The sequence below is a fragment of the Pelosinus baikalensis genome (genome assembly GCF_020819555.1).
In the GTDB taxonomy this organism is placed as follows: Bacteria; Bacillota; Negativicutes; order DSM-13327; family DSM-13327; genus Pelosinus; species Pelosinus baikalensis.
Window position 1 is genome coordinate 115,343 of record NZ_JAJHJB010000001.1, and the last position, 57,671, is coordinate 173,013.

General features: G+C 39.5%; 53 protein-coding genes and 2 riboswitches (2 of these 55 running past the window's edge). Of the genes, 18 read left to right on the forward strand and 35 right to left on the reverse strand.

Annotated elements, in window-relative coordinates; translation table 11 throughout:
- Window positions 1-745 carry the 5' portion of a YibE/F family protein gene (locus LMF89_RS00480; protein WP_229533380.1) on the reverse strand. It extends 422 nt beyond the left edge of the window, so 745 of the gene's 1,167 nt are visible here — the first part of the coding sequence; its start codon is at window positions 743-745; its stop codon lies beyond the left edge, outside the window.
- Between the two features lie 88 nt (window positions 746-833).
- Window positions 834-2,312, reverse strand: coding sequence for an alkaline phosphatase (locus LMF89_RS00485; RefSeq protein ID WP_229533381.1), 1,479 nt, complete (start codon window positions 2,310-2,312; stop codon window positions 834-836).
- Between the two features lie 268 nt (window positions 2,313-2,580).
- Between LMF89_RS00485 and LMF89_RS00490 the strand changes: the two genes are divergently transcribed.
- Window positions 2,581-3,270 carry an HAD family hydrolase gene (locus tag LMF89_RS00490; protein ID WP_229533382.1) on the forward strand — a complete coding sequence of 230 codons (690 nt, stop codon included), beginning with the start codon at window positions 2,581-2,583 and terminating at the stop codon, window positions 3,268-3,270.
- 2 nt (window positions 3,271-3,272) lie between these two features.
- Here LMF89_RS00490 and LMF89_RS00495 read toward each other — a convergent pair whose 3' ends face one another.
- The gene (locus LMF89_RS00495; protein WP_229533383.1) at window positions 3,273-3,743 is read right to left on the reverse strand and encodes a hypothetical protein; all 471 of its coding nucleotides are present in this window, start codon (window positions 3,741-3,743) and stop codon (window positions 3,273-3,275) included.
- 139 nt (window positions 3,744-3,882) lie between these two features.
- On the opposite strand from LMF89_RS00495, the gene nfsA reads away from it, so the two are divergent.
- Window positions 3,883-4,620 carry an oxygen-insensitive NADPH nitroreductase gene (nfsA, locus tag LMF89_RS00500; protein ID WP_007960310.1) on the forward strand — a complete coding sequence of 246 codons (738 nt, stop codon included), beginning with the start codon at window positions 3,883-3,885 and terminating at the stop codon, window positions 4,618-4,620.
- A 51-nt stretch (window positions 4,621-4,671) separates the two neighbouring features.
- Here nfsA and LMF89_RS00505 read toward each other — a convergent pair whose 3' ends face one another.
- The 4 genes from LMF89_RS00505 to LMF89_RS00520 form a co-directional block, all read right to left on the reverse strand.
- Complete coding sequence (locus tag LMF89_RS00505) at window positions 4,672-5,238, reverse strand: nitroreductase family protein (protein WP_007960309.1); 567 nt, start codon at window positions 5,236-5,238, stop codon at window positions 4,672-4,674.
- Window positions 5,239-5,351: 113 nt separating this feature from the next.
- Window positions 5,352-6,626, reverse strand: a complete 1,275-nt coding sequence (locus LMF89_RS00510) for an Nramp family divalent metal transporter (protein ID WP_229533384.1) — start codon at window positions 6,624-6,626, stop codon at window positions 5,352-5,354.
- 2 nt (window positions 6,627-6,628) lie between these two features.
- Complete coding sequence (locus LMF89_RS00515; protein WP_229533385.1) at window positions 6,629-7,918, reverse strand: magnesium transporter; 1,290 nt, start codon at window positions 7,916-7,918, stop codon at window positions 6,629-6,631.
- A 212-nt stretch (window positions 7,919-8,130) separates the two neighbouring features.
- Window positions 8,131-8,301: riboswitch (M-box (ykoK) riboswitch) on the reverse strand.
- A gap of 130 nt (window positions 8,302-8,431) precedes the next feature.
- A riboswitch (M-box (ykoK) riboswitch) is annotated at window positions 8,432-8,609 on the reverse strand.
- 447 nt (window positions 8,610-9,056) lie between these two features.
- Window positions 9,057-9,998: a DMT family transporter gene (locus LMF89_RS00520; RefSeq protein ID WP_229533386.1), complete on the reverse strand. Its 942-nt coding sequence runs from the start codon at window positions 9,996-9,998 to the stop codon at window positions 9,057-9,059.
- Between the two features lie 227 nt (window positions 9,999-10,225).
- Between LMF89_RS00520 and LMF89_RS00525 the strand changes: the two genes are divergently transcribed.
- From LMF89_RS00525 to LMF89_RS00545, 5 genes are all read left to right on the forward strand, one after another.
- Complete coding sequence (locus LMF89_RS00525; RefSeq protein WP_229533387.1) at window positions 10,226-11,533, forward strand: ABC transporter substrate-binding protein; 1,308 nt, start codon at window positions 10,226-10,228, stop codon at window positions 11,531-11,533.
- A gap of 86 nt (window positions 11,534-11,619) precedes the next feature.
- Window positions 11,620-12,498 (forward strand): carbohydrate ABC transporter permease, encoded by an 879-nt coding sequence (locus LMF89_RS00530; RefSeq protein WP_229533388.1) that lies wholly within the window; start codon window positions 11,620-11,622, stop codon window positions 12,496-12,498.
- Window positions 12,488-13,315: a carbohydrate ABC transporter permease gene (locus LMF89_RS00535; protein ID WP_007960302.1), complete on the forward strand. Its 828-nt coding sequence runs from the start codon at window positions 12,488-12,490 to the stop codon at window positions 13,313-13,315. The genes LMF89_RS00530 and LMF89_RS00535 overlap by 11 nt, the downstream gene beginning before the upstream one ends.
- Complete coding sequence (locus LMF89_RS00540; RefSeq protein WP_229533389.1) at window positions 13,201-14,421, forward strand: ABC transporter ATP-binding protein; 1,221 nt, start codon at window positions 13,201-13,203, stop codon at window positions 14,419-14,421. The genes LMF89_RS00535 and LMF89_RS00540 overlap by 115 nt, the downstream gene beginning before the upstream one ends.
- Window positions 14,422-14,482: 61 nt before the next feature.
- Entirely contained in the window at window positions 14,483-15,262 is a 780-nt protein-coding gene (locus tag LMF89_RS00545) for a sugar phosphate isomerase/epimerase family protein (protein ID WP_229533390.1), read from the forward strand.
- Between the two features lie 37 nt (window positions 15,263-15,299).
- On the opposite strand, the gene LMF89_RS00550 is transcribed toward LMF89_RS00545, so the two are convergent.
- The 3 genes from LMF89_RS00550 to LMF89_RS00560 form a co-directional block, all read right to left on the reverse strand.
- Complete coding sequence (locus tag LMF89_RS00550) at window positions 15,300-16,487, reverse strand: aminotransferase-like domain-containing protein (RefSeq protein WP_229533391.1); 1,188 nt, start codon at window positions 16,485-16,487, stop codon at window positions 15,300-15,302.
- Between the two features lie 77 nt (window positions 16,488-16,564).
- Window positions 16,565-16,876, reverse strand: coding sequence for an AzlD domain-containing protein (locus tag LMF89_RS00555; RefSeq protein WP_229533392.1), 312 nt, complete (start codon window positions 16,874-16,876; stop codon window positions 16,565-16,567).
- Window positions 16,866-17,552, reverse strand: a complete 687-nt coding sequence (locus LMF89_RS00560; protein WP_229533393.1) for an AzlC family ABC transporter permease — start codon at window positions 17,550-17,552, stop codon at window positions 16,866-16,868. Before LMF89_RS00560 ends, LMF89_RS00555 begins: the two co-directional genes overlap by 11 nt.
- Before the next feature lie 120 nt (window positions 17,553-17,672).
- Between LMF89_RS00560 and pdxR the strand changes: the two genes are divergently transcribed.
- Complete coding sequence (gene pdxR, locus LMF89_RS00565) at window positions 17,673-19,184, forward strand: MocR-like pyridoxine biosynthesis transcription factor PdxR (protein WP_229533394.1); 1,512 nt, start codon at window positions 17,673-17,675, stop codon at window positions 19,182-19,184.
- 92 nt (window positions 19,185-19,276) lie between these two features.
- On the opposite strand, the gene LMF89_RS00570 is transcribed toward pdxR, so the two are convergent.
- A complete protein-coding gene (locus LMF89_RS00570) occupies window positions 19,277-19,669 on the reverse strand; it encodes a NusG domain II-containing protein (protein WP_229533395.1) in 393 nt (130 codons plus the stop codon).
- A 70-nt stretch (window positions 19,670-19,739) separates the two neighbouring features.
- Window positions 19,740-20,615 carry a LysR family transcriptional regulator gene (locus LMF89_RS00575; RefSeq protein ID WP_229533396.1) on the reverse strand — a complete coding sequence of 292 codons (876 nt, stop codon included), beginning with the start codon at window positions 20,613-20,615 and terminating at the stop codon, window positions 19,740-19,742.
- Between the two features lie 103 nt (window positions 20,616-20,718).
- Here LMF89_RS00575 and LMF89_RS00580 point away from each other — a divergent pair, with 103 nt between their 5' ends.
- Entirely contained in the window at window positions 20,719-21,714 is a 996-nt protein-coding gene (locus LMF89_RS00580; protein WP_229533397.1) for a YeiH family protein, read from the forward strand.
- Window positions 21,715-21,891: 177 nt separating this feature from the next.
- Here the strand turns inward: LMF89_RS00580 and LMF89_RS00585 are convergent, their stop codons facing one another.
- The 13 genes from LMF89_RS00585 to LMF89_RS00645 form a co-directional block, all read right to left on the reverse strand.
- Window positions 21,892-22,266, reverse strand: coding sequence for an aldehyde dehydrogenase family protein (locus LMF89_RS00585; protein ID WP_369412547.1), 375 nt, complete (start codon window positions 22,264-22,266; stop codon window positions 21,892-21,894).
- 79 nt (window positions 22,267-22,345) lie between these two features.
- Window positions 22,346-24,721, reverse strand: coding sequence for a trans-4-hydroxy-L-proline dehydratase (hypD, locus tag LMF89_RS00590; RefSeq protein ID WP_229533399.1), 2,376 nt, complete (start codon window positions 24,719-24,721; stop codon window positions 22,346-22,348).
- Window positions 24,722-24,724: 3 nt separating this feature from the next.
- Complete coding sequence (locus tag LMF89_RS00595; RefSeq protein WP_229533400.1) at window positions 24,725-25,621, reverse strand: trans-4-hydroxy-L-proline dehydratase activase; 897 nt, start codon at window positions 25,619-25,621, stop codon at window positions 24,725-24,727.
- A 44-nt stretch (window positions 25,622-25,665) separates the two neighbouring features.
- Window positions 25,666-26,226, reverse strand: coding sequence for a helix-turn-helix domain-containing protein (locus LMF89_RS00600; RefSeq protein ID WP_229533401.1), 561 nt, complete (start codon window positions 26,224-26,226; stop codon window positions 25,666-25,668).
- A gap of 379 nt (window positions 26,227-26,605) precedes the next feature.
- Window positions 26,606-27,958, reverse strand: coding sequence for a two-component system sensor histidine kinase NtrB (locus LMF89_RS26090; RefSeq protein ID WP_229533402.1), 1,353 nt, complete (start codon window positions 27,956-27,958; stop codon window positions 26,606-26,608).
- A 375-nt stretch (window positions 27,959-28,333) separates the two neighbouring features.
- Complete coding sequence (locus LMF89_RS00610; RefSeq protein WP_229533403.1) at window positions 28,334-29,620, reverse strand: homocysteine synthase; 1,287 nt, start codon at window positions 29,618-29,620, stop codon at window positions 28,334-28,336.
- Window positions 29,621-29,913: 293 nt separating this feature from the next.
- A complete protein-coding gene (locus tag LMF89_RS00615; protein WP_229533404.1) occupies window positions 29,914-31,194 on the reverse strand; it encodes a TolC family protein in 1,281 nt (426 codons plus the stop codon).
- Between the two features lie 99 nt (window positions 31,195-31,293).
- Complete coding sequence (locus LMF89_RS00620) at window positions 31,294-31,893, reverse strand: TetR/AcrR family transcriptional regulator (RefSeq protein WP_229533405.1); 600 nt, start codon at window positions 31,891-31,893, stop codon at window positions 31,294-31,296.
- A gap of 73 nt (window positions 31,894-31,966) precedes the next feature.
- Complete coding sequence (locus tag LMF89_RS00625) at window positions 31,967-33,091, reverse strand: ABC transporter permease (RefSeq protein ID WP_229533406.1); 1,125 nt, start codon at window positions 33,089-33,091, stop codon at window positions 31,967-31,969.
- On the reverse strand, window positions 33,088-33,993 hold the full coding sequence (locus tag LMF89_RS00630) for an ABC transporter ATP-binding protein (protein WP_229533407.1): 906 nt from the start codon (window positions 33,991-33,993) through the stop codon (window positions 33,088-33,090). The genes LMF89_RS00625 and LMF89_RS00630 overlap by 4 nt, the downstream gene beginning before the upstream one ends.
- On the reverse strand, window positions 33,994-34,893 hold the full coding sequence (locus LMF89_RS00635; protein WP_229533408.1) for an ABC transporter ATP-binding protein: 900 nt from the start codon (window positions 34,891-34,893) through the stop codon (window positions 33,994-33,996).
- The gene (locus LMF89_RS00640; RefSeq protein ID WP_007960274.1) at window positions 34,890-35,861 is read right to left on the reverse strand and encodes an HlyD family secretion protein; all 972 of its coding nucleotides are present in this window, start codon (window positions 35,859-35,861) and stop codon (window positions 34,890-34,892) included. The genes LMF89_RS00635 and LMF89_RS00640 overlap by 4 nt, the downstream gene beginning before the upstream one ends.
- 718 nt (window positions 35,862-36,579) lie before the next feature.
- Entirely contained in the window at window positions 36,580-37,254 is a 675-nt protein-coding gene (locus LMF89_RS00645; protein WP_229533409.1) for a 4'-phosphopantetheinyl transferase family protein, read from the reverse strand.
- A 1,109-nt stretch (window positions 37,255-38,363) separates the two neighbouring features.
- On the opposite strand from LMF89_RS00645, the gene LMF89_RS00650 reads away from it, so the two are divergent.
- The gene (locus tag LMF89_RS00650) at window positions 38,364-38,570 is read left to right on the forward strand and encodes a hypothetical protein (RefSeq protein ID WP_229533410.1); all 207 of its coding nucleotides are present in this window, start codon (window positions 38,364-38,366) and stop codon (window positions 38,568-38,570) included.
- A gap of 298 nt (window positions 38,571-38,868) precedes the next feature.
- Here LMF89_RS00650 and LMF89_RS00655 read toward each other — a convergent pair whose 3' ends face one another.
- The 3 genes from LMF89_RS00655 to LMF89_RS00665 form a co-directional block, all read right to left on the reverse strand.
- Window positions 38,869-40,251, reverse strand: a complete 1,383-nt coding sequence (locus LMF89_RS00655; RefSeq protein WP_229533411.1) for a mannose-1-phosphate guanylyltransferase/mannose-6-phosphate isomerase — start codon at window positions 40,249-40,251, stop codon at window positions 38,869-38,871.
- A 105-nt stretch (window positions 40,252-40,356) separates the two neighbouring features.
- A complete protein-coding gene (locus LMF89_RS00660; protein ID WP_229533412.1) occupies window positions 40,357-40,995 on the reverse strand; it encodes an HD-GYP domain-containing protein in 639 nt (212 codons plus the stop codon).
- 19 nt (window positions 40,996-41,014) lie between these two features.
- Window positions 41,015-41,953 (reverse strand): GGDEF domain-containing protein, encoded by a 939-nt coding sequence (locus tag LMF89_RS00665; protein ID WP_007960266.1) that lies wholly within the window; start codon window positions 41,951-41,953, stop codon window positions 41,015-41,017.
- Between the two features lie 361 nt (window positions 41,954-42,314).
- Between LMF89_RS00665 and bioB (LMF89_RS00670) the strand changes: the two genes are divergently transcribed.
- The 4 genes from bioB (LMF89_RS00670) to cobT (LMF89_RS00685) all read left to right on the forward strand — a co-directional run bounded on the left by bioB (LMF89_RS00670) (window position 42,315) and on the right by cobT (LMF89_RS00685) (window position 46,786).
- On the forward strand, window positions 42,315-43,301 hold the full coding sequence (gene bioB / locus LMF89_RS00670) for a biotin synthase BioB (protein ID WP_229533413.1): 987 nt from the start codon (window positions 42,315-42,317) through the stop codon (window positions 43,299-43,301).
- A gap of 133 nt (window positions 43,302-43,434) precedes the next feature.
- Complete coding sequence (gene bioB, locus LMF89_RS00675; RefSeq protein WP_007960256.1) at window positions 43,435-44,427, forward strand: biotin synthase BioB; 993 nt, start codon at window positions 43,435-43,437, stop codon at window positions 44,425-44,427.
- A 176-nt stretch (window positions 44,428-44,603) separates the two neighbouring features.
- Complete coding sequence (gene cobT / locus LMF89_RS00680) at window positions 44,604-45,662, forward strand: nicotinate-nucleotide--dimethylbenzimidazole phosphoribosyltransferase (RefSeq protein ID WP_229533414.1); 1,059 nt, start codon at window positions 44,604-44,606, stop codon at window positions 45,660-45,662.
- A gap of 26 nt (window positions 45,663-45,688) precedes the next feature.
- A complete protein-coding gene (gene cobT, locus LMF89_RS00685; RefSeq protein WP_229533415.1) occupies window positions 45,689-46,786 on the forward strand; it encodes a nicotinate-nucleotide--dimethylbenzimidazole phosphoribosyltransferase in 1,098 nt (365 codons plus the stop codon).
- 207 nt (window positions 46,787-46,993) lie between these two features.
- Here the strand turns inward: cobT (LMF89_RS00685) and LMF89_RS00690 are convergent, their stop codons facing one another.
- The 5 genes from LMF89_RS00690 to pgm all read right to left on the reverse strand — a co-directional run bounded on the left by LMF89_RS00690 (window position 46,994) and on the right by pgm (window position 52,999).
- Complete coding sequence (locus LMF89_RS00690; protein ID WP_229533416.1) at window positions 46,994-47,473, reverse strand: chemotaxis protein CheW; 480 nt, start codon at window positions 47,471-47,473, stop codon at window positions 46,994-46,996.
- A gap of 35 nt (window positions 47,474-47,508) precedes the next feature.
- Window positions 47,509-48,537 (reverse strand): PocR ligand-binding domain-containing protein, encoded by a 1,029-nt coding sequence (locus tag LMF89_RS00695; RefSeq protein ID WP_229533417.1) that lies wholly within the window; start codon window positions 48,535-48,537, stop codon window positions 47,509-47,511.
- Between the two features lie 144 nt (window positions 48,538-48,681).
- Window positions 48,682-49,497, reverse strand: coding sequence for an ethanolamine utilization protein EutJ (gene eutJ / locus LMF89_RS00700; RefSeq protein WP_229533418.1), 816 nt, complete (start codon window positions 49,495-49,497; stop codon window positions 48,682-48,684).
- 373 nt (window positions 49,498-49,870) lie between these two features.
- A complete protein-coding gene (locus LMF89_RS00705; protein ID WP_229533419.1) occupies window positions 49,871-51,154 on the reverse strand; it encodes a purple acid phosphatase family protein in 1,284 nt (427 codons plus the stop codon).
- Window positions 51,155-51,346: 192 nt separating this feature from the next.
- Window positions 51,347-52,999 (reverse strand): phosphoglucomutase (alpha-D-glucose-1,6-bisphosphate-dependent), encoded by a 1,653-nt coding sequence (gene pgm, locus LMF89_RS00710; RefSeq protein WP_229533420.1) that lies wholly within the window; start codon window positions 52,997-52,999, stop codon window positions 51,347-51,349.
- 348 nt (window positions 53,000-53,347) lie between these two features.
- On the opposite strand from pgm, the gene LMF89_RS00715 reads away from it, so the two are divergent.
- From LMF89_RS00715 to LMF89_RS00730, 4 genes are read left to right on the forward strand one after another with little or no spacing between them, the layout of a single operon-like run.
- On the forward strand, window positions 53,348-54,073 hold the full coding sequence (locus tag LMF89_RS00715) for an amino acid ABC transporter ATP-binding protein (protein ID WP_229533421.1): 726 nt from the start codon (window positions 53,348-53,350) through the stop codon (window positions 54,071-54,073).
- Between the two features lie 40 nt (window positions 54,074-54,113).
- Window positions 54,114-54,932, forward strand: a complete 819-nt coding sequence (locus LMF89_RS00720; protein ID WP_229533422.1) for a transporter substrate-binding domain-containing protein — start codon at window positions 54,114-54,116, stop codon at window positions 54,930-54,932.
- Window positions 54,932-55,603 carry an amino acid ABC transporter permease gene (locus tag LMF89_RS00725; protein ID WP_229533423.1) on the forward strand — a complete coding sequence of 224 codons (672 nt, stop codon included), beginning with the start codon at window positions 54,932-54,934 and terminating at the stop codon, window positions 55,601-55,603. Before LMF89_RS00720 ends, LMF89_RS00725 begins: the two co-directional genes overlap by 1 nt.
- Entirely contained in the window at window positions 55,600-56,250 is a 651-nt protein-coding gene (locus tag LMF89_RS00730) for an amino acid ABC transporter permease (RefSeq protein WP_229533424.1), read from the forward strand. Before LMF89_RS00725 ends, LMF89_RS00730 begins: the two co-directional genes overlap by 4 nt.
- A gap of 206 nt (window positions 56,251-56,456) precedes the next feature.
- Here the strand turns inward: LMF89_RS00730 and LMF89_RS00735 are convergent, their stop codons facing one another.
- Both LMF89_RS00735 and LMF89_RS00740 read right to left on the reverse strand, forming a co-directional pair.
- Window positions 56,457-56,909 (reverse strand): PP2C family protein-serine/threonine phosphatase, encoded by a 453-nt coding sequence (locus LMF89_RS00735; protein WP_369412549.1) that lies wholly within the window; start codon window positions 56,907-56,909, stop codon window positions 56,457-56,459.
- Window positions 56,836-57,671: the 3' portion of a PDC sensor domain-containing protein gene (locus LMF89_RS00740; protein ID WP_229533425.1), read on the reverse strand. The gene runs 325 nt beyond the window's last position; only the last 836 of its 1,161 coding nucleotides appear in the window; the start codon falls outside the window, past its right edge — the gene reads right to left on this strand; its stop codon occupies window positions 56,836-56,838. Before LMF89_RS00740 ends, LMF89_RS00735 begins: the two co-directional genes overlap by 74 nt.

The window sequence follows — 57,671 nt, forward strand, 5'->3', positions numbered from 1 at the left end:
TTTTAGTTAAATCAATATGACTAAAACCCACATGAAGCAATGTTTCTGCAAAAGGCACAACCGCACCATGCACTTTAAATAAGTCACCAAAAATAATACCAATTATACATGCAGCAATCGTACCGCTAATCGTTCCTAAAAATGCTACGACACCTACCCGATTTAATCCAGCTATCAAAAAAGTTACACAACCGACAATAAGGCATACTACCAATTGGGAAACAATTATAGGATCCCAGCCTTTTAGGAATAAAGGCCATAAAACTTTCCAAAGAATTAAAATTGTAAATATAAAAGAAAGTAAAGCCTTTACCCCCGTCCATCTAGCATACCAGAACAAAACCAAGGCAAATAAAGCAAAGAGTATCCCTTCTACGTCTAGCCGGTAATGATCAATCAAATTTGCTGCTTGAATTTTTCCTTGTTCTCCTTTTATCACTACTAAAGCAACATCATCTTCTTGAAATAACTTATCCATTTCCAACTTTCCTAACAATGTATTCGTCGTTTCTACTCTTTCACCTTTATATATTCCATCCATGATTTCGATAGAAACACCTTGTACACCCGTTTTTACCACACCTCTTTGATGAACGTTCTGATTGTCTACAGCCACAATCTTTGCTTTACTGCGTACATAATCATCATCCTGAATGGGGAAACCTGTAGGAATCAGGTAAAGAAAAATGGATACAAGGGTAATGATAACTACAAAAATTTTATCAGATCTTTGCTGTTCTCTCATACAGGTAGTTCCTCTCTATATTATTAGAGGGATGGATTCGGAGCCAATTCTCCTTCCATCCCTCGCCCATGCGGTTGATGCTATACTTTTATTGGAATTTCAAACCCATAATGTTCATTATTTTTTTTGCAACATCTGTATTATCATAAGAGCCTTGGAATAACTCTCCGCCTATGCCTTGTGCATATACCGGTATTGCTACACCTGTATGCGCGTAGGTTGTCCAGCCGATACCAGCCTTCTGGTTTAAGATATGAGTTGTCGTAACAGAAAAAGGCTCATATCCACCATATAATAAATAGGCTTGCTCATTCTTGCTTCTCTTTTTAGGGTCTATCATACTAGCAGCCAAAGAATCTTTCAGACGACTCTTATCATAATCACTCAATTCCGTCAGACCAAATCTTTCACTAAGAACCGGCAGCCAATCTTCTAAATTAGCTCCATTTGGACCAACAGTATCCCGATAGTTCTTAATTGCCTTATCAAATTCTTCAAAAGACAAAGTTTGCTTATTTATCTTGTTATAAAAAGTCTCATACTGAGTTCCAGCAAAGCCTACAGTCATACCACCAGTCTCGTGGTCACCTGTAACAACAATCAACGTCTCATTCGGATGTTTTGCATAAAACGCAAGGGCCTCCATTATTGCGTTGTCAAAGGCCATCACATCTCGAACAGTAGTAGCAGCATCATTCGCATGACAGGCCCAGTCTATCTTCCCGCCTTCTACCATCATAAAGAAACCATTCGGATTATCCAGCAACTCGATCCCCTTCTTAGTATAATCTGCCAAGGACACTCTATCCTTCCGGTCAATATCATACTGCATGGCAGAATCTGCGGCAAGCTCAGTACTAAAAGCAATAATTTTACCATCATTCTTGGTTAGTGCCATAACATCTTCTTGCGTATTAACAATCTTATAACCCTTTTGCTTGGCAATCTCTAAGGCATTGGGCTTATCCTTTTTAGGTCCTGTAGGCGAAAGCAATCCGCCTCCTGCGAAATAATCAAATCCGCTATCTCCCAGAGAAATGGCGATTTCATAAAGATTTTTACGACTTGCTTCATGAGCATAAAATACAGCGGGCGTCGCATGATCAATAGACACGCTGGAGACAATTCCTACTTTCATACCTTTTTCTTTTGCCATTTCCGCCATAGACCTAAACTTAATTTGCTTGGTAGGATCCATTCCCAGTATATTATTATTGGTCTTATAACCTGTTGCCAAAGCAGTGCCCGCAGCAGCAGAATCCGTTATAAAGGTATTCGCCGAGTGGGTTGTTTGTATACCAACGTTAGGGAATACTGTAAAACTTAAACTTTCTTTATTCATAGGATTATTACTAGAAAGTGTGCCTTTAAAAATCTCTGTAGAAGTAATTTGTGGCATACCCATACCATCCCCAATAAAGTAAAACACATACTTAGGCTTCTTACCATAATAACCGTTTTCAACACCAGCGTTGACAATTTCTTGCTTGGGAAAAGCAGACACAATAAGTACCAATAAAGTGACAATTACAAGAGAAAAGCTTAACCATTTTACTCGTTTTTGCAAGTTTACTCCCCCTACACTATAGTTTCTGATTTAATTGTATATAATAAATAGGCTGCATTTGTTATCAATAAGTTAAGATCTAGTAAATATTGTAAGCTATTGGTTAATAGATAGCTAAAGTCCATCATCCTTTTATGGAAAGATGCGCTTTAACTAATAGGTTATCTGATAGTTTTTTTGCATAGGAATAAAAGTTAAATCCAACAAGGATATTGACTATAAACATCTAATTATAGTATAGATCAGTATGAAAAAGGAGGCGCATCGCTTGAAGATTTTATTTTGGGATATTGATGGCACCTTATTGAAAACAGCTAAAGCTGGCTTATATGCTTTTGAAGAAGCAGTTTCCGAAGCCCTGCACACAAAAATTGATTTTACCACCATCAAAACAGCTGGCATGACTGACTATTACATCTCCCATCAAATACTCCTTCTCGCCACAGGACGGGAGCCCTCTGTCCATGAAATCTGCAATCTAGTCAGCCTTTACGAAAAAGTATTGCCAAGCCACTTAGCAGCCCGCAAAGGTCACCTTACTCCCTCAGTAAAAGATATCCTGATCTATCTACAGCAACAATCAGACTATACTTGCCTAATCCTTACAGGCAACACCGAATTTGGTGCCAAAGCAAAACTGCACCAATATGGGTTGGATGGCTTCTTTGATTTCTCTTCCAGTGCCTTTTGCGACAATTGCTACAATCGCAGAGAGATATCCAAACAAGCACTCACAAAGTTGCAGCAAAACTACCCGCAAGTGCCATTGGATCAAGTGTATGTTATTGGCGATACACCCAACGATATTGACTGTGGTAAGGCCATTGGTGCGCAAACTATTGCAGTAGCTACAGGCCGATACTCATTGGAAGAACTACAAGATCACTCTCCATGGTGGGCTGTATCTACCCTGCCTTCGCCTGTAGAATTTGCAGACCATTTAGGAAGAAAAGGATAATTTTAATACTTTTTTTCCCAAAACATGTGAATACTATCTGAATGATAGGTTTTATCACGCTGGACTTTAATTACTTCTTCTTCACCAGGTATTTTAATCGTAATGCCTTTACTAGGCTGAAGACTCACGCCAGGACTAAGAATGATTTCCTTCTTTTTATTTTTAATAGAGTAGGTATGTTGTTCCAGATCCACAGAATCTTCCCGGGAGGTTACTGTCGGCATGGAAGATAGGGTTAGTTTATCATTTTTCAACTGGTTAGTGGGAGCTACAACAGGCTGCTCCTCTTTCACCTTTATAACAGTACCATCACCCTCCCTATTTAGAATCACAGTTTCAGCGGGAGGGATATTTTCCGTACCATTCTCTGACCTGCTTTCCTTTTCTACATCATGTCTGGTGAAAATAAAGTACGCTCCAATTAAAACTACCAATGTTAGAAGGAAGCATATTACTTTTGGATTTTTCTTCACAACAATCTCCTTTTACACCCTTATGCAACATTGAACAATACTATATTACAATATTATATTCTTATAGTGTAAATCACATGACATCGCAAAGCAACTTACTTCAAATCGTCTTGGCATTTATTTTTTAGGAGGTTTTACCATGAATCATGTAATCGAATTGTTAAAAAAACATGTATCGGTTCGAAAGTTCACCACGCAGCCCGTTGATGATCAATTGCTAATAGAGATCATCAAGGCAGGCCAGCAAGCTTCCACCTCCAATCACATTCAAGCCTATACCATTATCAGGGTAAAAGACAAGAATAAGAGAAAATCCATCGCTAAATTAGCAGGCAATCAGGCCTGTGTTGAAGAAAGCCCCATTTTCTTAGTATTTTGTGCTGACCTAAACCGATTAGGCAAGGCCTGTAGAATGAACAATAAAAGATTTGAAAGCGGTTATACGGAAAACTTCATTTTAGCTACTGTAGATACGAGCCTAGCAGCACAAAATATCATGGTTGCCGCAGAATCAGTGGGTCTTGGCGGTGTATATATCGGTGCATTACGAAATAATCCTGAGGATGTTTGTGAGTCATTAAACCTCCCCCATAATGTATACCCTGTATTTGGCATGTGTCTCGGCTACCCGGAAATCCGAAATAAAGTAAAACCCCGCCTCCCTTTATCCTTAGTTTTTAAAGAGGATAGTTATCATACTGAGGGAGATGAAGAAATCTTAAAAGAATATGATCATAGCATTAGAGATTATTATATCGCAAGAACCAATGGGGAAAGAAGCAATACCTGGACAGAAGGTATGTCTACTTTCCTAAAAGACAAGCAGCGCCCCCATATGAAAAGCTTTTTGGAAACTAAAGGGTTTGAGATGAAATAAATGAACAAAAGTCTGATCCATAAAATGGATCAGACTTTTGTTCATTATAGATTATTCTACAATAATATCCTGCAACTTACGTTTTGGTACATGATGTTCCTGATTCTTGTCTCGCCAGTATTTAATGTCATCCCCATCTTCAATTTCATCGAGAATAACAGTCTCTTTTGGCTTGCCCAGAGCAATAACCAGTAAAATTTCATATTGATCCGAAATCTGCAATGCAGCCTTTAGCTCATCGCGCTTAATACTTTGGATCATACATCCACCAAGATCCATGGAGCGTGCCCCAAGCAAAATACTTTGTGCTGCAATTCCATGATCAACACCACTCGGCCCTATATGCGTATCTTGAAGAATCACAATATAACCAGAAGGTCGTTCTCCTTCTTCTGGTCCTGCCCATTCCTTTAAATAACCCGCCCACAGTAAATGGGGGAATATTAATTCATTCTTTGTTTTATCCCCTGATATGATATATTTTAAAGGCTGTTTATTAGCTCCTGAAGGCGATAATCTCCCATAATTAACAAGCTCTCTCAATCGTTCTACTGAGATACTGTGTTCTTCATGAAATCGTCGGTAGGATCGATTAGAAACAATTAAATCATAAAACATATGGCTAATTCCCCCCATTTTATATTTAAAAGTTTCTTTCGACATATTTTCTATTTAACCTTTAATCTCCAATACCTAGTTTTGTCTCATAACTAAAATGCAGATGAATACCTTTATAGTCCTAAGTACTTTACTAAATTCTCCATAAAATCTGGCATTAACGTAGACGCTAATAACATGAGGGTCAATAAAATTAACACCACGGTAAAAGTCCATGAGACCACATTGTACCATGCAGGATTTACATAATTACCCATAATGTTTTTATTATTAGCGATCAGCACCATAAAAATTAGAATGGGCGGCAAAAGCGCGCCGTTAACGACTTGAGAGGTAATCATAACTTGATACAACGACAAATCTGGCCATAGTACTAATCCGGCACCAATGACTATTAAGGCTGTATATAGACCAAAAAAAGCAGGAGCCTCTTTATAGGTTTTACTAACACCGCTTTCAAAACCTAATGCCTCGCAAACAGCATAGGCCGTACTAAGAGGCAATATAAATGCCGCCAGCATAGAGGCACCCAATAAACCAAAAGAAAATAGCAAACTGGCATATTCACCAGCCATTGGTTTTAATGCCATCGCTGCATCCTTAACTGAATCAATGGCAATATTATTTGCGTATAAAGTAGCTGCCGTTGCCACGATAATGAAAAAAGCAATCAGCCACGTAAAAAACGCACCAAACATCACATCCCAAAAGGTATACTTATAATCTTCAGCAGTTATTCCTTTATCAACAATCGATGCCTGAACATAAAACTGTCCCCAGGGTGTAATCGTAGTGCCAATTACACCAATCGCCATGATTAGAAAGTCCGCATCAGGAGAAAAAGTAGGTGTAATCGATGCAACGAATACTTCTCCCCATGGAGGATCAATAATGATGCCTGAAATAACATAGCTTAAAAAAGTGGCACACAACACTAAGAAAACCTTTTCGATTTTTCCATAATCTGCTTTAAGTACCAGCCACCAGATTAAAAATGCCATAATGGGTACTGCAATGTATTTACTCACGCCAAAAATTTCAAAGCTAGTTGCAATACCTGAAAACTCGGATGCCGTAGTACCAATATTAGCAATTAGTAACACACTCATAGCAAAAAAAGTCCATTTAACACCAAACAATTCACGAATTAAATCGGATAGCCCCCGTCCTGTAACAGCCCCTGTCCTTGCTGATATCTCTTGGGCAATCGCCAGGCAAATACTACTGATCAGTACAATAAATAACAGTCCATAGCCATACTTTGCTCCAGCAGCAGCATAGGTGGCAATACCGCCGGCATCATTATCGGCAAATGCTGTGACAATTCCCGGTCCCATTACAGCTAGGAATAATCCTAATCTCTTACGCATATTCTTTATTGCATTCATATTTATCGCCCCCGCCCTGCCGTTTTTGTTAAGGCAAACCAGGAGTACGTATCTAGCTTGCCACGCTCTGGCATTAATATATCAAGAATATCATCGACTGTAACAATTCCTACCATAATATTCTGTTCATCAACCACTGGTACCGCCAATAAGCTGTATTTATTAATGACTTCCGCTACTTTTTGATAATTATCTCCATCCTGTACCACAGCAACTTTCGTATGCATCAATTCTTTTAAGGTAGTTTGGGGCGCAGCAACAATTAACTCTCGCAATGACAGAACTCCTTGAAGGTGTTCTTCATCATCCATAACATATAGATAATAAATGGTTTCCGCTGTTGGTGATAATTCTCGCAGCTGATTGATAGCCTCTTCTGTGGTAATATGAGAAGAAAATGCAATAAACTCATTGGTCATTAAGGCTCCAGCAGTACCTTGCTCATATTGCATGAGTTCTCTAACTTCCTCAGCATCATCACTTTCCATCAATTGCAGCAATCCTTCGGATTTTTCTGCTGGCAACTCACCCAAAATATCAGCGGCTTCATCTGGAGCCATTTCTTCTAGAATGTCAGATGCTCGCTGTGCATCCATTTGTTCAATAATTTCTACCTGGGTATCCAGATTTAATTCTGCTAACGTATCAATTGCCTGTTGATCATCTAAGTTTTCTATAAAGTTGGCCCGGCGTTTATAATCCATTTCCTCGATCAATTCTGCAATATCTGCAGGATGCAGTTCTGTCAGCTGCTGTTTTAAGCGATTAAGCTGAAGGTGCGAATTCCAGCTTTCCAAAGGCTTAATAAACTCTAAAATCAGCCAATTTTGTTTGAACTTTGTAAAGACAAATTCCAACCCCAATCGTCTGAACAAACCACGCACACCAATGTCAACAGCGACTAACACCATATGCTGTTTTCCATCTTGCACTACCCAAGATAATATAATATCGTTTACCCTTACCATTTTGGAACCTTTAATATCAATGATTTGTTTATCCAGCAGCCATTTGCTGGCATAAATATCATTTTCATGCAGAGGAACTGTTTGATCTACAGTGAAATTTTCGACAAGCTCTACCCTATTATTGTCACGAAGCACAATCCATTCGATTGGAATCAGATTATGTATTTTATTTTCATATTTGACACCAATCACTCGCGGATATACGCCATCCCAGCGTACTGCGATGTCCTTTACCCGCCCAAAACGATTCCCGGCTTTATCATAAATCGACTGACCGATTAATTGGCTAAAGTAGAATTCACCTACCATTTTTAATGCGTTCATATTTTATTCCTCCTTCTTTGCCTGGAGTCCGCCCGCCTTAACGTGAACAGACAAGTTGATACATTGATATTTGCTTATATGGCCACTGGGTCCGGAATCCATAAAACCACCTCCTATTCCTTCTTTACCTTTCGATGGGAATCGATAGCAAAAGACCTTCTCTCATTAGATAAGAAGGTCTTTTCATGCTGCCATGATCCAATACTTGCTTTGACCTTCTCCAATCGTTGAGTTTTAGCACTGCATAACGTAGAGGTACACGATCCTCAGCCACCTTGAGTAAAACCTTAATTCGGTAATACCTGTTCTACCCATTGGCGTCTTTCGACGTTTCCGGGCAGTGGCCTGTGTTTATGCAGGAGCCTCACCTAACGAAGAAGTTCTATATTTATATTTCTGATTTTCTTGCCTTACTATAGTATATCCTACTACAGCCGCATTGTTCATCCAAAACAAGAAAATAGATAAAGCCCCCGTTACCGGAAGGCTTAAAAAGCGAACTTAATACATCCACACCTTCCCCACTCGTACGAGCTTTGGCACTGCATAACGTAGAGTACAAACTAAAAATCCCTCAGCCACCTTAAGTAAAACCTTAATCCGGTAATACCTGTTCTACCCATTGGCGTCTCTCGACATTTCCGGGCAGTGGCCTATGTTTATGCAGGAGCCTCACCTAACGAAGAATTATTTTTCTACTATGAGCGTACTACCTTTAGCGAAATGTGTCAATACCTATTTCACATTTCGTCAAATGTTTAATTCCCCTATTAATATGATCTTATAGTAGAAAAACGATCATCAATAGCGATTATAGTCTTAAATCTCCCGTTATGTCTATTTTTATCCCTTTACCTATTTAATATGCGTTCTTAACTTTCTATTCTTCTAAATCCTTAACTGATTTTTCACATTCTTTTTATAAAAAAACACTGACGGATCCCTAAAAAATAAAAATTTGGAGCCGCGAAGATGTAAAGACAATGAAGAAAAAATAATCGAACCACAAAGACGCAAAGTACACAAAGAGTTACATTTCTATATCTTTGCGTACTCCTTTGTGTGCCGCAGCAGCGGCATTGTGCTTACAAAACCTATAAATGCTATGTATAAGAAATTCTTACATGATTACACATCTTTATGGCACCAATTTATTAGTATCCGAATCTACTATCGCATCATTTACATTTACACTTTCTTTTGATCTTGTCAAATTTTGCAGTTGAGATAAAAGCATTCCAGCAAACATGATAATACATCCTACCAGTTCCTGAGGACCTAACTTTTCATTTAATATCAACCAGCCGCCAATGGCAGCAAATACGGTTTCCATGCTTAGAATTATAGCAGCATGAGAAGGCTGAGCGCTTTTTTGGGCAACAACTTGCAAGGTATAAGCAACCCCTACAGAAAGAATACCGCCATATAAAATAGGAACAGCAGCCTGATAAATAGACTCAACACGAATAGTTTCCATAAATAATGCCGCAATTAAACTTAAAATAGAACAAGTAATAAACTGAAAAAAGGCCAACTTCAATACAGGCACTCGACAAGAAAAATGATCAATTACTAAAATGTGGATTGCCCAAAAAAACGCTCCTATAAGTTCCAGTACCTCACCATAGGAAATATAAAGACCATCTTTCACACAGAGAAGGTATAAACCCACAACGGCAATTAAAGATCCAATCCAAGTGCTCATGCTGACGTATTGTTTTAAAAGAATTCCCAAAATGGGGACGATTACAATATATAGACAAGTGATGAATGCAGCTTTCCCCGCCGTTGTATAGATTAAACCAATTTGCTGCAAGGTTGCGGCAATAAACAATACTACACCAGCAATGATCCCCGCTATAATTACCTGCTTTGAATCATCTTTCACCTGAATGTCTTTGGGAGAACGATTTTGATAATAAAGGATCAAGGGTATTAAAGAAAGGCTCCCCAAAGCAAATCGCACACCATTAAAAGTAAAGGGTCCTACATATTCCATTCCCACTCGCTGGGCTACAAATGCTAATCCCCATATAGTCGCAGCAAGTAAAAGTAGCAAATTCGATTTAAGTATACTCATAACAACACTCTCTTTACTAATTTGTATTTTGAATAAGATACAATTTATCACATATAACAAGGTTAGTCAAAATGCCAACCATTTTCATTCTCGTATAGTAGTATATACATAGCCTAAACAGAAGTACTTTAGAAATAAATTAATATAGACTTAATCTTTCTCTAACAATACATCCATCTTAAAAAGATATTATTATACATGTAATTTATCTATAGGGGGAACAAACATTGAAAAAAATAACTCAGCTATTTGCCTTATTATGTATCGGAGCATTCACTATTGCAGCTTTAGGGTGCGGCAGTTCTCAAAACGCATCCTCAAAAACCCCAAGCAAGGTTATGATTGAATATTGGCATGTAAATGCAGAAAGTTTTGGCGGTCCTTCCGTTAAACAACTGGTAGAACAATTCAACAAAGAAAATCCTGATATTGAAGTCGTAGAAAAATATAACCCTGACATGTATAAGGGGTTAACACAAAACTTGCAAGCGGCTATGGCATCCGGAAAAAATCCCGATGTTGTACAAATGGGGTATAGCTACTTAAATTATGCAGGTGAAAATTTAAAGTATGCGTCTATACCAGATATCATCACAAAACTATCACCAGAAGATAACACCTACTTAAAAGATAATTTCCTGCCGAATGTACTCTCTTTAGCTACAACTGATGATGGTAAACAAATTGGACTTCCTTACTCTGTCAGTGTACCTGTACTCTACTACAATCCAGATGTTTTCAAACAAGCTGGTTTAGATCCAAGCCAACCACCACGCACTTGGCAAGAAGTAACACAATATGCCAAAACCATTAAAGAAAAAACTGGTATTATGGGCTTCTTTATGCAAGAATATGCTGACAACTGGGCGCAGCAAGCCTTGATAGAATCGAACGGCGGACAAATTTTAGCAAAAAAAGATGGCCGCACTATGGCTGGTTTTGACACTCCTGAAGCATCCGAGGCCTATCAAGTACTAGCTGATATGGTGAAAAATGGTCACGGTCTGCACGCAACAAATGAAGAAGCCTTCCAAGCTTTCTTAAGCGGAAAATTAGGCATGGTATGCACAACAATTGGCAAACGGGATAATTTTGAAAAAAGTGCTAAATTCACCGTTATGGCTACACAGTTTCCATCGTTTGAAGGAAAAACAAGAAAACTCCCTGCGGGCGGAAACTTGCTCATGATCTTCTCTCAGGATCCTGACAAACAAAAAGCAGCTTGGCGCTTCGTTAAATTTCTAGAATCTCCTGGAGCACTTGCCCTTTGGAGTAAAGGCACTGGCTATCTGCCACCACGAAAAGGAGTAACAGAAGATCCTCAAGGATTGAAAGATTTTGCTGAACAAAATAAAAACATGCAAGTGGCTATGTCTCAAATGCCTGAAGTTGTGAAATGGGCTAGCTTCCCTGGTGCTAATGGTTTACAAGCCGAACAAGCACTTATCGATGTCCGGGATATCATACTCAGTGGAAAACAATCTGCTGCAGATGCTCTTAAACAAGCAGCTGCTAAAATCAATTCTCTGCTTTAATCAATTTTTGCTAAAAATGTCGTGAGAATCCAAAAGGTTTTTACGACATTCTATGCTTACTATTTTATGGAAGGATAACAAACCGAATGAATCGTTTTACTTGGCAGTCTGCTTTATTTCTAGCGCCAGCCGCCATTACATTATTACTTTTTGCTTATTGGCCACTATTACAAGATGTCTGGCTCAGCTTCCACTCCTGGAATATGGTAAGCCCTACGATGAAATTCGTAGGACTTCAAAATTATCTACAGTTACTTTCTAGTGACGAATTGATCAAAATACTCTTAAATACAGTTCTTTATATTTTGGTTTTAGTCTGTGTAAATTTCATTTTCCCCTATCTTTTATCCTTTATCATTGCTCATCGTCTCAATCGATTCAGCTTTTTTTATCGTTCCGCCTTATTCATCCCCAGTACAGTTTCTCTGGCTGTAGCCAGTATTCTCTTCCTCTGGATATTGAATCCCTTAGCTGGCCCCCTCAATATTATCCTTTCGGCAATTGGCTTAGAATCCCCTCGTTGGTTCAAAGAATCTGGATTAGTGATTATCGTTATTGGACTGATTATCGGCTGGAAAGTTTTCGGCTATAACCTCATTCTACTAGTAGCGGCCATGGTGGATGTTCCTAAAGAACTGATTGAAGCCGCTCGCCTAGAAAATGTCTCCAATTGGCAGCTTTTTCGACGCATTATTGTCCCTATGACATCATCAACAGCTCTTTATGTCTTTGTAATTACCGTTGTATTTGGCTTACAATATGTTCTTGTTCCCGTGAATATGTTAACGCAAGGTGGCCCAGACCAAGGCAGCAGCAATTTGGTATATATCGTGTATCAATACGGTTTTGTCTTTTTTCAAACAGGCAAAGCCTCTGCCTTCGCCATATTAACGATGCTAATATATGCTCTCTTTTTGATTGTGAAGACGAAGGTATTAGACAAGAAGGTGCACTATGAAAATTAACAGCTATCGGGACTGGTACTGGCATATTTTACTCTTATTAGCAGTAGTGATTCAACTTTGGCCTCTCCTCTTTATGCTTTCCACTTCCTTTAAGACTATGGACCAAATTTTCCTATCCACGTTAAATCCCCTTCCCGCCAAACCTGTAATAGACAATTACTTGTATGTGCTGAAAAATCTCCCACTAGTACAGTATATTGTAAATACCTTATTAATTGCTAGCAGTATCACTCTTGCTAAAATTATCACAAGTATTTTAGCTGGTTTTGCTTTTGTTTATTATGAATTCTCTCATAAAGAAAAGCTTTTTAACACATTATTACTGACCTTTTTTATTCCCATTACCGTTGTCATGATGCCAAACTATTTGCTTATATCCAAACTTGGTTTATTGAATACGCCTTGGGGAGTCATACTGCCTCAACTAGCTGACGGCATGGGAATCTTCTTAATGCGCCAAAGCATGCGCAATATCCCTAAGCCATTGTTAGAAGCAGGAAGATTAGAAAACGCCAGTCCCTGGGTCATATTAACACGAATCATATTACCGCTTATCAAACCTTCCGTAATTGCCATGGGAATTGTCTTCTTTATTAACTCTTGGAATGATTACTTTTGGCCACTGCTCATTCTACATGATAAACCCACGTACACATTGCCTCTGGCACTACAAATGTTTATCAGTGCTGAAGGCGGCAGTGAATGGGGCATTGCCATGGCAGTCGCCATGCTTACTGCCCTACCACCCCTCTTATTATACCTAACCTGCCAACGTTTTATTATGAATACCTTTATGCAATCTGGGGTGAAAGGATAGATGAACTCATGAATGGAATTATTTTTGAAAATGTTTGCAAATCCTATGGTGAAACTGCGGTGGTCAAAGATTTAAACATGGCCATCCAAGAAGGCGAGCGACTCATTTTACTAGGTCCATCCGGTTGTGGAAAAACGACAACACTCCGAATGGTCGCTGGCCTAGAGAACATCACAGCAGGTACCCTCAAGATGGGAGGACAAGTTGTAAACACAGTAGAACCTGGTGCGCGAAACATCGCCATGGTGTTTCAAAACTACGCATTATATCCCCATATGACCATATGGGAAAATATCACTTTCGGTCTTTTCATTCAAAAAATACCAATAGAAGAAATCAAAGCAAGAACTAAACAAGCACTAGAAATCCTCAATCTATCAGGCTACGAACAACGAAAGCCAAACGAATTGTCTGGAGGCCAAAAACAGCGAGTAGCTCTTTGTCGTTCACTAGTGAAACAAGCTCCTTATTTTCTCCTAGATGAACCTCTTTCCAATCTGGATGCACAGCTTCGCCTGCAAGCCCGTACGGAATTAGTTAAAATCCACAATCTCTATCGCCCAACTTTCATCTATGTTACCCATGACCAGGTAGAGGCTATGACTGTGGGACAACGAATCGCAATCATGAACCAAGGTGCTCTGCAGCAACTAGACACACCAGATGTCATCTACCAACGTCCTGCCAACACTTTTGTTGCCTCTTTCATCGGATCTCCTCCGATGAATTTGCTGCAAGGAGCTTTCCGCGATGGTGCCTTATGGATTGCAGGCAGCCGTGTAAATCCCCCCACTAAATGGCACACACTTTTAGCGGAGCATCAGGAACTATGGATTGGGATTCGTCCAGAACAATGCTGTCTAAGCGACACCCCCATGCTCCATGGACAAATAGAATTTGTCGAACATCTAGGCAGTCAGCGCTGTATCCATCTTCGCCTACATCAAAACGGTCAACGCCTGCTATGCATGCTTCCAGCGGATCAACCAATTCCTACAGGAACAGTGGGGGTTTCTTTCTCTTGGCAACATGTAAATGGATTTGATGGGCATGTTGGGAAGAATATTGGACTTCCAAACAGAATATCTCATAACTATGCATGCTAAATTCTATTCTTTAGGCGTAGAATACTCTATTACATCACGAATTTAAAGGAGGTCAAAACCTTTGCTTATATCCCTTAGCAACTTATCCTTTATCGGATTTAACTATACTGCATTAAAACAACTCCCCGACAGCTTAGGGCTAGAAATTTTTTATGAATTCGGCAATCATTCTCATTGGGAAAAAGTGTTAAAAGAAATTTATCCTCATCGATCACCGCAAAATTTAAGCATTCACGGACCGTGTATTGGAGTTAACTTAGCTGATGAAAATGACAGCCACTATCTAACCCATTACAAAGAGGTCTTTGAATTTGCCGCCAAGTGGAATGCCAAATTTATTGTAGTACATACCAATGAAGAATTTACGGGAGACAAAGCGCTTGTCCGTCAGCGAGTACAACATCGACTTCAAGAGCTTTTGCTATTCTCTAAAAATTATGAGATCCAAATACTCATTGAAAATGTTGGATTACAGACAAAAGGCACTCTATTATTTGATTGGACAGAATACCTAGAACTACTATTAACGTTACCAGAAGCAGGTGCGTTGCTCGATGTAGGACACGCATTCATTAATCAATGGAACTTACCGGATGTCATTGAACAATTAGGAAAAAGGCTTATCGCCTGTCACCTTCATGATAATCATGGACTATCCGATGACCACCTCCCTGTTGGTCATGGGACGATTAACTGGAATGTATTATTTTCCGCCATTTGCTCATCGGCTCCCGAAGCAACCCTTGTCTTTGAATACGCCAATGTGGATATTCAGACCGCTTTAACCAGCATTCAAACTATTAAAAACAATTATTTACAAGTGAGAGCTACCTACGATTAAGATTCAGCTGAAGTGAATACTTCAGCTGAATCTTTTTTTAGATCATTACATTTTTTATCGCAAGAGATAACCGTTGTATCCCTTCAATGATTTTTTCTTCCGACATATTTGAGTAATTTAGTCGAAAGGTATTTTCAACACCGCCATTCGGAAAAAAGGAATCCCCCGGTACAAAAGCTACATTATTTTTCAGACAGTCATGAAGTAAGTCTACGGACTTAATATGCCTAGGAAGCTCAACCCATAGAAACAGACCTCCCTGAGGGTGAGTAAAGCTTACTCCTTGAGGCATTGTTTTATTCAGCATTTCCACCATTACATCTCTGCGTTTTCGATATACGGCAACTAGCTTTTCTATATGTGTTTCAAAGTCAAACACATCCATGTAGGTTGCAATCTCCATCTGACTTCTTATCGATGTACATAAATCAGCCCCCTGTTTTACTAATACATATTTTTCAATAAATTCAGCATCTGCAGCAATCCACCCTATACGTAATCCTGGACAGAACGTTTTCGAAAAAGTGCTTGTAAAGATGACATTTCCTGACTTATCCATTGATTTTAATGAAGGAAGAATCTCGTTTTCAAAACGTAATTCTCCATAGGGATTATCTTCAATAACTGGAATGTCATATTGTTTTACTAGCTTCATAAAATCACGTCTACGTTCTAGCGACCAAGTTTTTCCCGTAGGGTTTTGAAAATCTGGGATCACATAAATTAGCTTTATACTTTTCTGTGTTGCAATTATTTTTTCAAGTTCTTCTATAATCATTCCCTGGTCGTCTGTGGGCACTTCTATAAAACGCGGTCCATAAGCTTTAAAAGCGCTAATGGCCGCCAAATATGTTGGACTTTCGCACAGTACGATATCTCCTTCATCCAAGAAGAGCTTTCCAGAAAGGTCTAGAGCCTGCTGTGAACCACAAGTGATTACTATGTTATCAGCAGTAACACTTGTTTTAAATTTTCGGTTCATTCGCTCTGCTATTTTCTCTCTCAAGGGTTTATATCCTTCAGTAGTGGAATATTGTAAGGCTTCTCTACCCATTTTTTCTAATACCCTTATGGATATCTCCTTTAATTCTTCCACCGGAAACAATTCCGGAGCGGGCAATCCCCCTGCAAAGGATAATACTTCTTCCCGCTGAGTAATCTTTAGTATTTCCCTAATCTCTGACGCCCGCAATGTTCCCATACGTTTTGCAAAAGCAACCGCCATAACGAAGTCCCTCCTATATTTATTATGATCAAAATCTTTACTGTGAATAGAACTCCCATTTGAGTCAAACAGCAAACTCACATCATCCGCAATACCAATATCATGGTCATACCTGCCCCCATAGTCACAATAGGAGGTTGACGATTATAAGCTACCAAAGCCGTTACTATGCCTGCCAGCAGATAATGATTTGAAAAAGTTAGTGCTATATAACCTTTTGGTGCAAAAAGGGCTGGCGCAATCAAAGCAGTAAGTATTGCAGTAGGTACATGCTTCAAGAAACGTCCAAGCCCAGCAGGTACATCTCCCAAAAGCCCTATACTAGCAAAACGAGTCACAAACGTCACTACCGCCATAGCAAGGATATTCATGAGAATTTCAAATCGCATCTTGTTTCCCTCCCATAAGACCACCAGCCATAGCTGCAGCCAAGCAAGCAATAATGATATACCATTTACCAGGAATTAAAATAACAGCCCCGACGCTAACCAGAGTTGCAACAAGGCATACGATTACACTGGCTTTGTCACGTAAGCGAGGAATCAGTAAGGCTAAGAAGGTAGCTGGCATAGCAAAATCCAATCCCCAAGAAAGTGGATCACTTATGTAATCTCCTAAAATAACACCGCCGATCGTGGACATCACCCATAAGAGGTAACATATTACATTGCTTCCCAACTGATAGGCTCCTGTATAACAGCCTGCTTGTGCACGTTGTATTGTCACAGCATAAGTCTCATCCGTCATTCCACAGGAAAGAAGAGCCTTAAACGGCGTGGATAGCCCACTCATATAAGGAGCAAGGGAGGCTCCCATTAAAAGATGACGAAGATTGATTAATAAGGTCGTAAAGCTAACCATTGCCAAGCCAGCCCCCTCCATAAGCATCGGCAGACAGATAAACTGAGCAGATCCAGCAAAAACCAGTATGGACATTGCAATGGTCTCTCCTGAAGTTAAACCAATGGACTTTCCCAAAATACCATATGCTAAACCAAATGGAATCATCCCAACTATTAAAGGTATCGTGTCACTTACACCCTTGCGGAAGTCCTTTTCTCGCATTGTTTTCCCTCCAATACTTTACAGTTTTTTTACTTATAATAGCTTGCAGGAATTTAATTGTAAATATCCAATATAATATAATTAAAATACCAATTCTATCTTTTAAGGAGAATTAGATAAATGGATATTACCAAAATGCTAAGTGGTATTCGAATTGACCAATCTAGTTCAGCCCCCATGTATTTGCAGCTTGCAAATGGTTTAGCTGCAAAAATTCAAAATTCAACCCTCTCTGCTGGCACCAAGCTGCCTCCAGAACGAGAACTCGTCAGATTACTGGAAGTTAGCCGTACTACAATAATTAACGCCTACAGGCTTCTGGAAGAACGGGGTTTGATAATAACACGAGTCGGCAGCGGCACTTACGTTGCTGAGCCATCATTTACAGATCAGTCAGCGGCCACTATTCTTTGGGAACAATTGTTTACACCTCAATATAAATCACCACTGTCATCACTGTTGCGTACTTTAATTGCTACTCCCACGGCAGATGAGACAATTTCTCTTGCAGCTGGTATGCCAGATCCAGCCTTTTATCCTCTCTCCATTATTGAAAAAGCTCTCGTATCCAGTAAATATGACCTTGAAGTTTCAGATTTCGGCCACATGACTACCGAAGGATATCTTCCTCTAAGGCATTCCTTAGCAGCATGGCAAAGCCGTCTGGGAATACAAGCCACTCCTGATCAATTTCTAATCGCCTCTGGCTCGCAGCAAGGTCTGTATCTCATTGTAAAAGCCTTCGTAGAACCCCGCGACTACGTGATAGTAGAATCACCTACTTACTTGGGAGCAATTCAGGCATTAGAAGCTTCTGGCGCTCGCATCCTAACCCTGCCACCATCTGATGGTATTAATTTTGAATTGCTTGAAGACTATCTAATACGCTATCGCCCTAAATTAATGTATACAATTCCTACTTTTCAAAACCCTACTGGCAGGGTTATGTCGCTGCACGATCGGCAAGAATTAATTCGATTAGCCTCACGCTACCGCTTGGTCATCATAGAAGATGATCCCTATAGTCAGCTCTATTACGGTCAGCAGCCCCCTCCTTCGCTCAAGAGTCTCGACACCTATGGCGGTGTAATTTATATGGGCACTTTCTCAAAAATACTTTTTCCAGGTTTACGAACAGGCTGGGTCACCGCCGCTCCACAAGTTATCAATCGATTAGCACAAGAAAAACAGCACATCGACCTACACAGCAATAGTCTTTCTCAAATTATTCTTCATACTTGTCTGGAAGAAGATTACCTGGCAAATCATTTAGCTACTGTCCGCGTGGAATACAAAAAACGCCGGGATGCTATGGTTGGCGCTATCCGACGTTTTTGCAGCGGTTATATAAATTTTAATATACCTGAGGGAGGGTTTTATCTGTGGTGCAGCATAACGCCTCCCGCCTCTGGTGCAGAACTAATTCGCCGTGCAGCTACAGTAGGTGTTTCTTTTGTACCTGGTGAAGCTTTTTATACAAATGGAACTAAAAGCAATGAAATACGTCTTTGCTTTGCCACCCATAATGAAGAACTGCTAAAAGAAGGCATACGAAGATTAGGGCGCATCTTTGCATCAGGCGCTGCGAATGCAGCACAGCCGTCAGACATAGCTGGCCGACCAATTATTTAACAAAACAACACCAAAGAATTTGATCTATGAGTGAACCATACCATAATTCGGTCTGAAACTTTGGTAATTTGCGATTTAAATTATATATCTCTCTACCGTGCAATGTCATCTACATCCAGAGATTCATTTGACACTAAGTGAATCACAATGCGATAGGGCAAATTGACGACTTGTTGAGGCGGTTTGCTAATCCATCCCGTTTGTACACCGATCTGGCGGGGAGAATCATCTTGCCGTATGCGAATTTTACCATCTTGGACTTCTATAATGGCATATTCCGTGTCGCCGCCAATACGAAATTCCTCATAGTAGCCTTGCCTTAAGGTAATGGATTTAAACAACTTATTGTCCACCCGAATTTCAGCAACTGTATTGGCTTGAGCGGGAAAGAGAATCACACTAAGAATAATTCCTGTAAACGATACTACGCAAAGCATCCCAATCAGCCATTTATCACCTAATGTAAGTCCTATCTTTTTCATCATATATCCTCCAAATGGCTATTGCTATATATAGATTGTATCTAATTATTCCAAAGCGTGCAAATTTGTACCCTCATGCAGGCAGCAATAATTCAATAAGCCGCTTTAAAATAGGAGATAGATACTTATTTCGGTGATAAATAACACTAAATTGTCTTTTAAAAGACACCCCTTCTATTTCTATGATAGCAAGTTCTCTTCGCTCTATTTCCTTTTGCACAGCCATCCATGATATAACCGAAACCCCCAGACCAATTGACACAGCATTCTTTATGCTTTCTGCATTATTATAAACACCAATAATATTCCAGTTTATTCCTCTTCCTGTCATCACCGATTCAAATAAATTTCGAGTACCGCTTCCTGCTTCACGTACAATAACGTCAGCCTCTTCAAGCTCCGCTAACGTAATCTTTCCTCTTCTGCCAAAGGGGTGAGCTGGAGCGCTTACCAATACTAACTCATCTTCCATAAAAGGCATATGCAATATGCCAGATGATTGTACCTTACCTTCAACCAGTCCGATATCTAACTGATCTGCCAGCAGCATTTCTTCAATTACTGTCGTATTATTCACAGTGGATACAACTTTTACCTTAGGATTACTTTGCATAAATTCTCTTATCACACTGGGTAAAATATAAGTTCCGACAGTAACACTGGCACCGATCCGTAAGATGCCATTATCATGAATCTCCCGCATAGACTCCTCTACTTCTTGGTTTAAATTGACGATATGCCGGGCATACGTTAATAACTTTTGACCTGCAGAGGTAATAAATAACCTGCGTCCCAACCGCTCAAACAATTTCACATTATAATGTTTCTCAAGTTCAAAGATTGCCTGGCTGACGGATGGCTGGGCTATATAAAGTTTTTTGGCTGCGGCAGTCATATTGCCTTCATCGCATACACATAAAAAAACGTACAAATGTCGTAATGTCATCATAATCCTCTTACTATAGGTATTTACCTATTATTTTAATTATATTATAGTATTTTACATATTGTTCTTCAACTGATAGTATCATGCTTATCAAGGAGGAATCAATATGATCAAAAATAATCTTTTCAACAACATCATGCCAGGTGCTTTTATCGTTACTATAATAGCTATTCCAGCCTGGTTTTTGGGAACCGCAGTTCCTTTGATGGGAGGACCAATATTTGGAATTCTATTTGGTATGATACTTGCCTTTTTAAAAAGACCCGCATCTTTGAACTTTGGAATCTCCTTTACTGCCAAAAAAGTCTTACAGTATGCGATTATTTTACTTGGCTTTGAAATGAATTTGATTCATGTTTTTGCAGTCGGCAGCCAGTCTCTGCTTATTATGATTTCTACTATAAGTGCGGCACTGATTACGGCATGGCTGGTGGGGCGCTATTTACGACTTACGGGAAACGTGAACATTCTCATTGGTGTCGGAACAGCGATTTGCGGCGGGTCGGCAATTGCTGCAGCAGCTCCTGTCATTGCGGCAACCGATAAAGAAGTCGCCTATTCCATATCCACAATATTCTTATTTAACATCGCTGCAGTATTTATTTTCCCATTTCTCGGACACATCTTTAGAATGAATGATATGGGTTTTGGAATGTGGGCAGGAACAGCCATCAATGATACGTCTTCTGTAGTAGCTGCCGGCTATTCGTATAGTCAAGCGGCTGGCAACTTTGCTACCATCGTAAAATTAACCCGTACGTTAATGATTGTCCCCATAACAATTGCACTGGCTATACTTACTTCCAGAAAAGCTGAAAATACGGGTTCGTTCAGCTTTTCAAGAATATTTCCATGGTTTATTTTTGGTTTTATATTTGCGTCTATTATCAATACCATCGAATTTCTACCTTCATCCCTTTGCCTGACCCTTGCCCAAATCGGAAAGTTTTTTATCGTGATGGCCATGGTTGCGATTGGCTTGAACACCCATTTGAAACAACTTATCGGCAATGGTATAAAACCGATTTTTCTGGGATTATCCTGTTGGATTGCCGTAGCTATTGTATCTCTTGCAGTACAACATTATTTGCATATTTGGTAGCAAACTTCTGTTGTCACTAGCGCTCGCCACATTCATGAAATAAATCACAGGAGCGTCAGAAAAGACATCCGATGCCCTTTTTAAAGGAACTTTTCTTGATAATGACAAAATAGATAATAGAGTAAGAGCCTTTAACGCGAAAACGTCAAAGGCTCTTACTCTATAGTTAGGATATACTTATTTTACATTCTGATTATATTGCATATACACCACATGAGTTTGGAGATATTCTTCTAGACCATGTTTTCCATCAGCACCGCCAATGCCAGATTTGCGCCAGCCAGCATGAAAGCCTTGCATAGCTTCAAAGTTTTCTCGATTTACATAGGTTTCACCAAATTTAATCTCTTTACACGCTCTCATGGCCACATCAATATTTTGCGTATAGATGGAAGAAGTCAGTCCAAAGTCAGAATCATTAGCCAGCTCAATCGCTTCATCTAAATCTTTGAATGTAGCGATGGGCAATACAGGACCAAAGGTTTCTTTCTGCATAATATCCATACTTTGCTTGCATTTGGTAAGTACAGTCGGTTCAAAATAAAAGCCCACTCCTCTGTCACAGGTGAGGGTTCATAAGAAAAACACTGATGCGTTCTAAAAAATCTTCGCATCTTCGCGGTTCGTCATTTTAATGAAATCCCTGCTCGGTACGTTCTATGATTTCATCTTGCAGTTCTTTGCTTAAGTTATGGAAATGATCACTATAGCCTGCTACACGTACAATTAAATCTTTATACTCTTCAGGGCGCTTTTGAGCATCCAATAAAGTTTTCGAATCAATTACATTAAATTGAATATGATGTCCGTCTAAATTAAAATAGGTGCGAACTAAGGATACCATATTTTCTAAACCTTGGTCACCAGTGACAACAGAAGGGGTAAATTTCTGGTTGAGTAAGGTTCCTCCCGTCTTGATGTGATCCATTTTTGAAGCGGATTTAATAACAGCAGTAGGTCCTTTTCTGTCAGCACCTTTTTCAGGGGATATTCCTTCGGACAAAGGTTTATAGGCTTTTCTGCCATTAGGGCTTGCTCCCATCACCGATCCGAAATATACATGGCAGGTAGTCGGCAGCATATCAATACCATAAACCCCGCCTTTTCGGGTCTTTCGTCCCACAACTTCATTATGAAAAGCATTAAATCCTTCTACCATAATATCATCAGCATAATCATCATCATTGCCGTATTTAGGAGTTCGATTTGCCACTAGATTATGAATGGTATCATGACCTACAAAATCATCCTGCAAAGCCTTAAGCAGTTCCTTGATCGTAAAACGTTTCTGATCAAAAACATTGTACTTAATAGCTGACAGACAATCTGTCAACGTGCCGATGCCCACGCCCTGTATATAATTGGTATTATAAAGGGCTCCGCCTGCGTTATAATCCTTGCCGCTGGCAATGCAACCGCTGGTAATAATGGATAAGAAAGGCACTGGCATATGTTTTGCATACAAATGCTCAATAATATGATTGCCTGTAATTTTTACATTGATAAAATAATGAAGTTGTTTTTTAAAGGCTTCGAACAAATCTTCATAGGTTTTAAAATCCTCACCATAACCAGTCTTTAGACCCAGCTGTTTTTTTCCGATAGGGTCAAAACCGTTATTGAGAGTTAATTCCAATACTTTAGGCAGATTAAAATATCCTGTCAGAATGTAAGCCTCTTTACCAAAAGCACCTGTTTCCACGCAGCCGCTGGACCCGCCTTGCCGCGCATCGACAATATTCTTGCCTGCTCTTAATAGTTCTTCCACGATCGCTTCTGTGTTATAAAAAGCTGGCTGTCCCCAGCCTTTACGAGATATTTCGCAGGCTTTCTTGATGAAATTGTGAGGCGACTTCTTGCTAATCTGAACATTGGAGCTAGGCTGCAATAATCGCATCTCATCCATGGTTTCCAAGATTAAATAAGATACTTCATTGACACCGTCTGACCCATCATCCTTCACACCGCCAGTGTTAAGATTTGCAAAATCCGTATAGGTACTGCTTTCTTTTAAGGTAATGCCGACTTTAGGAGGTGCAGGCTGATTATTAAACTTTACCCATAAACATTGCAGCAACTCTTTGGCTTTTTCCCTCGTAAGAGTTCCATCCTCTATACCTTTTTTATAAAAAGGATATAAATGCTGATCCAACCGCCCAGGGCTTAACGCATCCCAAGGGTTGATTTCAGTCGTAACGCCAATGTGCGCAAACCAATACATTTGAATCGCTTGGGCAAAGGTTTCTGGTTTACGAGCAGGTACAACTTGGCAATTTGCTGCAATTTCCAGCAAGTCCGCCTTTTTATTTTCGTCTGCCTCATTTTGTGCCATCTCTTTGGCATATTGCGCATACCGCTTCCCATATGTCACAATAGCATCACAACACAGAGCCATAGCCTCTAGCTGACTTTTCTTCTCATAAGCCTGGGGATCTTCTAAAAAATCAAGAGCCCTTATCTGCTCTTGAATCTCAGCCTTAGAATCTAAAAAGCCTTTTATATACATTTTCCCGTCTGCTACTGTATGCCCAGGTCCCCTTTGTTCCATAAACTCTGTGAAAATACCACTTTCATAACACTCTAACCATTCCGCAGACATTTGCGCTAAGATATTCTTGCGCATGGATCGATTTTCCCAAAAAGGTATAATCTTTTCCCTCTGCAATTTTTTTGCTGCTTCGTCTACCTTAAAGAATATTTTATCTCTTCGATCCATAACCTCAAGGTCTTCTTCTGTATGACAACAAAGTTCTGGAAAACTAGGTGCATATTGAGGCTGTTCACCTTTCTCCCCAACAATAAGTTCTCCTTCATTAATGCACAGCGTTTTATTCTCCATAATGTGCTGAAAGGTAAGAGCTCGCAATATGGGCGTTTCCACCTTTCCTAAATGTTTTTCATAAGCCTCGGTAACCAGACGTGCTCTTTCAATGGACAAATGGGGCTCTACCGTTAGACTTTGCTTCCTAAGTTTTCGAATTCTTTCATTCATACCTCTTTGTTCCACAATTCACCCTCCAATCTGCACTTTATAATTTGCTTGTTTAAACATGGACCGGATCTCTTCCAACCTCAAATCTGTCGGTCTTTCTAATATTGGTAATGGATAATTGAGCTTTTTATACTTCCCCTGCCCCATATGGTGATAGGGTAATAAGTTGATGGAATGTATCTTAAGAGTGGCAATAAAGTCAATAATATCCTGAATCTGTTCATTCTTAGTGTTGATTCCCTCAATAAGCGGCAGCCGTAATTGAATGGCAGCATCATGATTAGATAACAGTCTTAAATTCTCTAATATTAAAGAGTTATCCCGCCCGGTGTAATGTTCGTGTTCACCAGAGTCCATAAGCTTAATATCATATAAGAATATATCAACATATTTCATAATCCGCAGAAAATTTTCACTAGGCGCATAGCCGCAAGTATCGATGACAACCGTGATGCCTTGTTCTTTACATGCCTTTACCAACGCCTCTACAAAGTCAATTTGGATCATCACTTCGCCACCAGATAAGGTCACCCCACCACCTGATTGTTCATAAAAGGGTTTATCCTTATGAATTTCTTGCATTACATCTTGTACGGTGTATTCTTTTCCGGCTATTTCTCTGGCATTCTTACAGCAATAATCAATACACATTTCACAAGCATTACATTTTTCGGCATCATAAAACAGCTGATGATTATTCTGCCAGGCAGCTTGCTGACTGCAATGCTTTTCACATTCCCCGCACCGAGTACAGCGATCTCTATTAATTAAGATTTCCGCCTTGTAACTTTGGCTTTCTGGATTATGGCACCACTGACAGGTAAGGGGACATCCTTTGAAGAATATGGTAGTGCGAATACCGGGACCATCATGTACAGAAAACTTTTGAATGTTAAATAGTAGTGCTTTTCTCATTTACTCACCTCAAACCTCTAAAAATAGGCTTTACAAAATAGGCTTTACATTTTAAAAGGATTAGGAGAACTAACGACCAGCATCCTTACCATTTTATTCGTATAATTCGCCCAATTATGAACCGTAGAGGAATTGTAATGGGCTGAATCTCCAGGGAATACCTCGATTTGTTCATTGTTGATAAAAAGAGTTAAGATTCCCTCTAACACATAAATAAACTCTTCTCCCTCATGAGCGTACTGGCTTATATCCTCCTCGCTATTAATTGGCAATAATTCTACTAATCGAGGCAGCAAGGTTTTATCAGGTGCGCCATTCGTCAGGTGATAATGAATAAATCGAGAATTCACGACTTGAAATACTTCCTTCTCATAGCTTCGCAAAACATAACTTTCTTTTTTTGTGGGACTCGTAAAAAAGTAAGTTAGATCAACCTCCAAAACTTGAGCAATTTTTTGCAGTGAGTCCGTTGCAATATTGGTCAGCCCTCGCTCTAGCTGAGATAAAAGCCCCGTAGAAAGAGTGGTTCGCTCACTAACATCCTTTAACGTCATCTTTTTTTGAGTTCGTAATTCTTTTACTTTTTTCCCAATATCTTTATTCATATTTGTGCCTGCTCTTTCTTGTTTTTAAGTTTGTAAAAAAATAAGTATTCTTCTAAGAATACTATATAACAACAGATTCTATTTTTCAATTTTTTTCATTTAAATGAACTTTATTTTATGATTATGAATAAATTAAATGTTTTATAGCTTTCGGAAGATGCTATATGAATATAATTCATTTTAATGAATTATCGTAAAAAACCTGCGCAATCTAAAAAAAACATTTTGAACCACAAAGACGCAAAGGACACAAAGGGTATTTATATTTTTTGTGCACGCCTTTGTTGTTCATAATATCTTATATTTTCCACCTATAAAACTTATAATTTTGATATAAAAAAAGATTTGAACTTTGACGGTTCAAATCTTTTCATTAATTTTATTTTTTATAAGGAAACTTAAGAGAAAACGTACTGCCTGCCGTATTTGTCTGAATATCAATAAGTGCATTATGCCTGGCTGCAATCTGATAGCATACCGAAAGACCTAAGCCTGTTCCTTTCTCCTTTGTCGTAAAAAACGGAGTGCCTAGCTTTTCCAAAACTTCCTTTGAAATTCCCTTACCTTCATCCATAACCTGCAATACAATGCAATTTTCTTCCTTAAAGGTGCTAACAACAACTTTCCCCTTATCATCCATGGCTTCAAATCCATTTTTCACCAGATTAATGAGCACTTTATGAATATCAATTTTATCTACTAAAAGGTCCGGTATGGGCTGCAGCACAAATTCGATAGAATGTCCGATTTCACTGCCCATGGCTTCCATCAGAGGTCCTATATCTTCAACAATTTTATTTAGATTCTGCATAGCGGAACCATTTACGCGATTTTTAGCAAGAGTAAGAAAATCGGTAATAATTTCATTTGCTCGATCCAGTTCACATATCATCATTGAAAACTGTTCTGCAAATCCACTAAAAATTGACTTTCTTTGCATATAGCGCAAATATCCTCGTACAGTTGTCATCGGATTGCGAATCTCATGACCGATACTAGCTGCTAACTGCCCCACGAGATTCAAACAACTTAACCTTTCAATATGTTGCTTTAACTCAATGGTTTCTGAAATATCTACAACGGTTAGGAGGAGCATATTTTGTTCATTAAACATTAGGTATTTTATATTCAATATGATCATATTTGCATTTTGTGATTTCACATTGAATCTGCATTTATAGTCTTTTACACTTTGCTGCTGGAGTAAACTCTTTCGTATATGATGGTAATCCCTTGGAGAAATCATATCTTTTAATGAATGTATACTCCACTTGAGAATGGTTTCGTGATCCTGTCCTGCCAATTTTACGAAATGATCATTTGCTGTAATAACCTTTCGCGTATCAACAGATATAAGCGCCATGGGACAGGGGCTGGAAAGAAACAACTCCCTAAATGCTTTCTCCATTTGATCTGCTTTACTACAAAACGTGCTTTTATGAATTGGTAAATTATTTTTATATCTAGTAAGCTTAGCTTTTTTTATTGATATTCGCCTACATTTACGGATTCTCTTTTCAAGTAATCCCATCTTTTCTAAAACAGCAGAATCATGATGATTTACATTGATGCACCTTAATGTAGGAACAAAGGTAATCACTTTTGTTAACTCTCGAATCGTCGAAAATAGAGCACGAAGAGTGTTCTTACTACCTTTCACCTTTACAGGTTTTTTACATCGATTTTGTGCAAAGCAATCTATACTATTTGTTTCCTTAGCGAGAACAGACACACTTCGACCCCCTTAATATAGCAACATTAAACTAAAAGAAGATGATTTAGCATTCTTTCCCACATATAAAAATTCTTATTAGTATTTTCTGATAATTTCGCTGTTAAATGTTTAATTCCTTCTAAGAATCCCCATCAAAAACTGACAAATATCTTGTTAATTAGCATAATCCTATTCTGCACTATGTAATCTCTAGGACAATTGTGCAACTCTACATTTTGTTGCTTCCTTTACGTCATTAAATTCTTCCCAGCGAGAAACAGGAGCGAAATACGACCTTACTTTAGAAATTACTAGCATAAAAGGTTAAGAATTGCCTCATTTTTAGCAATTCTTAACCTTTAGCTTTCTAATTAGTTATACTACTTATAAAATTTATAGTGCTGCAGCAAGAGCCTGCTCAATATCTGCAATAATATCTGTACTATCTTCAATACCAACTGACAAGCGAATCAGTTCATCCGCTACACCTGCTGTGGCACGCTGTTCAGGAGTAAGTTGGGAATGGGTGGTGCTCGCAGGATGGATAACCAAAGATTTGGCATCCCCCACATTAGCAAGGATTGAGAATAGTTTAAGAGCATCAATAAATTTTTTACCAGCTTCCAATCCACCTTTAATACCAAAGGTTAGGATCGCACCTGCACCTTTTGGTAAATACTTTTTAGCTAATGTATGATCCCGGTGGCTGGGAAGACTTGGATAGCTTACCCATTCAACTTGTTCATGGTTTTCAAGATACTGTGCAACGGCCAAGGCATTGTCCGTATGACGCTGCATACGTAAAGGCAAGGTTTCTAATCCTTGCAAGAATAAGAAACTATTGAAAGGACTTACCGCTGCCCCGAAATCACGCAAGATTTGGATACGCAAGCGAGTGATGTAAGCCAAGGATCCTAATGCCTCTGTATAACTTAAACCATGGTAGCTTGGATCTGGTTCTGACAACGAAGGAAATTTACCGTTAGCCCAATTGAACTTACCACTATCAATAACCAAACCACCCATGGAAGTTCCATGTCCCCCAATAAATTTAGTAGCAGAATGAATTACAATATCAGCACCAAATTCGATAGGACGAGAAAGGTAAGGTGTAGCAAAAGTACTGTCAATCAACAAAGGGATACCATTTTCATGAGCAATCTCAGCTACTTTTTCAACATCGAATACGTCAATTTTAGGATTCCCTATGGTCTCTGCAAAGACAGCTCTCGTCTTATCCGTAATCGCTTTACGAAAATTTTCTGGATCACTAGGATCAACGAAAGTTACCTTAATTCCAATACGAGGTAAAGTATAGGCAAACATATTATAAGTACCACCATACAAAGTGGAAGAACTAACGATTTCATCCCCAGCTTGAACGATATTTAATATTGCTGCATTAATCGCAGCATGACCGGAGGCAAAAGCAAGGGCTGCCACGCCGCCTTCCAAAGCTGCAATCCGCTTTTCTAACACATCAGTAGTTGGATTCATAATACGAGTATAAATATTACCAGATTCTTTTAAACCAAATAAATTAGCACCATGCTCACTATCACGAAAATTGTAGGATGTGGTTTGGTAAATTGGCACTGCCCTTGAACCAGTTGTTGGATCAGGTTCCTGTCCTCCGTGTACTGCCACTGAATCAAAACGTAAATTTTCTGGTAAAGCCATATTTTTATACCCCTTTCTATTCACATATATGTGTTTTTATACAACAATTGATTAACCTGGTACAAGAGACCTAAAAGTCCATATACATCTTCTTAATTGCCTTAAAAGTATTTTCGTGCCTTGCCAATTAAAAAGAAAAAGACTAAAGAAAGCCCTCTTCAGGAATTTCTTCAGCCTTCAGTTTGTCTGATCAGCTATAATATTGTTTAAATAATATCATAGCTCTATATTCTCGTCAATAGATGGCCTACTATTTACCAGGGCATGCTCATGAAAAATCCATAAATAATGACTTATTCAGCAGGTACTCCCATGGCTTTTATTAAGTTGGCTTTGCTGGTATTAAAATCATACATAGCTTGAATATAATTAGTTTTAGCCGTGGTCAAAGCTACTTGCGCATCAATAACATCAACATTTGTACCTACTCCAGCACTATAGCGAACTTGCTGAATCTTAAAATCTTCTTCTGCTTGCTCTACCGTTACTTGAGATGTACTGATGCGTTTTTCTGCTTCTACCATATTTAGATAGGCCTGACGTACATCTAATTGAACACTATCTTTTGTCTGTCTAGCCTGTTCTAATGCTTTTATTAATCCAGAATCAGACTGTTTGACTTTAGCATTTGTCACACCAGAATCAAAAGGTGTCCAAGTAGCTAGCAGTCCAACAGACCAATTATTATTATCAGCACCGGGAAAATCTCTATCGTGCCAGCCTGTCTTAGCTGTTGCACTAATATCCGGCAACCTCCCACCTTTGGCATATTTTATAGTTTCTTTTGCCACATCAATATTGTAATCTTCTTGAATGACTTCTGGTCGATGACTCAAAGCATAATTAATACTTTCTATTAGTGATAAAGTATACGTTTCATGTTTTAATTCATCTTTTAATTGCACTTCTGTCGCTAAAGGCAGCCCTACTACATTATTCAAGCTCGAAACGGCCAAGTCATAGTCATTTTGCGCTTTAATCAATTTTTGTTGGTTATTCGCTAATTCCACTTTGGAACGCAGTACATCCGACTTAGCAACAGTGCCTACACTATATTGAGACTGAACATTCTTCAAATGAGCTTCCATCTGATCTACAGCTTCTTGGCTGACTTTTACCGTATTTTTCGCTGCCAGAATTGTAAAATAATCATTGGTCACATCTAGTTTTATCTTTTGCTTGCTTTGCGCTACCACTGAATCAGTAACTTTTAATTTAAGCTTGGCTGTTGCAATATCGCTTTCTGTTTTGCCACCACTGTACAGATTTAATTTTAAAGAAATAGAATTAACAAAATCCGTGTCACTATCTGCACCTGAGTGGGCTAAATTATCACTGTGCTCCAATGTCAAGGCAGGTAATTTGCCACCCTTGGCTATATTTATCTGCAGCTCTGCACTTTTACGATCCGCATCAGCTATCTTAATGGCAGGATTGCTGTTTAAAGCCATTTTAATACTTTCTTCTAAAGATAGCTCTACAGGTGCTGCAAATGCCACCACCGTATTTATCGCTAAAAATCCGCTCGCTAGCGCTGCCACTAGATGTTTTTTCCAATTAGGCTGCTTAGTCATGGAAAAAAATCTCCCCCTTCATGAAATCTAAGTAGATGGAACAGGTTTTAGACTCTCATCTACACCTTAATGACCTCTTATGACCTTACTGGATTGATTCTATTTCTTTATACTGATACCATTTAGATAAATCCTGAGTGCTTGACTAATATATTCTTCGTCAGAGCACTCCGAAAAAACGATAAATTCCTTTATAACAGGTGTTGTAAGAAAGTAAAAATTCAGTATCCCTGCTAGGGATACTGCTGCATAGCTAAGATTTAGATCAGTAGCAAAATCTCCAGCAGCAACTCCTTTACACAAAGAGGAGTGAACAAATTGATAAAGTTGAGAAATATATTTTTTTATTATTTTTTCACCACAGGGTGTTGGATTAGCAAGTTCACTATTTACAAACCGAGCTAAAAAGGGATGTTTTCTATGAAGTTTTACGATGTTCTGGGCATATATAGTAAGAAGCTCAATAGCATTTAGATCGTTCATCGTCTCCACTGATTTTAGCAACTTATCTACGGGCGAAAAATTAGCTTCTAACGCCGCTTGATATAACCCTTCTTTACTTTTAAAATAATAAGAAATGGCAGAACTATTAATCTGAACAGCATCCGCTACTTCGCGGATTGAAACAGCTACATATCCTTTCTTCGCAAATAATGGAATGGCTGTTTCCATTATTTTATCTGCTGTACTATATTCCATGTTAAAGCAACTCCTTAATTAACTGTTTATTGAGAGAGATTATTTCAGCTTTCTTTTCACATCAGGTATTCTACTAGGCAACCTTCTTCTGAAATTTTTTGATGCTAATTACTAGCGCAATCATTATATATATGATTAATGACAAAACTTGTGGCCATACGATGCTAAAACCCACACCTTTGAGTATGATGCTCCGCATGATCTGCAAGTAGAAGGTAAGCGGTAATATATTGCCAAGTAAATTAAAGAAGAGCGGCATGGCTTCCCTTGGAAACATAAACCCGGAAAGTAATATACTCGGTAAAAAAACAAAAAAGGACATTTGCATAGCTTGCATTTGCGTTTTTGCTACCGTAGAGATTAAAATACCTTGCGCCAGTGAGGCAATGATGAAGAAAGATGTAAGACCATAAAGTAAACCAAGACTACCGCGAATCGGCAAGTCGAATACCAAGATGCCCACTAGTATAGAAACAGTGACTTGCACATAACCAACAATACTATACGGAATAATCTTTCCCATCATAAGCTCCCAATTCTTCATGGGTGTAACAATGAGTTGTTCCAAGGTACCTCGTTCCCGTTCCCGGACAATGGCCATCGAAGTAATCATCACCATGGTCATAGTTAGAATTACCCCCATAATGCCTGGAACCATATAAAAGGCCGATACAAAATCAGAATTGTACCACGGGCGAATACGAATCTCATAAGGATTTTGTGTAGTATGTCCCGTATAGCCTTGCATTTTCTGCAGCAAAATTTTCTGTGATTTCAGTTGACCGATCAATTGAGCTGCGCTGATAGCCGAAGAGGCAGACAGCGAATCAGTTGCATCCACAATAACCTGTACAGTAGCAGTTCTACCATGCTTTAAATTCTCGGAAAAATCGGGCGGTATAATAATACCTACCTTGGTCTTTCCAGAATCAACTGCATCATTTATTTCCTGAAAGCTGTTAGCAACATATTTTATATCAAAATATTCACTAGACGTCAAAGAATTAAGTAAATCACGACTGTCTTGCTGCAAAGATTGGTCAAATACAATGGTAGGTAAATGCTTAACATCAGTATTAATGGCATAGCCAAAAAGTAAGAGCTGTACCATCGGGAATACAAGCATCATGGCCAAGGTTAACTTGTCACGTCGCATCTGGATGAATTCTTTAATCAGCAATGCTCGTAGACGCTTCATATTTTCATCTCCTTACGCTTAGATTTCACCAAATACACAAATACATCTTCCAATCCTGGCGTGATTTGTTTGTAAGGGAAAGCTGCAATTTGAGCCAGTTGATCTTCCTCAAGCAGAATATGTAAACTGGCACCAAAAGGATAAATATCGAGATACGGAATGCTGCTGGCCATCACAGTCTCTAATAATTCCATGGGCTCATGAGTAGCAATACGCACCAATACACCTGGAACCATCTTTATGAGTTGCGACGGAGTACCATTTGCAATTAAGTTTCCTTCAAATATAAATCCAATCTCATCGCAATGCTCGGCTTCATCCATGAAGTGAGTTGTAACCATTATCGTAGTACCTTGCGATGCTAATTTATATATAATCTCCCAAAACATACGTCTTGATTTAGGATCAACACCACCTGTTGGTTCATCAAGAAACAGAATCTGAGGGGTATGAATAATAGCGCAACCTAAGGCTAAACGCTGCTTCCAGCCGCCGGAAAGATTCACTACTAATTCATTTTGCCGATCTTCTAAGTCAGCTAAAGACAGCATTTCTTTAATTCTTCTTTCCCCTACATCTTCTGACAAGCTATACATCCCAGCATAAAATTCTAGATTTTGCTTGACGGTTAAATCATCATAAAGACTGAATTTTTGAGACATGTAGCCTATTTTATGCTTGATATCCTCACTATCATGAGCAATATCTAAACCTAATATTTTACCACTTCCTGAGGTCGGTGTCATTAATCCACACAACATTCGAATCGTAGTAGATTTACCAGAGCCGTTGGGACCCAGAAAACCATAGATTGAACCTTGTTTAATCTGCAAGGAAAGGTTATTTACGGCAGTAAAGTCTCCAAAACGGCGAGTAAGGTTTGTGAGTTCCACAGCATACATTCAAAAAACCTCCCTTGCTAGAGCGACAAAAACATCTTCCAATGTGGGCTGAATTTCTTCTAGTGTGATGTTTTCAATATTCATCTCGCCTAGCACAGATTGTATCTGTGTTGTAGCTAACGTTACGTCTTCCACTACCAAATGATATTTATCGCCGAACATGTTAATATCAAGAATCGAACATTTTTTTAAATGTTCTTTAATATCTCGGTCTTTGGTTCCTAGTTCCAGTACTTTGTAAGGATAAGCTTGGCGTAAGCCTTCCGGAGAATCACAGGAGACGATCTGACCATTGTGTAAAAAGGCAACACGTGTACAGAATTCCGCCTCATCCATGTAAGGCGTGGATACAAAAATACTTGTGCCTTCCTTATTCAGTTTGAACAACATTTGCCAAAACTCTCGCCTGGAAACGGGATCAACACCAGTTGTCGGTTCATCGAGAAAAAACAATTGGGGTTGATGCATCAAACCAGCTGCTAAAGCCAATTTTTGTTTCATGCCACCTGATAAATTATCAGCCAGGCGATCCTTGAAGGGCATTAAATTGGTAAAACCAAGGATATGGCTGGCCACAACATCAATTTTTTCTGCTGACTGACCGTATAACGCCCCAAATACTCGAATATTTTCCATGACTGTTAAATCTCCATAGAGGCTGAATTTTTGCGGAACATACCCGAGATGTTCTTTGATTTTTTCCGGATTGGCAGCGCCTAACACGGTAAGAGTTCCTGACGTTGGTGCGAGAAGACCTGCTAGCATACGGATAATCGTTGTTTTTCCGGCACCATCAGGCCCAACCAACCCGAAGATTTCACCATTCTTTACTTCTAGAGAAACACCATTTACTGCCATCCTGGTGCCATAGTATTTCGTTACATTAGTTAATGTAATCATTGGATTACCACATCTGCTGGCATACCTGGCTTTAAAATGCCTTCAGAATTATCAATATATACTTTAACATAAAATACTTGGTTAGCCCGTTCTCGTTGAGTAATACTCTGTCGTGGCGTAAATTCTGCAGTTTGACTAATTTCTTTAATGGTCCCGGAAAAAATTCGATCGGGGTAAGCATCAATATGAACATCCACTGGTTGCCCCAGTTGAATAAGACCAAGTTGCTCAGAAGAAACATAAATTTTGACCCAACAAGTATTTAGATCACCAACAGTGGCAATAGCTGAGCCAGCAGTCAAATACTCGCCATTTTCATAATTTTTGGTTAATATTACACCGTTAATCGGACTATAAATAACTGTATCGGCCAAGGTAGCACGGTCAACGTCACTGACGGCCTGCAATCTTTTTATTTCAGCTCGCTGGGCTTCAATAACATCAGGGCGGTTACCTTCTATTATCAAGCTCTGTTTTGATTGAGCGGCTAGGAGAGCATTGAAGGCTACATCATAACTGGCTTTAGCAGCATCAAATTCTTGCGCGGCAATAGCTTTTTCATGATAGAGGGCACGATAACGTTCCAAATCATTTTTTGTTTTTTCATATGTTGCCTGGGCAGATACCATACTGGCTGTAGCTTCCTTGATTTCCTGCTCTCTCGGTCCTTTCTCAAGGTCGGTTAATTGAATCCTAGCTTTAGCAAGTGCGGCCTCATCAGCAACCAACTGAGCCTCTAAATCATTGCGACGAATATGAACAATGGTTTGACCAGCCTGTACAGAATCCCCTACTTGAATCATTAACTGAGACATATAGCCATTCGTCTTGGGTACAATATCAGCAAGAGTCACTTCTACTGTACCAGTCGCAGTTATGCCCTTTTCCTTAGAAAAGTATAGTTTGTAGCTAGCAAAAGCCACCAAAGACAAGACAAGAATAGCAATGATAGGTATTTTCTTATTCATTTTTTCCCCTCCTAATAATCTTATAAGAACATTTCAATTGTCTACATAAAATCATCTTACATCTTTAAGATCTTCTAAAATGTATAGCTTTGAATCATTCTTGAGCATTGCAATAATGGTCTCAAAAATGTTTCAGTCCCTGCCTTAATGCTGATTCGATATAAAAGTAGTGAAAGCAACTAATGATTACGGAAATTTTTTTAAATTCAGTTTTTTTGGTAGTATTTAGATTAAATCAATCGATCGATTTAATCTAAATACTACCACATTTTATTTTTTTGTCAATAATTTCTTATCTACTTTTATTTATATTTAGAAATAAGCAAGATGCTCTACAAAAAAAATAATGGCTGAAATACGCCATTTATAAACGGTTATAACTTGTAAAATAAAAATCAATTCTCATGTTCACTTTTTGTTTTTTTCATATTGTTAAAAAATCACTCCGCATTGGTGTAAAAACATCTACAATAATAGAGTCATCTTCAAGCGCAACATTCCCATGTGATACATTTTTTGCGGTGTAATAAGTGTCACCTTGTTTTAGAATTTTTCTTTCATTTCCTAAGCGAACTTATGCGGGCATTTTGGTTGAAACACCAAAATTTTATTCTCCAAGCAATATCGTATAGTGCGTGCTGTTTCTGGTCCTGTTGGTTTTTCAACGGTGATTGTGAACTCCTTTTAATTTCGACGCCCCCTATTTGTCATCTTCTATTTATCCATTGCCTATTGGAGGCAATTTCATATAGGTGAATATATATTTATCAATAATCCTGCACCCAACTTCAAACATGTATCCTTCCTCATAATCTCCACCTGCACTTTTAAGTAACCTGCCTGAAAAAGTACCAATATCTTCGTTCCAAAATAATTCGGCATCTAAATAATTAAGAAATATATTCGCTATAGGAAAAAATGCTTTAAATGCACTTTCTTTCGCTGAAAAGACCATGATCAATCTTTCAACTTTCTGGTTTGGATTCATATTTACCCACGCCGCCTCTTTAAAAGTGCATACTTCCTTTATTATGTCTTCTGATAGTTTTCGGTCTACTAATTCTATATCTACGCCTATCCCCGCAGCTTTATCTTTACCAGTTGCGGCAGCAATTGCCATACCGCCCGAATGACTTATTGCGCCTACTACTCCCTTTGGCCACACAGGTTCATTATTAGTACCTTTAAGCACAGGAAATTCATATATATTAATTTCACTTAACGCACTATGGGCAGCCGCTCTGCCTAAATAAAACTCAATCTTACGTTTTTGTACGGCTTTGGGGCTAATAAGTCCGACTTCTTCAGGATAGAGCTTCACTTCGTCATAATCAGATAATAATTTCAAAGAAAATCCAAAACCGTCCCCAAATGGTGATAATATGTCAATCACTCCTGCATACTCCTTCCTATTTCATTTTTCAATGCTTCAAAAATTATAATTACACGCGTGTTAATTACCCAAATATATCCATTAATTTGAAGTGGAAATATTGAAAAAGCCCCTTTATTTTGTAGATTTGCATAGATTATAATTAATCTACTGAGAGACTTATCACCTTTATTTTATCATAACTGATTGCATTTGCGTCAACTCGTTCTTTATTAGAAGAGGGCGGCGCGGTCTTTTCCACGCACCGCTTTCTCATCAATTGACACAATCATCGATAGGTATATTTACTACACTATAAAAATGAGGGGATACTTTTTTAGTCAAGTGTTTTTGTCCATTGTGCGTTTGCCCTGACTATTTCTTAACGCTTAAAATTGTAGAAATATCCTATTTGGGTTTTTCTGCTCTTTCGCGAGCAGCCTGGATTATACTCTATGATCGGTGGATTCATCGTATTAGCAGCCATTACCATGCGCTACTGGTTCGAAGCTAGAGCCCAATCAAAAATCGTAAGTTAAGTGAAAAAAAAGAGTGTAATCTCGGTCAGACTGACCAGAGATTACGCTCTTTTTCTCAATGTTTCATGCTGATTTTACTAATTTCATAGGTAGTTCATAATCATATTTATTAGCTGTCTTCCTAGCGTTTTCAACCATTGCCTTGTTAAACGGATTATCACCAGGATTTACAGTAACTAAAGCGATTTTCACTCTATTCTTTTGCTCTTCCTGTACATCATTATCTCAGAATTTCCTAATAACGACAGCCCTACAAATGAAAATAACAAAGATACTAATGAACCAATCATAACTTGCACTTTTCTCATTTTCGTCTCCTATATAATAGTTATTGATTTGACCATTTCAATCAGTAATTCTTTCTTAAAGGTGAAAGATACCTTTCTCATTACTAACTAGCCAAAATCCTTTGGGTGCACCCGCATGTCAAGTTGTATACTAGATTACTCTATATAACAAAACAAATAAAGTTATTTCTTCCTCAATAATTTTATACCAAAAGGAATTTCAGCAGAAAGAAAGAATAAAATAGTATATTCTTTTTTTGAGAGACATTCTACCCAAAATAATGTTTAAGAAGGAGGTTATTGGATGCGTATTGTTGAACAGGCTTTTCGCGTTACAACACGTACTAGTATTATGAAAGCAGATCATCCCGCTAATTGTATATTCCAAGTCTTTGTAAAGGGACGTCTTCAGGATAAGCAGAGCTACAAGATAGATGGTGAGAACATTAACTTTGGATTCGACTGTTTGGTACCAGGCGACTTAGTACAAGTCTTTTATTTCATACCATAAATAGCTGATATTCTAATAAAAAGCTAACGTAAAAAACTCTGACACGTACTTTAAAACATATAAAACGAATCGAACCGCAAAGACGCAAAGGACACAAAGGTTTTTGTCACTAACGAACAGAGTAAATCAATCTCTTAGCAAGCAGGGGATTGTGTCCTATGCTCGCAATGACAGATTTATACGTCCTTAAAAACTACACATTATTCTATTGTTAGCGAAACAAGGAAATCCCACCGAAATTGGTGGGATTTCCTTGGCATTGTGCTTTTGTGGTTCATAAAATCTTAAATCAATCTACCTATAGCCTCCCATATTTATCACTAAAACGAATACTGTCATCCTCTCCTAAGTAACTGCCATTTTGCACTTCAATGAGCTGGAGGGGTAATTTCCCTGGATTTTCAAGCCGATGTATGGTATTTTGAGGCACAAAAGCACTCTCATTTTCATGCAATAGCTGTTCACTCTCGCCTATGATCACTTTGGCTGTACCACTGATCACAATCCAATGCTCACTGCGATGATAATGCATCTGCAAGCTAAGCATTTCTCCTGGATTGACAACAATTTTCTTCATTTTATAACCTAAACCAACCCCCAGCACCGTACAATATCCCCAGGGATAATACAACGTCCTAGGCTCATCTGCCTCGATTCGACCTCGCTCTTTCAGCTGGGTTACTAAGTCTTTCACTTTTTGAGACTCACCTTTTTTGGCTACAACGATAACATCATCTGTTTCTACAACCAAAATATCTTCAAGACCAATGCCGCCAATAAGTCGGCTATGTGCCAATATAAGGGTATTGGAGCACTCAATGGGAATACAGTCACCCTGCAAAGCATTAGCGTCCCGATCCTTGGGCAACACATCATAGATCGCATCCCATGATCCAATATCATTCCATTCCGCCGTAATTGGCAGCATGACTAATTCTTCGGATTTTTCAGCTATGGCATAATCAAGAGATATGGATGACATTTCAGCAAAGTTTTCTTCCATTTGTTCCCACCCCGCCTCAGCCAGTGCATATATCTCCAGTTGATATTTTGCTAATTCACTCATAAAGCATTCAATAGTAAAGGTAAACATTCCTGAATTCCAATAATAATTTCCAGCAGCAAGATATGACTCGGCTGTTTCTTGGTCGGGTTTTTCTCTAAAAGACTGAACACAAAATCCGCTGTTAAATGCTTCGCCTGCCTGGATATATCCATATCCCGTTTCTGGACGGTCTGGCTGTACACCTAAGGTTACAATCTTCCCCATCTTTGCCAGCCCTATAGCTTGGAGAAGGTTCTCATTAAAGACCTTTAGCGGACGAATAATATGGTCAGAAGGCGTTACATACAGAATCTCATTTACATCGCATCCCAGTACATCGAGGCAATATCTTGCCGCAAACGCTACTGCCGGCGCCGTGTTACGTGCTGCTGGCTCCAAAAGAATATGTGCTTCATTAGCCCTTGCAGCAATAAGCTCCGTTCTAACATGATGAATGTATTCTTGGTTTGTTACGATGACCATATCACAAGGTCTAACTAGGGGTAAAAATCGCAGGATAGTTTGAGCAAGTAATGAGTACTCTCCGTTCAATTTTAAGAATTGCTTTGGGAATCTTGTGCGAGACAGCGGAAATAAGCGACTGCCTCCACCACCAGCAAGAATGATGACTTTCATAGAATCATCACATTCCTTCCATCATCTATAATAAACAAATCGGCATAGTAAATACTATGCCGATTCTTCCCAATACATGATACAATATGCTGTTTTCTCATAGAATTATGCAATCACTAGACGATAAGCAAAATCTCGATTACAAGTACTTTGCAATTTTTTCTCAAATGCCAATCTCTTTAAAATTTCAACTATGTTGGGATCAAACTGACTCCCCCTACATCGCTCCATTTCCTCAATTGCTTCGCAAACACCGAAAGCTGAACGATACGTCCTCATTGTTGTCATTGCATCAAAAGAGTCGGCAACAGCTACAATTCTAGCCCCCAAAGAAATCTCGTCTCCACACAAACCATCCGGATAGCCTTTACCATCAAAACGTTCATGATGATGACGAACAATATCAGAAACAGAACGAAACACTTTAATTTTCCCTACAATAGTACCACCAATTTCAGGATGCTGACGAATGGTATCAAATTCTTCTTCTGTCAGTTTTCCCGGTTTATTCAATATGGCATCTGGAATACCAATTTTTCCAATATCATGTAAATGGGCGCCAATATGAATTCGTTCCTGTTCCGCTAATGGCAGTTCCATGGTTTGCGCCATTAATAAAGAAAGTTCTGCCACTCGTTCCGAGTGGCCGCACATATAAGAATTTTTGGCATCCAATGCAGTGGATAAGGCATCTACAATATCATGTAAATCTTCTAACGTAACTGAATCAAACAAGATATACATCGCTCCCTCGTCACTACGCTCAAGCAACCTTATGAATCAAATGACTATCAGGGTCATAAATGGAAACACTATTTCTTCCAACCTTTTTCGAATAATAAAGTGCTTGATCTGCGTAATTATATAATTTTTCTTTATCAAAGTAGCACAAAAATTGAGAAATTGTACAAATGCCAATGGATACTGTCACCGAGATGTGCTGATTTTCATTTAATATAAAATCATGATTTGCAATATTCTTATGAATCCTGCTGGCGATGCCTACAGCCTGTTGCGAATCCGTTTCCGGTAATAATAGAGCATACTCTTCTCCTCCAATACGAGCAGCCAAATCGCCGTCTCGACTATTTTCCTGGATAATCCTTGCCAGCTCCAGCAAAACAATATCACCCGTCTGGTGACCATAATTATCATTGACCTTTTTAAAAAAGTCAACATCAAAAATAAGCAATGAAATCGGATGATAATTACATACTAACGCTTTAAAATGTCGCTCTAACGTATCAAAAAAACATCTCCGATTTGCAATCGCAGTTAAAGGATCTGTCATTGCCATAACTTGCATACGGCTACGAGACTCTTGCAAATCATCAACGGCCTGCCTGAGAGCCTTCTCCCTAAATTCGATCTGCCTCGCCATCCAATTCATATCTCGCATAAGAGTGAGTATATTGTCCTCTTCATCTCTTGCCTCATTAGGGAGCGACAAAAGTTCTTGGTAATTTCCTTGTTTCACTCTGGAACATAATTGACGCATACTATTTAAATGTTTGCCAATTAGCCAGTCCGCTACTAAGCTAGGCATTACCAAAATTAAGAATAATGCACTTGCTAACGATAGAGCCTCAATTTCATTAATATATTTATTCCCTCGTAAAGGTGAATCAAATGCCATCCAAAACATAATGCCTTGGGGGATCATTAATAGTATTAGAAAAACGAACCGAAGCTTACTTACCAAGATTTGTTCCTCCTCTTTAAGCACATAAGCCTGAAAATATGATGTTCAAACGTATGATATTTCCCATTCTTCCACCAAATTATATCATCATTGAAAACAATTCTCATTATCTTTCCATAATAATGCAATTTCCCTTTCTGTGTCAATATCTGCAACTGATTTTATTAAATAATAGATGTTTTATGAACAAACTTTATTATCTTTTTCTGCATTGCTTCTCTTATCATACAAAAATGTCATTTACAGTCTTTAAATTTAATAGTAAAATAACAGTATCGTTAACCACCATTATTTTCATCGTTAACATTTAATTTTCATAATTTGTAAAATGCATAATATTGAGTGAAAGGAGGCTGCTAGGGTGCACTATCATGAAATTATTACTCTGGGAGAGTCAATATTACAGGGACATCAAATTCAGTATGAAGAAGCATTACAGCTCACTAATATAATGAATGAAGACATTCCTTTACTTTCTGCTTTTGCTAATAAGATTCGTATCCAATTTACTGGTAAAAACGTTGATATGTGCGGCATTGTAAATGCCCGCTCAGGAATGTGCTCTGAAGACTGTAAATTTTGCGCCCAATCCGTTTATCACGATACGAAGGCGCCTATACATAACTTATTAGACATCGAGCAAATTGCTGCAGCAGCGCAAAAGGCTCAGGAACAAGGGGCAAAACGGATTAGCATTGTCACCAGCGGCAAGGGTATGGACAGTAACCCTGACTTTCAAAAGATCATAGAGTCAATACAGGTAATTATGAACCATACCAGCTTAAAGGTCTGCGCTAATCTTGGCACACTTAGTCTAGAGCAGGCACGCATGCTGGCATCTATCGGCGTCAAGCGTTATGCTCACAATTTAGAAACCAGCGAAAACTTCTATCCCTCGGTATGTACAACCCACTCTTATCAAGAGCGTGTCAACACCATTCAAGCGGCAAAAGCTGCTGGCATGGAGCTTTGCACCGGAGGTATTATTGGTATGGGAGAAAGCTGGCAGGATCGCATTGATTTTGCTTTTGCCTTAAAGAGTCTGGATGTTGCCTCCATTCCCATCAATATTCTCAATCCTATTAAAGGTACTGCTCTGGAAGATGTTACGCCCCCCTCTCCCCTTGATATTATTAAAACTTTTGCTATTTTTCGTTTTATTTTCCCTGACAAAATCATCCGTCCTGCTGGTGGTCGAGAAATAAACTTGCGTGATATGCAGGGACACCTGATGTTATCTGGAGCAAATGGTCTTATTATTGGCAATTACTTAACCTTTACAGGTCGTAACACAGTGGCGGATTTTCAGATGGTACAAGACGCTGGGTTAATTCCAGCGCTACTGTAAAAAACAAATAGCTCTCGTAAGAGCCTTGGCCGTTATACTTAACCTACGCTTATAGTTATGCTCATCCTTTGCCTGTTACGGCTATTACACGGCTATTTTCGAGAGTACACAACGAATACTAGGAGGAGTCAACATGGACAACTATGATTTAATTTTTTCTCTAGGAAAAAAAATATTAGAAGGCAATCAGCTTACCTTTGATGAGGCCCTGTCCTTAACAACCATTGAAGAAAGTGATATTCCCATACTACTTGGCGTTGCAAATAAAATCAGGGAAAAGTTTACGGGATCCTATGTAGATACTTGTCAAATTCTGAATGCTCGTTCAGGAAACTGTACGGAAGACTGTAAATTTTGTGCCCAATCTGCCCATCATGATGTAGAAGTAGATGTGTACCCACTCATGAATGAAAATGCAATTGTCCAGGCAGCCCAAAGAGCAGAGGAAGATTCTGCCTACCGTTTCTGTGTGATTACCTCGGGATGTGGCATGGAAGGTGATCGAGATTTTGAGAAAATTACGGCAGCAATTGAAAAAATCGGTCAGGAAACTACTCTTCAACGTTGCTGTTCCTTAGGAACCTTGCAAGAACAACATGTAGCCGCACTCAAAAAAGCCGGTATTACGCGTTATCATCATAATTTAGAAACCAGCGAAAGTCATTTTAGTGAAATTTGTACAACTCATACCTATGAAGAGCGTGTAAATACAATTAAAAGAGTGAAAGCTGCTGACATTGAAGTGTGTTCCGGCGGTATCATTGGCATGGGTGAAACTTGGCGTCAGCGTATTGAATTGGCCTTTACATTAAAAGAATTGGATGTTGATTCTGTGCCCATTAATGTTTTGAATCCCATTAAAGGAACAGCGCTGGAAAACCAAGAAAAACTGAACCCAATGGAAATTCTGCAGACCTTTGCTATTTTTCGAATGATTCTGCCTACAAAAATCATTCGTTATGCTGGCGGCCGCGAACATAATCTTGGAGAATTAGTTCCTCTAGGATTCTTATCCGGCGTTAATGGCATGCTCATCGGTCATTATTTGACTACACAAGGACGAGGAGCTAATAAAGATCTCCAAACTGTAACAGATTTAGGGCTAAAACTACTAAAAAACGCTTAATAGTGACGCATTTTCAGCATTGACGAGTAATGATTTTACTTGATATAATGGCAATGATTATAAATATAGCGTTGCTATCTCAGCGCAAAAATCAACAGTTGGTGGCTTTTTTGGTATTAATTTCCGAAAAAGCCTTTTTTTCTGCATTAATGGTGACAAAGACAATGGAGGTTACTATGAGTTTATTATTTGAAACATGTTCGCAAATTGCCCCTTTAGATCAAAAAGTCATGGAAGCGGTTCAATTACGATTAGACACATTGATTAAACCCCAAAACAGTCTTGGCCGTCTGGAAGAGATGGTAAAGCAATACGCTGGTATTCGAAAAGAAGAACTCCCTAGAGTGCCTCGCACATGCATGGTTATCGCCTGCGCCGATCACGGCGTAGCTCGCAACCAAATCAGTGCCTATCCTGTAGAAACTACACTGCAAATGACTAAAAATTATGTGGGTGCCAAAGGTGCCAGCGCTAATGCTTTTGCAAACTTTAGCGGTGCTGATATGGTCGTAGTAGATGCCGGGGTTGCCGCTGACCTATCTGATACTAAAGGGCTATGGCATCGTAAAATTGCCTATGGGACAAAGGACTTCACGCAAGGTCCAGCAATGACACGGGAAGAAGCCACTCAAGCCCTGGAAATTGGAATCGAAATCGTGAATGAAAAGGTGCGTGCTGGCTACAGTTGTTTCAGCCTGGGTGAAATGGGTATCGGCAATACAACTTCCAGCGCAGCAATTGCAGCAGCCTTTACCAATATTACTCCCGAGCAAGCTACAGGACGCGGCACTGGCATTTCAGATAGCCGTCTTGTCTTTAAAATTGATATGGTACGCCAAGCACTTACTGTGAATCAGCCAAATCCTCAAGATGGACTGGATGTTCTGGCAAAAATCGGAGGTTTTGAAACAGGGGTTTTAGCAGGAGTTATACTGGGTGCCGCTGCAAATCGCTGTGTAGTTGTTATTGATGGTCTTAATACAACTGCCGCTGCGTTGATTGCCAACGCTCTTCATCCCATGGTCCCCCACTACCTTATGCCTTCTCATTTATCCGGTGAACCTGCTCATCGCATTGCCCTAAAGTTTCTTGGCTTAGAAGCGTGCATTGATATGGGAATTCGGTTAGGAGAAGCAATTGGTGCGTCTATAGTAGTCGATATGCTGGGTGCTTCTATTAAAATGCTGGCTGGTATGGTTTCTCATGAAGATTCTGCTGGTAAAAAGGAAGCATAATTTGTTGATAACAGGAGGTCCCACTTATGATGCAAGATACGATTTTGTTAATTAAACCACTTGATACAATCGCGATGGAAAAATGCCAAATACGCCTTGATAACTTAACCAAACCTCTAAACAGTTTATATTCATTTGAACATTTGGCACGTCAGCTGTCCGGTATTACTTACAATCCTAGACCCCGCAGCCTAAAAAAAAGTATTATCATCATGGCAGCAGACCATGGCGTAGCAGCAGAAGAACCTTGCGCTTTTTCTAAACAAGAAGTGATCCTTCAAAGAATTCATAACATTTCACAAGGCGGCGCCGCAGTCAACATTTTCGCTGACCATGTTGCTGCCGATTTACTCCTTGTAGATATGGGTATTGCTGCCAACGTACCGCCTCTTCCTTTGGTAAGAAATGAAAAAATCGCTTATGGAACTAAAAACATAAACCATGGTCCTGCAATGTCTCGGGAAGAAGCGATAAAGGCAATCGAGATTGGCATTAGAGTCGCTGCTGAAACTATTAAAAAAGGTTCTCATGTCCTAGGATTAGGCGAAATGGGAGTCGCCAATACGATTTCCAGTACCGCTATCATTGCCTGCTACAGCCAAAGCCCGCTGACTGAGTTGGTGGGAAAGACTGCAGATTCTTCTAGCGATCTTTTTAATAAAAAAATTGCACTCATTCGTCACGCCATTACCGTGAATACTCCAAATATTCATGATCCCATTGATGTATTAAGTAAGCTGGGTGGCTTTGAGATTGCTGGACTGGTTGGGGTTATCCTAGGTGCAGCCTCAGGCGGGGCTGCCATCGTCTTAGATGGTCTTGTGACCAGCACTGCTGCCTTACTTGCGGTAAAATTAGCTCCTCAAGTAAAAGACTATCTCATTGGTTCTCATTTCCCCCCGGAACCTGCACATAAAGCCAGCCTTGACTTAATCGGTATTCCCGCTTACCTTCATCTCAACATCTCCTTAGGCGAAGGAGTGGGTGCTGCATTAGGAATGTCCTTACTCAATGCCTCATTACATGTTTTAAATGATATGAAAACCTTTGGCGATGCAGAGGTACCTGTCGCACATGACGGACCGGGCGCTCTTAAACAAGATAAGAATGTAAAAGATGAATAAACAAAATGATGGCAGCAGTTCATAAGAAACTGCTGCCATCATTTTGTTTATTCATTAGAATTTATAAATTTTATAAGTAAAAAATATAAAAATTATGAACCACAAAGGCACAATGCCGCTGTTGCGGCACACAAAGGAGTACACGAAAAATATAAATAACCCCATTTGTGTCCTTTGCGTCTTTGTGGTTCGATTGTTTTATATGTTTTATGCAGGAACATAGTTCTGCAAATTTTCTAATGCAAGTCCATTAATCTCTACTCCAGTCAATAAATGATCCATATCTAACATAACAATGAGACGCTCCTCCACTTTGCCAATTCCAATTATGAATTTACTTTCTGCTTCTTGAATAAAAGAGGGCGCAGCTTCGATCTCTTCGGAATTAAATACTACAATGTCCGTTACTTCATCCACTAAGCATCCTACGATACGCTCATTCGTCTGAACCATAATAATCTTACTTTCATCATTTATTACTTGGTTTTCTAACTTTAATTTTTTGCGTAAGTTAAAAACATATCGAACATTATCTCTCCAATTTATCATACCTTCCATATTGCCCAAGGTACCCGGGACCACTTGAATATTGACTCGATTAGCTCTAATAATACCATGTACTGTTGCTGCCTCTATGGCAAATTCAGTACCATTCATTTCAAAAACAACCATTTGCATACGTGCCATACCATCATCTCCTAGCCCTAAATCAGTAACTACTTTTACATATCATTTGCTAAGGCATATAACTCTTCCGCCATGCCAGTTACTTCCTCAATGGCAGCCGCCTGCTGTTCTACGGTTAAGCTGGTAGCACTTCCCATAGCGACGGTCTTATCTACGGATTGCTGAATAATGTTAGTAAATTCTTTTATTTTACCCACTGTCTGTTTCGAATCCCCTGAGAGCTTTCTGATTTCTTGTGCCACCACACCAAAACCGAGACCTGCTTCGCCTGCTCTGGCTGCCTCGATTGCTGCATTTAATCCTAACAAACGGGTTTCATCAGCAATTTCTTTGATAAAATCCATCACTTCATTAATTTTCCCTGATACTACATTTACGTTATTTATTTCTGTATTCAAGGAACTTTGATTCGCGCTAACATCACTTGCAGAAGCTGCCAGCTCTTCCATTGTAGCTGATATTTGAATCACACTATCATTAATAATACCAGCCATATTCCTTAATTTACTTTGCTGATACCACATTTTCGATAGGGTATTGGCAACTAAATATAAGACATGAGCAGCAACCTCCACGCTTTTTCTAGGCACTTGCTTGATTTCACTTAACGATTTCATATATTCGTCAGGATCTACGCCGATTTCTTGGGCTATTTGACGAAATTTACCTTCATCTGGAGCAGAAGTCAAGACCTGCCCGCCTAATATCGTCCCGATCTGTTTACCCTCCAGCATAATAGGAGCTGCAAAATCAACCAAACCAGCATGACAATCATAAATCGCTGGCTTGCCTGTTCTGGCAGACTCTTCACCGCCTTTGCTGTCACATTCCATACAGCGTTTGTTCCCAACATTCGATTCCCGCGTATGTTTCATACAAAATGTTGTGAAATTGCTGGGAGTAGTGACGGGCTTCCCCTCAATATCAACTGCAATACTGGCTACCCCTACAGCTTCGGCAAAGTTATCCTGAAAGGTCTGCAAAAAGTTTACATCAATAATATCTACTAACTTGACTTTACTAAAATCTTCTAAAGGCTGTTTTACTGCTGTCACCTTTGTCATGGATTTTGCCTCCGTTTTTTAATTTTTCAGTTTTCTATTTAATGATAATTTTCGACAAAGGCGACATGATTTCCTTGAGAATTTTTTAGCTTCATTATTGCACATTTTTGCCATTTTTTGATCTTTTTGTAATATTATGTCGTTTTAGCCAAACATAGCAATTCCTAATGGCGTAACTAACAAAGGATGAGGGGGAACGTGTACTTTACGTCCGAAAGCTTTGCTAAATTCTTCACCAAAACCAGTCAGATAAGCGGTACCGCCTACCACATATACGGGGTAATCCTGATATTCATCATATTCTGCCAGCATGTTCTTTACAATCGTTGCCATCTTTTCAATAACAGGTAAAACAACTGGCATGATGCGTCGATGCTGGGATACATCTTTTTTAAGAACTTCCGCTTCCTCATAGGTAATTTTATATGCTCCAGATAGCACCAGAGATATGTGAGTACCTCCTGTTGCCTCATCAGCGGTGAAAACTAAATCTCCGTTCTTTAATACAGCAATCCCTGTAGTTCCGCCACCAATATCCACCACGATACCATGACCGATATTTAGAGCTTTAGCTGCTGCCACTGGTTCATCCACTTGACAGATAGGTTCGATCCCCGCCCCTGCAATCACATGTCCGCAAGCCTGGGCATTACGCCCTACTGTACCTGGCGGAATGGCTGTTGCTCCTTTATCTAGCGTAATACCCATAATTTTTTCTACCTCAGCCTTTAGTTCTTCAACAATCGTCGTCGCTCCCCTAAAATCAACAACTAAACCATCTTTCACCACCGATGCCCAGCGCAGGCTTCCAGCTACAGGATTCCCCTGGCTGTCAGTCACGACCAGTACCACATCAGCCGTTCCCAAATCTACTCCCACTTTATAAGGTCCTGGCAAATCGGCTGCTGTTCCTGTTTCGATCAGATGATGCAATTGATGAATCTTTTCATATGCTTCCATACTTGTCCTCCCTATCGTTATTGCCAAAGGCAATTGTATGCTCTTCTTAACTTAACTCGCTGACCAAGTCTCTCTTTATGATTATCCAAATCTTAATTTATATCCTGCTCCAAAAGGCCTAATAGAATGCCCACTTCTTTTACTATCTTGCTCAAATTATTTATAAAAGGCTGACACATCCTCTTAAAACATATAAAACAATCGAACCACAAAGGCGCAAAGGACACAAAGGGGCTTAACCGCAGTAGCGGCATCGTGGCCTTTGTGGTTCATAGATTTTAATATTTTTCACCATAAAACTTATATATTCCAGTACTAAAATTAATAAAGAACCAAAATCTCATAAAGGAATTTTGGTTCTTTACATCGTGTATTATTGGAATTTTATATTCTTATCAATGGACCAAGCATCAATTAAGGCACCACTTTGCTTATATGCTTTCACATGTAGAATCTGATTTTTCATCTCCACTACAAGATAATTTGGTTCATCCAATGGATTATAAAAAAATGCATCCCACTCACTTGCTGCCGTATCATTGTAGGTTTTGATACCGCTTCGCCCAGTCGTTACATAGATCGTCCCCTTGCCCGGGCTATCTACCACTTGATCATCATATATAGGATAGGTACGGGCATAATTATGTTCGTGACCAGAAAAGACCACATCCACATGATATTTATCTAAGATAGGTACAAAAGCTCTTTTAATCCTGGAATTAGCTCCTCCCACCTTGTTATGGTATGGCGGTCTATGTAAAAAAACAATTTTCCACTTTTTATCCGTCGCTGCCAGATCCTGCTCTAACCAATTTTTCTGTATTTCTAGTATTTGGGGAATAAGCTGAACTTGTTCGCCGATTTGACTATCTAACATAACGAAATGTACATCCCCATAATCGAAAGAATAAACTTGCCTTCTAAGACTTTCAGGACCATTAACAGGAACTTTGAGTTGAGCCGTAAATAATACAGGCTGTGAGAAGCGCCTTTCTGGTGTATAGTTCTCATGATTACCCGTCAAAGGCATTGCTGGAATCCGATCAATGACCCCTTGACCCGTGTTAAACCATGCATCCCATTGCGCATAATCCTGCCCTACATCGACTAAATCTCCCACATTAATAAAAAATTTCGCATCTTGGTTAGTCTGATATGCCTGCTGCAGAGTAGTACGCCAAACCTCATAGTTAATACTCTGGGAATCGCCAAATACCAAAAATTTAAAACCCTCATTCTTTTCTGTAGGTGTAGAAAAAGTACGCGTTTCCCCCCATCCACTGCCTTCATTGATTTGATATACATAGCGTGTACCAGGCTTCAAACCCATTAGCGTAACTGAATGGATATTCATATTTCCCCGATTCGTGACTAATGTCTCCACCTTAGCATCTATAATTCGGGCTTTATGAGGAAAAGACCTGATAAATTCCCTCTGGGCATAACGCACCTGCCCCGCAAGTTCCGTCTCTTCTGTTCTCCAGGTAATAGTCTGGGTTGTTTTTGGATCAGACTCCCAGGTAAGGGTTACATGATCTACCCCAGCAGCAGCTGCCAAAGGCTGTTCTAAAAACGGCATCATAGAAGAAGCTATAAGAAGAACAATTGCTATTAAAGAGATTCTAATACTGTAAAACAACTTCTTTTTATGCAGCATGCTGTCTCTCCCTTGTCCAAATATATGATATGATTTCAATCATTTCATTTATAAAAAACATGTCATCAACTAAATATTCTTTAAAATACCGATAAAGCGAATGGAACCACAAAGACGCAAAGGACACAAAGGGCTTAACCGCGTTAGCGGCATTGTGCCTTTGTGGTTCATAAAATCTCATCTTCTTCGCACCTAAATACTACTTGCTTTGAAGGCTTCATTCACGATTTCTTTTGCTTCTTCTTGAATTTGCTTGAGATGGTCTGCCCCTTTAAAGCTTTCGGCATATATTTTGTACACCTCTTCTGTTCCGGACGGTCTTGCAGCAAACCAACCATTCTCGGTGCAAACCTTTAATCCTCCTATATCGGCTTGATTACTAGGTGCCTTAGTCAACTTCGCGGTAATGATTTCCCCGGCTAATGTTTGCGCTTTGACCTGCTCTGGTGAGAGCTTCGACAATATAGTCTTCTGCTGCGTATTCGCAGCAGCATCGATGCGTGCATATACAGGCGCTCCAAACTTCTCACTTAAATCCTGATAATGCAGCCCTGGATCTCGGCCAGTTTTCGCAGTAATCTCTGCAGCTAATAGGCACAGAATAATACCATCCTTATCTGTTGTCCAGACAGTACCATCCTTTCTGAGAAAAGATGCTCCAGCACTTTCTTCACCGCCAAAACCAAAGGAACCATCAACGAGACCGTCAACAAACCACTTGAAACCCACAGGGACTTCCGCAAGTCTTTTACCTAGACTGGCAGCAATGCGGTCAATCATCGAAGAACTGACCAATGTCTTACCAATAGCAGCATCTTCACGCCATCCCTTACGGTTTTGAAACAAATAGGAAATGGCTATGGAAAGATAGTGATTGGGATTCATTAAACCAACGCTGGGAGCAACAATACCGTGACGATCAAAATCTGGGTCGTTGCCGAAAGCGAGATCATATTTTTCTTTTAAATCGATAAGCCCGGCCATGGCATAAGGAGACGAACAATCCATGCGAATTTTCCCGTCTGCATCTACATTCATAAAGCCAAAAGTAGGATCGGGATACCCATTGATTACATCAATGTCAAGACCATAGGTTTCTGCGATGGGTGCCCAATAACCAAGACCCGCACCACCTAGAGCATCGGCCCCCAACTTCAGACCGGAAGCCTTTATCACTTTCATATCAATTACCTGTTCTAAATCATTCACATAAGGCATAATAAAATCATATTCATGTACATAAGTTGTTTTTAACGCTTTTTCATAAGGTAAGCGTTTGATCTTTTGATTGCCCTCTAGTAAGATTTGATTAGCTTTATCAGCAATCCATTTGGTAATATGAGTATCCGCTGGTCCACCATTAGGAGGATTGTACTTAATGCCGCCATTATCCGGCGGGTTATGAGAAGGCGTAATGACAATACCATCGGCCAGCCCTTCTTTTCTGCATTTGTTATATTTGAGAATTGCGTGAGAAATGCCCGGTGTCGGGGTATAATTCATATCCTTAGCAATGAAGGTTTCTACGTTATTAGCCGCTAAAACTTCTACTGCCGAAATAAAAGCAGGTTCAGACAAGGCATGAGTATCAAAGCCAATAAACAGCGGACCCGTAATATTTTGGGCTTTGCGGTAGCAGCAGATCGCCTGGGTAATCCCATAAATATGCTGTTCATTAAAGCTGGATTGCAGTGAATTTCCTCGATGCCCAGAAGTTCCAAAAACAACTTGCTGCCCTGGAATATTGACATTCGGATTATTATTATAGTAGGCACTAACTAAACGTGGGATATTGACTAACATGCTTTTAGGAGCTTTTTTCCCTGCCATGGAGTGAATCGACATAGATAGATGCACCTCACAATTCATTTTATATTGTTTCTACATCCTAAGTGACTGCCTATTTATTATTACATTCCCCAGCCACTGCAAAATACCCTGCCAAAGCCTTCACTAGTAAGGGATTTTTTTACATCCTTTATTCCTCAACCCCTTCTTTATGCATTTTCAAAACATTAAGCAGTTATGTTTCTCCTGAAAAAACATTTTCTGCATTTAGGTGATGACAACGTCTATTTTTAATGTTATACTGTAACTACAAATTTCATAAGCATAATTGGCAATGACGCCGTGCACTTATAGGGATACCTATGAGGGCACGGCTTTGATTTGTTTCAAGAAAGGGGGTATTTGATGATTAAAGTACAAGGAGTCAATAAATTTTTCGGTCCACTACATGTTTTAAAGGATATTCATCTCAACGTAGACAGCGGTGAAAAAGTCGTTGTCATCGGGCCAAGTGGTTCTGGGAAGAGTACCTTAATCCGCTGCATGAACTTATTAGAAACGCCAAGCACGGGTCAGATCGTGGTTGACGGTGTTGACATCACGGCCCCTAAGGCGCCGATTACTAAAGTTAGAGAGTCTGTAGCAATGGTTTTTCAACAGTTCAATCTATATCCTCACAAGACGGTACTGGAAAACTTAACATTAGCACCAACGCGCATAAAAAAAATATCCCGTGACGAAGCAAGTGAATCAGGTCTCGCTTTTTTGGAACGAGTTGGTTTACGCGAAAAAGCAGATGCCTATCCGGCTCAGCTTTCTGGAGGACAACAACAACGAGTTGCCATTGCTCGCGCCCTTAACATGCGTCCTACGGTTATGCTCTTTGATGAACCAACTTCTGCTCTTGATCCTGAAATGATACAAGAAGTATTGGATGTAATGGTTGACCTGGCGAAAGAAGGAATCACCATGGTAGTTGTTACTCATGAAATGGGCTTTGCCAAACAAGTAGCAGATCAGGTTATTTTTATGGACGGAGGCACAATACTTGAAAAGGGTTCTCCAGAGCATTTCTTTACAAACCCAGAACATGATCGTACGAAATTATTTTTAAGCCGCATTCTTCGTTAAACGTAATGGATTCATAAAAAATATATGGAGGTTATTAAAAATGAAAAAATTATATGTTCTTATCGTTAGTTTAATGATGTTCATCGCCCTAGCAGTTGCTGGTTGTGGCGGCACAACAGATTCCAAGCCTGCAGCAGGTGGAACGGGTACAGCTCCTGAAGTCAAAGCGATACAGGATCGCGGCACATTAAAAGTAGGCGTTAAGGTTGATGTACCGAAATTTGGTTTTAAAGATCCTAAAACGGGTCAAATTGACGGTTTTGAAATCGACTTAACAAGAGCATTGGCTAAGAAGATTCTTGGTGACGAGAAAAAATTCGAAGCACAAGGCGTTACTGCCAAAACTCGCGGTCCTTTACTTGACAATGGTGAAGTAGACTTAGTCATTGCAACCTTTACGATTACAGAAGAACGTAAACAAAGTTACAATTTCTCTGATCCTTATTTCACAGACGGTGTTGCTTTAATGGTCAAGAAAGATTCCGGTATTACCGATCTTAAAGGCTTAGCAGATAAAACAATTGGTGTTGCTCAAAGTGCTACCAGTAAAAAAGCCATTCAAGAGGCAGCGGATAAACAAGGCATTAAGGTTAAATTCTTAGAATTTGGTACGTATCCAGAAATTAAAACCGCTCTTGACTCTGGTCGTATTAATTGTTTTAGTGTAGATGGCGCTATTTTATATGGTTACTTAGATGATACCACTGTAATTTTAAATGATCGCTTCACACCACAAGAGTATGGAGTAGCAAGCAAAAAAGCCAACGCAGGATTAGCTAAAGTAGTAAACGATACCATAAACGATATGAAAAAATCAGGTGAACTAGATAAGCTGATGCAAAAATGGGGACTTAAATAGTGCCAGGACCTTTTGCTGGATTCAAGTGGTTAGCGCTGATCAATGATTGGTCTGTCTTTGCCGAAGGTTTTGTTCAGACCATTCTTTTATCAGCCCTAGGACTAACGTTGGCTTTAGGCCTAGGAATCTTCTTTGGTCTTTTGGGTACATCACATGTAAAACTATTTAAACTACTCAATCGCGTTTATGTAGAATTTATTCAAAATACACCTTTGGTTATTCAAATTTTCTTCTTATACCATGGCTTACCTCATCTAGGGATTATGTTACCCGTCTTTGTTGTAGGGGTGCTGGGCGTAGGTGTTTACCATGGTGCCTATATTGCAGAAGTCATTAGGGCGGGTGTAGAATCTGTACCAAAAGGACAATTGGAAGCCGCCTATTCCCAAGGATTCTCCTATTGGGGAGCGATGATTCATATCGTTTTGCCCCAAGCCAAACGAATTTCTTATCCTCCACTGACCAACCAAGCTGTGAATTTAATCAAAAATACTTCCGTATTAGCCATGGTTGCAGGTGGTGAACTTATGTATCATGCAGATTCTTGGTCAAGTACTAATCTTTACTACGGTCCTTCTTATGTGGTAACCGGTTTACTGTATCTCTCATTATGTTTTCCATTGGCTTCTTTTGCCAAACGCATGGAACGCAAATTGGAGGTATCATCATGATTGAAGAATTGTTGCAATGGGAACTGCTTAGTTTTCTCGGAGCTGGTCTTTTAACGACATTGCAAATTGCAATCAGTTCCATTGTTTTGAGCATGATTTTAGGAACCATCTTAGGCATAGCCCGGCATTCCAATCATACTCCCCTTAGTCAGGCAGCTTCTTTTTATGTCGAAGTCGTACGAAATACCCCTTTATTATTATTTATTTTGGCGGTTCGCTTCATGACAAAACTTCCTCCTATTTATGCCGGTATTGTTGCCATGACTATCTTTACAACTGCAATGATTGCTGAAATTGTCCGTGGCGGCTTGAATTCCGTAGGCAAAGGGCAATGGGAAGCAGCCAAATCCCAAGGATTTACCTACACACAAACACTGATTTATATTGTGTTACCTCAGGCACTGCGCAATACGATACCTCCTTTAGTATCCCAATTTACAACAGTCATTAAGGATACCTCTCTTGTCTGGGCAGTGGGCATTGAGGATCTAACGGGAAAAGGCATGATCATCATGGGACAATATGGTACCACGGCTCAAGTCTTTACTATTTTCTCTGCCATAGCGATAACCTACTTTGTCTTCAATTATGCTCTTTCCATATTGGCCCGCTATCAGCAGCGGCGCTTATCACTAAGAAGCTATTAATCAAAAATGAGAACTCCCGGACACCTTTCCGGGAGTTCTCATTTTCTAGTACTCCGCCAACTTTGAAATGGGAAGATGATGACGAGGCAAAATTGTGTCAGTCAAGGCGGAGGAAGGAGGCATACCGCCTGTATGCTGACTGACGACAACGAAGGCTGGCGAAATTTTGACCGTCAGCAATTTCTATTTTCAAGGTTGGTGGAGTACTAGGTCACATCACCGATTTGAATGCATAGAACCGTCACATCATCCCAACGAACCCCCTCTTGGCCTATCTGCTTTATCGCTGCAACTACCTGCTCATAATCAGTATCCAGTGAAATAGCAGTTCCTGCCATCAGACGATCAGCAATACCATCACTATAAAAACAAAAGAGATCTCCCTTTTCTATGGGCAGATAACCAACCTCATACTCAGGTGACGCGCTCACACCTAAAAATAGACCAGGTGTTTTAATTCGTCCCCGTGCCCCAGCAGAGTCAGCAAAAAATTCGGTAACACCTGCCGCAACATAACGAAGCTCATGCTTTTTAAAATCCAATTCAAAGAAAAATGCTGCCACCATCACATCATTACCAAAATAATTATTCACCCGCCGATTCAGTTCTAACATCCGCGCGGAAAGGGAAAGGGGCAGATGCATAATTTCCTGCAGCATAAGACTCAGCGCCGCTGCTTGAAGAAATAATCCAAATGTTTCCCATGAAATCTTCATCCGCTAAAACCACATAGATGTTCCATGAAATTCCATTTTTTTTGTAAGAATCTACACTTACAGAATAGAAGTGGTTATCCAAGTTGATACGAAATGAGGAACCTCTATCATCCAAAAATGATTTTACAGCTGCCTTTAACACCGGATCTTTACAATCATCGGCCTTAATTCTCTCACTTTTCCCGTCTACTATTTCAAATGGTTCCGTAAGTACTGAGGCAGCAACGATCATGCCATCCGTGTCCACAACAAATACTTGTCCCGATGCCCCTAAGGATAAGTCCCGCAGCATGTTCCCCAACCAAGCTAAAAGATAATCAACACCAAAGACACCTACTAACTGACCATCTTCATTAAATACAGGATATGTAGCCGTAATTGTCGGTTCATGGAATACAAAATGACGGTAAACCCCGCTGAAAACTGGTTTTCGCGCTTCTCGGGCAGCTTGATACCAAGGGCGTGTACGCGGATCAAAAGCAGGAAAAACATCTTGAAGCTGTACTCCATCACCTTGCTCAGAAACACTATAATACCAAGATGTACCACCTGTCTCCAGGTTATTTCTTACTACTTGAAATCCACCTGTCGCTTTGCGGCGTGCTCCATAAAACTCCCCGTTAGATAAGCCGACATATGTCATAGCCGCATCGGGAAAAAAAACCTTAAGATGATTCACAAATTGCCGTTCTCGTCCAACCGGGT

Bases quoted from the DNA above. Each gene is read 5' to 3' on its own strand.
- LMF89_RS00535 (WP_007960302.1), top strand. From the start codon at position 12,488: ATGAAAATTAACAGCTATCGGGACTGGTACTGGCATATTTTACTCTTA.
- LMF89_RS00705 (WP_229533419.1), bottom strand. From the start codon at position 51,154: ATGCTGCATAAAAAGAAGTTGTTTTACAGTATTAGAATCTCTTTAATA.
- LMF89_RS00560 (WP_229533393.1), bottom strand. From the start codon at position 17,552: ATGCGAGAAAAGGACTTCCGCAAGGGTGTAAGTGACACGATACCTTTA.
- LMF89_RS00600 (WP_229533401.1), bottom strand. From the start codon at position 26,226: ATGAATAAAGATATTGGGAAAAAAGTAAAAGAATTACGAACTCAAAAA.
- LMF89_RS00625 (WP_229533406.1), bottom strand. From the start codon at position 33,091: ATGAAGCGTCTACGAGCATTGCTGATTAAAGAATTCATCCAGATGCGA.
- LMF89_RS00660 (WP_229533412.1), bottom strand. From the start codon at position 40,995: ATGTATATCTTGTTTGATTCAGTTACGTTAGAAGATTTACATGATATT.
- LMF89_RS00540 (WP_229533389.1), top strand. From the start codon at position 13,201: ATGGGGCATTGCCATGGCAGTCGCCATGCTTACTGCCCTACCACCCCT.
- LMF89_RS00510 (WP_229533384.1), bottom strand. From the start codon at position 6,626: ATGAATGCAATAAAGAATATGCGTAAGAGATTAGGATTATTCCTAGCT.
- LMF89_RS00570 (WP_229533395.1), bottom strand. From the start codon at position 19,669: ATGATGAAAAAGATAGGACTTACATTAGGTGATAAATGGCTGATTGGG.
- LMF89_RS00520 (WP_229533386.1), bottom strand. From the start codon at position 9,998: ATGAGTATACTTAAATCGAATTTGCTACTTTTACTTGCTGCGACTATA.
- LMF89_RS00690 (WP_229533416.1), bottom strand. From the start codon at position 47,473: ATGGCACGTATGCAAATGGTTGTTTTTGAAATGAATGGTACTGAATTT.
- LMF89_RS00635 (WP_229533408.1), bottom strand. From the start codon at position 34,893: ATGATTACATTAACTAATGTAACGAAATACTATGGCACCAGGATGGCA.
- LMF89_RS00610 (WP_229533403.1), bottom strand. From the start codon at position 29,620: ATGGCTTTACCAGAAAATTTACGTTTTGATTCAGTGGCAGTACACGGA.
- cobT (WP_229533414.1), top strand. From the start codon at position 44,604: ATGAGTTTATTATTTGAAACATGTTCGCAAATTGCCCCTTTAGATCAA.
- LMF89_RS00730 (WP_229533424.1), top strand. From the start codon at position 55,600: ATGATTGAAGAATTGTTGCAATGGGAACTGCTTAGTTTTCTCGGAGCT.
- LMF89_RS00640 (WP_007960274.1), bottom strand. From the start codon at position 35,861: ATGAATAAGAAAATACCTATCATTGCTATTCTTGTCTTGTCTTTGGTG.
- LMF89_RS00715 (WP_229533421.1), top strand. From the start codon at position 53,348: ATGATTAAAGTACAAGGAGTCAATAAATTTTTCGGTCCACTACATGTT.
- LMF89_RS00615 (WP_229533404.1), bottom strand. From the start codon at position 31,194: ATGACTAAGCAGCCTAATTGGAAAAAACATCTAGTGGCAGCGCTAGCG.
- LMF89_RS00650 (WP_229533410.1), top strand. From the start codon at position 38,364: ATGCGTATTGTTGAACAGGCTTTTCGCGTTACAACACGTACTAGTATT.
- LMF89_RS00580 (WP_229533397.1), top strand. From the start codon at position 20,719: ATGATCAAAAATAATCTTTTCAACAACATCATGCCAGGTGCTTTTATC.
- eutJ (WP_229533418.1), bottom strand. From the start codon at position 49,497: ATGGAAGCATATGAAAAGATTCATCAATTGCATCATCTGATCGAAACA.
- LMF89_RS00575 (WP_229533396.1), bottom strand. From the start codon at position 20,615: ATGATGACATTACGACATTTGTACGTTTTTTTATGTGTATGCGATGAA.
- LMF89_RS00695 (WP_229533417.1), bottom strand. From the start codon at position 48,537: ATGACAAAGGTGACAGCAGTAAAACAGCCTTTAGAAGATTTTAGTAAA.
- pdxR (WP_229533394.1), top strand. From the start codon at position 17,673: ATGGATATTACCAAAATGCTAAGTGGTATTCGAATTGACCAATCTAGT.
- nfsA (WP_007960310.1), top strand. From the start codon at position 3,883: ATGAATCATGTAATCGAATTGTTAAAAAAACATGTATCGGTTCGAAAG.
- LMF89_RS00720 (WP_229533422.1), top strand. From the start codon at position 54,114: ATGAAAAAATTATATGTTCTTATCGTTAGTTTAATGATGTTCATCGCC.
- LMF89_RS00515 (WP_229533385.1), bottom strand. From the start codon at position 7,918: ATGAACGCATTAAAAATGGTAGGTGAATTCTACTTTAGCCAATTAATC.
- LMF89_RS00620 (WP_229533405.1), bottom strand. From the start codon at position 31,893: ATGGAATATAGTACAGCAGATAAAATAATGGAAACAGCCATTCCATTA.
- LMF89_RS00530 (WP_229533388.1), top strand. From the start codon at position 11,620: ATGAATCGTTTTACTTGGCAGTCTGCTTTATTTCTAGCGCCAGCCGCC.
- bioB (WP_007960256.1), top strand. From the start codon at position 43,435: ATGGACAACTATGATTTAATTTTTTCTCTAGGAAAAAAAATATTAGAA.
- LMF89_RS00630 (WP_229533407.1), bottom strand. From the start codon at position 33,993: ATGTATGCTGTGGAACTCACAAACCTTACTCGCCGTTTTGGAGACTTT.
- LMF89_RS00505 (WP_007960309.1), bottom strand. From the start codon at position 5,238: ATGTTTTATGATTTAATTGTTTCTAATCGATCCTACCGACGATTTCAT.
- LMF89_RS00550 (WP_229533391.1), bottom strand. From the start codon at position 16,487: ATGGCGGTTGCTTTTGCAAAACGTATGGGAACATTGCGGGCGTCAGAG.
- cobT (WP_229533415.1), top strand. From the start codon at position 45,689: ATGATGCAAGATACGATTTTGTTAATTAAACCACTTGATACAATCGCG.
- LMF89_RS00595 (WP_229533400.1), bottom strand. From the start codon at position 25,621: ATGAGAAAAGCACTACTATTTAACATTCAAAAGTTTTCTGTACATGAT.
- LMF89_RS00655 (WP_229533411.1), bottom strand. From the start codon at position 40,251: ATGAAAGTCATCATTCTTGCTGGTGGTGGAGGCAGTCGCTTATTTCCG.
- LMF89_RS00735 (WP_369412549.1), bottom strand. From the start codon at position 56,909: ATGCTGCAGGAAATTATGCATCTGCCCCTTTCCCTTTCCGCGCGGATG.
- pgm (WP_229533420.1), bottom strand. From the start codon at position 52,999: ATGTCGATTCACTCCATGGCAGGGAAAAAAGCTCCTAAAAGCATGTTA.
- LMF89_RS00555 (WP_229533392.1), bottom strand. From the start codon at position 16,876: ATGCGATTTGAAATTCTCATGAATATCCTTGCTATGGCGGTAGTGACG.